Genomic DNA, 57,671 nt, shown 5'->3' with positions numbered 1-57,671 from the left:
CCTCGCCGGTGATCTGCCGCAGCGGCCTGACGTCCACCCCGGGGTCGGTCATGTCGCACAGGAAGTACGTCAGGCCCTGGTGCTTGGGGACGTCGGGGTTGGTGCGCGCGACGAGGATGGCCCACCGGGCGATCTGGGCCATGGAGGTCCACACCTTCTGGCCGTTGACCACCCAGCCGTCGCCGTCGCGTACGGCGCGGGTGGCGATGGCGGCCAGGTCGGAGCCGGCGCCGGGCTCGCTGAAGAGCTGGCACCAGATCTCCTCGCCCGTCCACAGCGGCCTGAAGAAGCGGTCCTTCTGTTCGTCCGTGCCGAAGGCGAGGATCGTCGGCGCGGCCATGCCGAGCCCGATCTCGTTCAGGTACGCCTGGTTGTCCGGCCCGCCGGCCTCGGCGAACAGCCGGTCGGCCTCGGCCTGCAGTGCCAGGGGAAGCCCGAGGCCGCCGTGTTCCACGGGGAAGTGGACCCAGGCGAGACCCGCGTCGTAGCGGGCGCGCAGGAACTCCAGGGGGTCCGAGGCGGCCGGGTCGTGGTCCGAGAGGAAGGCGGCCACCCGGTGCCGCAGGTCCTCGATCTCTGTCGTCATCGACCCTCCTCGGCCGGAACAAGTACGGATACCGTCTCGACGACGCACGCGGGCTTCGCGCCGCCCTCGCACTCGACCGTCACCCGGTCGACCAGCTCGTAGCCGGCCCTCACGGGCTTGATCGACACCAGCTCGACCCCGGCCCGCAGCCGGGAGCCGACCGGCACCGGTGCGGGGAAACGCAGCCGGTTCGCGCCGTAGTTGACGCCGGCGCTGATGCCCTGGACGTCGTAGACCTCGGCGACCAGCATCGGGACCAGCGACAGTGTCAGATAGCCGTGGGCGATGGTCGTCCCGAACGGTCCCGCGGCGGCCTTCACGGAGTCGACGTGGATCCACTGGTGGTCGCCGGTGGCGTCGGCGAACCGGTCGATCCGGTCCTGGGTGACGGTGTGCCAGGCCGACCACCCCACATGGCTGCCGACCGCCCGCTCGATGTCCTCGATGCCGTGGAAGATCCTCATGACTGCGGACCTCCCGCGACGTAGAGGACCTGCCCCGAGACGAACCCCGCTCCGGGGCTGACCAGGAAGGAGACGGCGTGCGCGATGTCCTCGGGGCGGCCGGTGCGGCCGACGGGGGTCTCCGCGACGACCGACGCCTTGAACTCCTCGAAGGACAGCCCGATCCGCTCGGCGGTCGCCGCGGTCATGTCGGTCTCGATGAAGCCGGGCGCGACCGCGTTGGCCGTGACGCCGAACTTGCCGAGTTCCAGCGCCAGGGTCTTGGTGAATCCCTGGAGACCGGCCTTGGCTGCGGAGTAGTTCGCCTGGCCCCTGCTGCCCAGTGCCCCGGTGCTGGAGAGGTTGACGATCCGGCCCCACCGGGCGTCGACCATGAACCGCTGCACCGCCCGGGTCAGCAGGAACGACCCGCGAAGGTGCACGCCCATGACGGCGTCCCAGTCGTCGACGGTCATCCTGAACAGCAGGTTGTCGCGGATGATGCCGGCGTTGTTGACCAGCACGGTGGGCTCGCCGAGTTCGGCGGCGACGCGCTCGACCGCGGACTCCACGGCGTTCTCGTCGCCGACGTCCGCGGCGACGGCGAGGGCGCGTCCGCCCGCCTTCTCGATCTCTCGGACGACTGTCTCGCAGGCCTCGGCGGAGAGGTCCACGACGGCGACCGCGAACCCGTCGTCGGCGAGCCGCTTCGCCACGGCGGCACCGATGCCCCGGGCGGCGCCGGTGACGACGGCGGTGCGTGAGGGGGTCACGAGGCATGCTCCTTGTGCTTTGGTGTCCGGCCCGTGGACCGGGCGACGGTCAGGTGTGCTCCGATGACTCTCACGACAGCCGCTCCAGCACCATGGCCATGCCCTGGCCGCCTCCGACGCACATGGTCTCCAGGCCGAACTGCTTGTCCCGGGACCGCAGCGTGTTGATCAGGGTGTTGGTGATGCGGGCGCCCGTCATGCCGAAGGGGTGCCCGACCGCGATCGCCCCGCCGTTGACGTTGAGCCTGTCCTCGTCCACGCCGAGTTCACGGGCGGAGGGAATCACCTGGGCCGCGAACGCCTCGTTGATCTCCACGAGGTCGATGTCGTCGATCGTCAGGCCGGCGCGCGCGAGCGCCTGGCGCGAGGCGTCGACCGGTCCGAGGCCCATGATCTCCGGCGACAGCCCGGTGACACCGGTGCTGACGATCCGGGCGAGCGGAGTGATGCCCAGCTCGCGCGCCCTGGTGTCGGACATGACGACCAGCGCGGCGGCGCCGTCGTTGAGGGGACAGCAGTTGCCCGCGGTCACCGTGCCGTCCGGACGGAAGACGGGCTGCAGGGCGGACACGGACTCGACGCTCACGCCCCGCCGGGGACTGTCGTCCTGACTGACCACCGTGCCGTCGGGGAGGGTCACCGGGGTGATGTCCCGGGCCCAGAAACCGGACTCGACGGCGGCTTCGGCGCGGTTCTGGCTGCGGACGGCGAACGCGTCCTGCTCGGCGCGGGTGACGCCCGTCAGCTGCGCGACGTTCTCGGCGGTCAGCCCCATGGACACGTACAGGTCGGGCAGCTGCCCCTCCACGCGGGGGTCGGTCCACTTCTGCCCTCCGGTCGCCGCCTTCTGGCTGCGGGCCAGCGCGTCGGCGAAGGCCGGGTTGTAGACGTCCTCCGGGTCCGCCGCGCCCCTGAAGTACCGGCTGACGGTCTCCGCCCCGGCGGAGATGAAGACGTCACCCTCGCCCGACCGTATGGCGTGCAGGGCCATCCGCGTGGTCTGCAGACTCGACGAACAGAACCGGTTGACCGTGGCGCCGGGCACCTTGTCGAGGCCGGCGAGCACCGCGACCGCCCTGGCCAGGTTGTGCCCCGACTCCCCGGCGGGGGAGGCGCAGCCCAGCAGGAGGTCGTCGACCGTGTTCGGGTCGAGCTGCGGAACCTGCGACAGCGCGGCCTGGACCATCTGGACGGCGAGGTCGTCCGGCCGTGCCTCGCGCAGCGAGCCCTTGTAGGCGCGGCCGATGGGCGAGCGGGCGGAGGCGACGATCACGGCTTCAGGCATCGGAGGGCTCCTCGTTCGACGTGGCCGCGGCGGCGCCCGGCTGCGGTTCACCGGAGCCGAGGGTCAGCCAGATCGTCTTGGTCTCGGTGTACTGCTCCAGTGCTTCGACCCCGCCGTCCTGGCCGCCGAAGCCCGACATCTTGAGCCCGCCGAAGGGGGTGGTGAGGTCGCCCTCGCTGTAGCCGTTGATCGCGATCACCCCGGCGCGCACGGCGCGGGAGACCCGTATGGCACGGTCGATGTCGTGGGTGAAGAGCGTGGCGAGCAGTCCGTACTCCGTGTCGTTCGCCAGGGCGATCGCCTCGTCGTCGGTGCGGAAGGTGGTGATGCCGACGACGGGGCCGAAGACCTCCTCGCGCCAGAAGCGGGTACCGGGCCGGACGTTGTCGAGGATCGTGGGCTCGACGAACCATCCGCCGCTCTCCTCGAAGAGCCGCTTGCCGCCGTGGACGACCGTGGCGCCGTCGGCCACCGCGTCCTCGATGTGGCCCAGGATGCGGTGGAGGGCCGCCTCCTCGATGATCGCGCCGATGGCGGTCGACTGGTCCCTCGGGTCACCGACCTGCCATTCCGCGGCGACCGCGGCGAGCGTCGCCACGAGCTCGTCGTGGAGGGACTCGTGCACGAGGATGCGTGAGCCGCAGGTGCAGTTCTGTCCGGCGTTCCAGAAGCCCGCGACGGCGAGCTGTTCGGCGACGGCCGCGAGGTCCCGGCCCGCGTCGCCGAGCACGATCTGGGGGCTCTTGCCCCCGCACTCCAGGACGATCTTCTTCATGTTGCTCTCGGACGCGTAGCGCAGGAACGCCTGCCCGACCGGAGTGGAGCCCGTGAAGGTGATGGCGTCGACGTCGGGGTGCAGGCCCAGCGCGCGGCCGGCCACCTCTCCCCGGCCCGGCACCACGTTGATGACGCCGTCGGGGATGCCCGCCTCGGCGGCGAGCCGGGCGAAGTAGAGCGTGCTGAGCGGCGCCTGCTCCGGGGGCTTGATGACCACGGAGTTGCCGGCCGCGAGGGCGGGACCGACCTTCTGGCCGACGAGGGCGATGGGGAAGTTCCAGGGCAGTACGGCGCCGACGACGCCGACGGGCTGCTTCACCACGAGGGCGAGGCTCTCGGCGCCCGTGGGAGCCACCTTGCCGAACACCTTGTCGATCATCTCCGCGTAGTAGCGGATGACCTCGACGACGTGTGGTACGTCCGACTCCGCGCCGTCGACGACCGGCTTGCCCGCGTCGATCGACTCGATGTCCACGAGGTCCTGGGCGTGGGACTCGATCAGGTCCGCGAACCTGAGCATCGCCGACTTGCGCTCCGCCGGCGACAGCCGGGACCACCTGCCGTCCTCGAAGGCCGCGCGGGCACTGGCGACCGCGGCGTCGACGTCGACCTCGCCACAGTCGGCCACCTCCGCGATCAGCTCACCCGTCGCGGGGTTGTACGACGGGAGGCTCGCCCCCGAGGCGGCGTCGACGAACCTGCCGCCGATGAACGCCTGTCGCGGCGCGGTCTTCACCAGATCGAGTGCATCCATTGCTAGATCCTTCGCAGAGAGCGACATGAGCGACATCCGGGATAAGGATTATCGTATGTCGATTGTCGACAATGAGCAATAGGCGTGAGGGGCCCAGGACACGGCACATTGACACCCCCGGTCGGGGCTCAGTCCGCCTCGTGGGCCCCTGACGTACCCACGCGGTCGGTCGCCGAGATGTCCCCCCAGTAGTCGGCCAGGGTGAAGCCGCTGGGGAACGGGTCGGACGGGTCGACCCCGATCTGCTTGACGGCGGTGATCCAGGCCTGCCCGCCGACGCGCGGGACGACCGCCGGGTAGTCCCCCACCGTCGCGGTGTCCTCGATGTTCGCGGTGAACGTCGTGCCCAGGATCGACTCGTGCACGAACGGCTGCCCCACCGCGATCTCCCCCCGCGCGTGCATCAGCGCCAGCCGCGCCGACGTACCCGTGCCGCACGGACACCTGTCGATCCCGCCGGGCGAGACCACGACGACGTTGCGCGAGGTGAGCACCCCGTCGACCGTGCGCAACGGCCCGGCGAACTCGGTCTGCGTGATGCCGTTGAAGCGCGGTTCGAGCGGGTGCACGGCCTGGAGCTGCTCATGGGCGGCGGTCTTGATGCGCTGGCCCGCGCTCACCAGGTCGCCCGCCTCGTCCTCGCCGAGACCGAATCCCAGGGCCTGCGCGTCCACGATCGCGTACGTCATACCGCCCCACGCGACATCCACCGCCACCGTCCCCAGCCCCTCCACCTCCACCGGCGCCCGGTGGTGATACACGAACGCCGGCTGGTTCACGAACGACACCTTCGTGACCTTCCCGTCCCGGCACTCGCACCGCAGCCGGATCAACCCCGCCGGAGCCTCCAACGTCAACTCCGTCACCGGCTCCGACATCGGCACCATCCCCGTCTCCAGCAACACCGTCGCCACACACATCGTGTTGCTCCCCGACATCGCCACATACTCGGTGGGCAGGCCGATGATGTAGCCGAACGCGGCCTCCGGGTGACTGGCCGGGACGACGAAGTTGACGGGACCGCCCGCACCACGCGGTTCGAACACGATGATCTTCCGCAGATGGTCGAGGTGCTCCTGGAAGTAGAGCATCTTGTCGCGGACGCTCTCGCCGGGTACGGCGGGCAGTCCGCCGACCACGACATCGCCGCGCATCCCCTCGTTGTGCGCGCTCACCAGGTGGAGCATCCGGTTCAGCTGCATCGGGAGTTCCTTTCGAGGCCGGTACCGGTCATCACTGGTTGCCGATGAGGCTGAGCGAGTCGACGTCGTCGAAGGGGCTGTCGTTGAGGGTGAAACCGGTGGGGAACGGGTCCGTGGGGTCCACGACCATCTGCTGGAGGGAGGTGATCCAGGCCTGTCCGCCGACGCGCGGGACGACCGCCGGGTAGTCCCCCACCGTCGCGGTGTCCTCGATGTTCGCGGTGAACGTCGTGCCCAGGATCGACTCGTGCACGAACGGCTGCCCCACCGCGATCTCCCCCCGCGCGTGCATCAGCGCCAGCCGCGCCGACGTACCCGTGCCGCACGGGCTGCGGTCGATGAAGCCGGGCGAGATCACGACGACGTTGCGCGAGGTCAGCACCCCGTCGACCGTGCGCAGCGGCCCGGCGAACTCGGTCTGCGTGATACCGGCGTAACGGGGTTCCAGGGGGTGCACACAGGCGAGCTGCTCGGCCGCCGCCGCCTTGACGCGCTGCCCGGTGGTGACCAGGTCGACCGCCTCGTCCTCCGTCAGCCGGAAGCCCAGGGCCTGCGCGTCCACGATCGCGTACGTCATCCCGCCCCACGCGACATCCACCGCCACCGTCCCCAGCCCCTCCACCTCCACCGGCGCCCGGTGGTGATACACGAACGCCGGCTGGTTCACGAACGACACCTTCGTGACCTTCCCGTCCCGGCACTCGCACCGCAGCCGGATCAACCCCGCCGGAGCCTCCAACGTCAACTCCGTCACCGGCTCCGACATCGGCACCATCCCCGTCTCCAGCAACACCGTCGCCACACACATCGTGTTGCTCCCCGACATCGCCACATACTCGATGGACTCCGCGATGATGTAGCCGAACGCGGCCTCCGGGTGCGTGGCGGGGACGACGAAGTTGACGCCGCTCACCGCCCCACGGGGTTCGGTCATCACGATGCGGCGCAGATGGTCCAGATTCCTCTGGAAGTAGATCGACTTCTCCATGACGGTGTCGCCCGGTACCGGGGGCAGACCGCCGGTCACGACGTCCCCGCCCATGCCCGCGGCGTGGGAGCCCACCACGTTCAGCAACTGGTTCCAGCGCATTCGATCACTCCTCCGGTCGACCGGGACAGGGCCTGCGGCTGTGGCTGACGGGGGCGGACCCGTGGGGCCGGGACGGCCGCTCCCGGGCGGTCATGTCAGCTGTCCTTCGAGAGACGGACGGGCCGGCGACAGCGCCGCGGCGTCGAGTCCGGCGGCGGACAGCTCCGGCGGAAGGCCGCCCTCGCCGAAGAGGGCGGCGCCGCAACGCGCCAGCGCGGGGGCGATCTGGATGCCGTACCCGCCCTGGCCCGCGAACCAGAAGAAGCCCTCGCACTCCGGATCGAACCCGACGACGGGGGCACGGTCCGCCACGAACGACCGCAGCCCGGCCCACTGGGAGCGGACGCTGCGGGCCTTCAGCACGGTGGCCTCGTTGAGGGCGTCCAGCGCACGCGCGATCTCCAGCTCGTCCGGCCGTACGTCGGCGGGCACGTGCGGAACCTCTTCCACCGGCGAGCACAGGAACTGCTCGCCCTCCGGTTTGAAGTAGAAGGCCGAGTCGAAGTCGGCCGTGAGCGGGAGCCCGGCCGGAACGACCCCTTCGGGCGCCCGAACCGTGAAGATGCTCCGGCGCAGGGGGCGCAGGCCCACCGGCCGCGCGCCGAAGACACCCGCCACCTCGTCCGCCCAGGCGCCCGCCGCGTCGACCACGACAGGGGCCTCGAACTCCGCGCCGCCCCGCACCGTCACCCGCCAGACGCCGTGCTCTCGCACCGCCCGTACGACACCGGACGAGGTGTGGACGACACCACCCCTGCGCCGCAGCCCGCGCAGGTAGCCCTGGTGGACGGCGTGGACGTCGATCTCCATGGCCCCCGGCTCGTACATGGCGAGTTCGGTGTGCCCCGGCGCGAGAAGCGGGTTCTGCCTCACCGCGCCGGGGCCGTCGAGGAGGACCGCGTCGGGGACGTGCTCCAGGACCTCCGCGTGGTACTCCCTCAGCTCGTCCCCCCGGCCCGCCGCGGCGACGGTCAGCATCGGCAGCGGGGAGAGCGGAGGTGACGCGAACGTGTCGGGAGGGTCCAGCAGGACCGGCTTGGCGGCCCGGGTGAGGGCACGGATGACCCCGGAGCCGAGACTCTCCACGAAGACCGCCGCCGACCGGCCGGTGGTGTGGTAGGCGAGGGTGGACTCCATCTCCAGGAGGCCCACCGACCTCGTCTCCGCGATCTCGCAGCCGAGCGAGACGCCGGCCACTCCCCCGCCGATCACCAGAACGTCAAACCTGTGTCGGTCCATGCGTCAGCCTCTGTCCGTCACGGTCGAGGACCGGTCCGCGCCCGAGGCGCTCGCCGCCCCGGCCGGGGAGACCGGGCCGGCGCCGTCCAGAGCCGCCAGCCGCTCGGCGAGTTCGTCGCGGTAACGCTCCACCGTGCCCAGTTTCACGTGCTCATAGCCCCGCACGAGGTCCGGAAGGGCCGCGATCTCGGCGACGGCGGCGAGGTTCCCCGGTGTCAGCCGGGTGAGCAGACCCTCGATGAGTTCACGGTACTCGGCGACGAGCCGCCGCTCCGTGCGGCGGACCTTCCCGTAACCGAAGACGTCCAGCGGGGTGCCCCTGAGCCCGCGCAGGGCGTAGAGCAACCGGAAGACAGGGCGGAACCACGGGCCCAGGCTGATCTTCTTCTTCCAGCCCAGCGCGCGGAGCACCGGCGGATGGAGGCGGAAACGGTACGCGACCCCCGGCCCGAACTCCTCCTCCAGCTCCGCGAGGAACTCCGGCCGGACGCTGAGCCGCGCGACCTCGTACTCGTCCTTGTACGCCATGAGCTTGAAGAGATGGCGCGCGACCGCCTCGGCCAGGACGGTCGACCCCTGGACCACGCCGTCCTCCGCCGCGCGGACCCGGCCGACCAGGTCGGTGTAGGGCCGGGCGTACGCGGCGTTCTGGTAGGCCGTCAGCTCGGCGGCGCGGTGCTCGACGAGGCCGTCGATCCCGGCGGCAGGATCGACGGCGGCCTCCGCGCCGTCGCCCGCCGACGGGCTGAGGGCGGCCTCGTAGGCGCGCGGATCGGCGATCAGCTGGCGGCCCCTGCGGAACGCCTGCGTGTTGGCGTCCACCGCGACGCCGTTGAGCGCGATCGCCGCCTCGATGTCGTCCGCCGGCAGGGGCAGGGCGCCGAGCTGGTAGGCGACCCCGACCAGGAAGACGTTGGCGTACTGGTCGTCGCCGAACAGGGCCAGCGTCGCCCCGCGGGCGTCGACGAACCGGCCGGCGTCGGACCGCACCCGCTCACGGATGCGGTCCACGGTGTCCGTCTGACCGGGAAAGCGCACCGCGGTGTCGGAGACCATGGCGCCCGTGGGGACCTCCGCCGTGGAGACGACCGCCACGGTCCGCTCCGGGGACGCGGTCACGAGGTGCTCCTGCGACGACGCGACGAGCACGTCACAGCCCAGGTACAGGTCGCACTCGCCGTCGCCGACCTTGGAGGCCAGCTCCTGAGCCGTACGGGTCACCTTGATGTCCGAGACGACCGCGCCGCCCTTCTGCGACATCCCGGTCTGGTCGAGCGCGCGCACCCACAGTCCGGAGCGCGCGGCGGCGCTCGCCACGATCTGGGCCATGGTCACCACGCCGGTGCCGCCGATGCCGGTGACGCGGACGCTGAACCGGTCGGGGTCCACCACGAACCGGGGCCGCGCGAGTGCGGCGTCGTCGATCGCGGGGGCGACCCTGCGCCGCTTGCGGCCCTTGCCCGGGGTGACCGTGACGAACGACGGGCAGTCGCCGTCGAGGCACGAGAAGTCCTTGTTGCAGGAGGGCTGGTGGATCTGGGTCTTGCGCCCGAACTCGGTCTCCACCGGCTGGACCGAAAGACAGTTCGACTTCACGCCGCAGTCGCCACAGCCCTCGCAGACACGCTTGTTGATGAACGCGCGGTAGGCCGGGTCGGGGGCCTTCCCCCGCTTGCGCTTGCGCCGCAGTTCCGCGGCGCACTCCTGGTCGTGGATGAGGACGGTGACACCCGGGGTCGCGGCGAGTTCCTCCTGGACCGTGACCAGATCGTCGCGGTGCCGCAGGTCCACTCCCCTCGGCAGCGCCCCTCTGCGGTACGCCTTCGGGTCGTCCGTCGTCACGACGACGCGACGCACCCCTTCGGCCAGCAGTTCCCGCGCCACCTGGGCGACGCTCATGCCGCCGACCGCCGCCTGCCCGCCCGTCATCGCGACGGCCGAGTTGTACAGGAGCTTGTAGGTGATGTTGATCCGGGCGGCGACGGCGGCGCGGATCGCCAGGCTCCCCGAGTGATGGAACGTGCCGTCGCCCAGGTTCTGGAACAGGTGCCCGGTGGTCACGAACGGGGAGATGCCGATCCAGTTGGTGCCCTCGCCGCCCATCTGGGTGAGGCCGAGCACCTCGCCCGTGTGCTCCGACGGGAGCAGTCCCACCATCGCGTGGCAGCCGATCCCCCCTCCGACGAGGGACCCGTCCGGAACCACGGTCGACCTGTTGTGGGGGCATCCGGAGCAGAAATAGGGGGTGCGGGTGATCAGCGGCAGCGACCTGCGCGCGGAGGGCGCGGGACCGGGGTCCTTCGGCCGTGCCTCGGGAACCACTCCCCTGGCCCGCAGCCGGCGCCTCAGGCCACGCGCGATGAGGTCGGCCCCGAGGTCGGCGTCCGCCCGGAAGAGTTCGGCCCCGTCGGTGTCCTGCTTGCCCACGACGGCCGGGGCGTCCGGGCGGCCGTAGAGCAGACCCTTGATCCCGGCCTCGACGAAACCTCGCTTCTCCTCGACGACGACGATCTCCTCCAGCCCTTCGGCGAAGGCCGTCATGATCTCGTCGTCCAGCGGCCAGACCATCCCCAGGCGCAGGATGCGAATCCCCTTGGCCTCGGCCTCGCCGTGAGTGAGGCCGAGCGAGTCCAGGGCCTGGCGCAGGTCGAGGTAGGTGCTCCCCGCGGCGACGATGCCCACCCGCGCGTCGGGAGCGTCGTAGATCCTGTTGAGTCCGTTGGCACGGGCGTAGCGCCGGGCCAGTTCGAGACGGTCGCCGGTCATGCTCCGCTCGTGGGCCGCCAGCGTCGGCGGTCCGAGGTTCGCGTCGGGCCGGTGCACGTAGGGCCGGCCACCGAAGGTGTTGTCGGGCAGGACGACGTCGAGGCGGTCGGGATCCACGACGGCCGAGGCGGAGCCGTCGGCCACGTTGGTCGCGATCTTCAGGCCGACCCACAGGCCGGTGAAGCGCGACAACTCGATGGCGTGGATACCGAGGTCCAGGACGTCCTGTGGATCCACCGGGACGAGGACGGGGATCCCGAGTTCCGCTATCGCCGATTCAGACGCGCTGGGCACGGTCGAGGACTTCGCGATCACGTCGTCGCCGACGATGGCGACGGCGCCGCCCCGCGGGCTCGTCCCGGAGATGTTGTTGTGCCGCAGCGCGTCCGCCGCGCGGTCCAGGCCCGGCGCCTTGCCGTACCAGTAGCCCGCCACGCCGTCGACCGTGCGCGTGGGCATGGTGCTCGCGATCTGGCTGCCCTGCACCGCGGTGGCGGCGAGTTCCTCGTTGACTCCCGGCTGGAAGACGATGCCGAGTTCGTCGAGGGTGCTCTTCCAGCGCATCAGTTCCAGGTCGTACCCGGCGAGCGGGGAGCCTTCGTAACCGGAGATGAACGCGGCGGTCCGGCGTCCCAGCCGCGCGTCCCTCCGGCGCTGGTCCATCGGCACACGGACCAGCGCCTGAAGGCCCGACAGGTAGATCTGCCCCTGTGCCTTCTCGTACTTCTCGTCGAGGCTTCGCAGGACGGTGGTGTCGGTCACAGTTAGCACCCGCTCAATGGGCTCGGTTACTCGATGATGGGAAGGGCGCCCGCTCAGGCAGCGGCGACGCGCTTCAGTGCGGCGTCCAGGGCTTCGCGGGCCTCGGCCGGGATCGGCGAGACGGGCAGGCGCGGATCGCCGGCGGAGCGGCCGATCAGGTCGAGCCCCGCCTTGACGCCGGCGACGTAGGGCACCTCGGTCAGGAAGCGCAGCACCGGGTAGACCACGTCCCACACCTGGCGGGCACGGTCGATGTCGCCCGCCTGGACGGCGTTCCAGATCGCGACCAGCTCGGGCGCGACCACGTTGGCGGCTCCGTTGATCGCGCCGGCTCCGCCGGCCACCAGGGAGACGAGGTAGAACGTGTCGAGCCCCACGAACGTCTTCACGACGTCCCCGTACTCCTGGATCAGGATCCCCGCCTGGTGCATGTCCAGGCTGGTGTCCTTGATGTACTTGATCTGCTCGACCTCGCGCGCCAGCTGCCCGATCAGCTCGGGGTCGATGTTGACACCGGTCGCGATGGGGATGTTGTAGATCATCGAGGGGACCGACAGCGCGCCGGCCACCGAGCGGTGGTAGTTCATCGCGTCGTCCGGGGTCAGCGGCTCGTAGAAGGGGGCGACCGTCAGCACCGCGTCCGCGCCCTTCTGCTCCGCGTGCTTGCCCAGGGCTATCGCCTCGCCGGCGGTCAGGGCGCCGATGTGGGGAACGACGGGTACCCGCCCGGCGGTCTGATCGATGACGATCTCCGTCACGAGCCGGCGCTCGTCGTTGGTCAGCGTGGTGAACTCGCCGGTCGACCCGCACGGGATCACACCGTGCACACCCTCGTCGATCTGCCGGTCGACGAGCGCCCGCAGGCCCTGCTCGTCGATCTCGGCCCCGTCGGCGGTGAACGGGGTCACCAGCGCGGACAACAAGCCTTGAAGGTCCATGTTCTCTCCTCGTCTATTGTCAACAATCTACCATCGAGGGATGTTGTTGACAATCACTTTTTTCGGGAGGGTCAGCCGACGACGACGTCGGCCTCGATACGCGCGTCCATCGGCAGTGCCGCGACGGCGATGGCGGTGCGTGCGGGGTACGGAGCCGCGAAGTACTCGGCGTACACGCCGTTGACCGCGTCGAAGTCGCCCATGTCGGCGAGGTAGAGGGTGACGCGCAGCACGTCTCCGTGGTCCTTGCCCGCCTCGGCGAGGATGTCGTCGAGGTTGGCGAAGATTTGTGTGAGCTGGTCGGTGGCTGTCGGGCCCGCCAGTTCGGCGGTTCCCGGGACGAGTCCCAGCTGTCCGCTGAGCCACATCTCGGCACTGCCGAGGACGGCGGTGGAGTACGGGGCGAGCGGGGCGGGCAGACGGTCGGAGACAAGGGGGCGGCGTGGCATCGGGTTCTGCCTTTCAGTGGTCGGGGTCGAGAGGGGCTCCCGGGGCCGCGGGCCGGCTCATCCATGCCTCGGCGGTACCGCCCGAGGTGACATGTGCCAGCAGCGCCGGGTCGAAATTGCCACCCGTGGCGACGGCGACCTCGAGCCCGCCGTTCCACCGGGTGGACATGAGTGCCGCGAGCGAGGCCGCGGCGGACGGCTCGACGGCCACCCGCAGCGCTGTCCAGGCGAGTTCCATCGCCCGGCAGATGGCCTCGTCGTCGACGACCACGACGTCGTCGACGTAGTCGCCGATCAGCGAGCAGGTGAGGTCGCCGGCCTGTTCGAGGACCAGGCCGTCGGCTATGGAGTGCGCGGGGCGGTCGAGGGCGACGGGTGTACCGGCGGCGAACGACCGCCGCACCGCGTCGCTGCCGACGGGCTGGACGCCGATGACCCGGACCTTCGGGGCGAGCGACTTCATCACCAGGCCCACCGAGGCGAGCAGGCCGCCGCCGCCTGCGGGAACGACGACCGTCCCCACCTCGGGGCAGTCCTCCAGCACCTCCAACGACAGAGACCCGTGGCCTGCGATCACCTCCGGATGGTCGAAGGGATGAAGCAGCGTCCAGCCGTGTTCGGCGACCAGTTCGTCACAGGTACGGAAGACGTCCTCCGTCGTCGTTCCGGCGGAGACGACCGTGGCGCCGAGCGACCGCACCGCCCGCACCTTGGTGGGAACGGCGTCGTCGCCCATGACGACCGTGCACCGCACTCCTCTGAGCGCCGCCGAGAGCGCTGCGGCCTGCCCGGCGTTCCCGGAGCTGACGATCACCACGCCGCGGGCCGCCGCTGCCGGATCGAGGCACTCGACGGCGTTGTCGATCCCCCGGAACTTGAAGGAGCCGGCGCGCTGGAGGAACTCCGCCTTGACCGCCACCCGGCGCCCCAGAGCGGTGTCCAGACGCGGATCGGTGAGCACGGGAGTCCTGCGGGCCCGGCCTTCCTGACGTCTGCGGGAGCGCAGCACGTCCTGGAGATCGGGGGCGCGTGATGCCGTCGGGTCGTTCACGGGCTGTCCTCTGTGCTTTCGCGGGAGGGGAGGATGCGCCCGCTGGGCCTGCGGCGAACATCTCCGGGCACGGTCCGCGCCCGGAAGGGGGACCTCACGAGGGGCTGCAGTGCCGGTCGCGGCTCTGGCTCGGGGTGGGCCGGAAGACGGGGCCCCGTGCCAGGACGGGGTCCAGGATGCCGTCGGAGACCTCGTCCGCGCCCCTGTCCACGGGAGCCGGCGCGGCACGCTGCCCCGGGTAGCCGATCCTCTCGCGCGTGGCCGGACCGATCAGCCACGCGCCCGCCACCACGGTGGACAGCGCCTGGAACGCCTCGGGCTCCGACTCCGACAGTCGTCGCAGCGCGTGGTGCACGTCGGGGGCGGCACGGCCGGAGAGTGCCGCGAGCATCCGGGTGATGGACTCGAAGGCGTCCACCCTGGCGTCCAGCGCCCGGCTCAGATGCGCCGCGAAGTCCGGGTCGTCGGTCGCCGCCGGACGGGAGCCCGTACCGGGAACCAGTACGTCCGCCACCGTCCGCACGGTACGCGTCTCGTCGTCGGTCAGCGGCCTGGGAGCCTTTGGTCTGCGCGGAGTCGACAGCCGCTCCACGCTCCCCTTCTGTCCTGTCATGACGACACCTGCCCGTCCTCGGCGTACTCGGCGATGCCCTGCGCGACACGCAGGGCGAGAGCGTGGATGGTGCCGGTCGGGTTGACCGAGCCACTGGTGACGAAGATGCTTCCGTCGGCGATGAACAGGTTGTCGACGTCATGCGCCTGGCCGAAGGAGTTCACCACCGAGGTGCGCGGGTCGGCTCCCATCCGGGCGGTGCCGAGAAGGTGTCCGGGCTGGTCGGGGATGAGCCCGAAGGAGAGCATCTCGACCGCGCCGGACGCCTCGTGCAGTTCCCGCATCCTCGCGAGACTGAAGTCGAGCAGTCTCTGGCTGTTGTCGCTGATGCGGTAGGTCACCTTCGGTGCGGGCAGTCCGTCACCGTCGACCAGGTCGGGCGAGAGGGTCACCCGGTTGTGCTCCTCGGGCAGGTCCTCGGTGTTGGCCGCCCACGCGAAGGTACGCGAGTGGGTCTCGGCGACCTCGTGGACGGCCGGGCCCCAGAGCTCGTCGAAGGGGCGCTCGCGGCGCATCTCGATCGCGCTGAGCGGCCCCGGCACGGGCACGGCGTGGAACTTGGCGCCCCGTACGAAGTCGTGCTCGGGCCGTGTGTCGTAGAACTCCAGCGAGTGCACGGCCTGGCCCGACGGCCCGAGATGGCTCTCCAGATCGTCGGCGTACGTTCCGATGACCGCGCAGTTGGGGTGCAGTTGGAGGTTCCGGCCCACCAGACCGGAGGAGTTGGCCAGGCCGTCCGGGTGGGTGGACGAGGCGGACATGAGCAGCAGGCGGGGTGTGCCGATGCCGTTGCCGCACAGGACGACCGTCTTCGCGGCCTGGAAGTGCTCCCGTCCGGCGCGGTCGATCCAGGTGACGCCCGTGGCGCGCCCGTCGCGCCCCGACTCGACCCGGCGGGCGCGCGCGCCGGTGATGAGAGTGGCCCCGGAACGCAACGCGTGGGGCCACCACGCCACATCGGCCGATCCCTTCGCGCTCTGCGGACAGCCCCACTCGCACACGCCCCAGCGCGCGCACTGGCTGAGCAGCCTGAACTTGTTGCTCGGGATGGCGTTCGAGCCCGGCCACCAGTGCCAGCCGAGTTTGTTGGCCCCCTCCGCGGCCCGTCTGCCGACCTTCCCCAGGGGGAGAGGCGGAAGCGGGTAGTCGTCATGGTCGGGGTAGGCGGGGTCACCGGGGACACCGGACACCCCGACCAGGGCGTCGACCCGCGCGTAGTACGGCGCCAGGTCCTCATAGGTGATCGGCCAGTCGTCGGCCACGCCGTCCAGGGTGCGGACCCGGAAGTCGCAGGGGAGCAGCCTGTGCCAGTGGGCGCCGTAGTAGATCGACGAGCCGCCCACCGCGTTGAACATCACCGGCGCCAGGTCCGACTCGGACACGTCGACCGGATAGTCGGAGGCCAGGGAGCGCTCGTTCGGGTCGTGCGACCACTGGGCCTGGATCAGCAGCTCCCACTCGGGGAAGTTGCCGGGATAGTCCGTGGGGTTCATCCAGTCGCCCTGCTCCAGGCACACCACACGATGTCCCTGTGCGGAGAGGGTCGTACTCACCACGGCACCCGACGGGCCGGCACCCACGACCACCACGTCGGCTGGTTCTGCGTCGACTCCGGGGATCACCGCTCACACTCCGTTGCATGGTACGGACCTGGGCCTTCGGCTCAGGTCAGGCTGATGGTGACCTGCTTGGTCCTCGCGTACTCGTCGAGGCCCGCGAGTCCGCCCTCCTTGCCGTAGCCGGAGCCGTGGAAGCCGCCGATCGGCAGTTCGACACCGGACGCCATATGGGCGTTGACCCAGACATTGCCGACCTCGAGGGAGTTGACGACGCGCAGCGCCCTGCCGACGTCCCGGGTCCACACCGAGCCGGCCAGTCCCTGTTCCACGTCGTTGGCGAGGGCGATCGCCTGCGCCTCGTCCGTGAAGGACTGCACCGTCGCCACGGGCCCGAAGATCTCGGACTGGACGATCTCGTCCGTCTGCTCGACCCCCGTGATCAGCGTGGGAGGGTAGAAGTAACCGTCGCGCTCCACGGGCGAACCGCCCGTCACCACCTCGGCGCGTGCCGGCACCCCGTCGACCAGACGCCGCACACGGTCACGCTGGACCTGCGAGATGAGGGGGCCGAGGGTGGTCGAGGGATCCATCGGATCGCCGATGACCGTCTCGCTCACCATCTTGCCGGCGACCGCTTCGACCAGCTTGTCGTGCACGCTCTCGTGGACGATCAGACGGGTCGCCGCCATGCATTCCTGGCCCGCGTTGTAGAGCGCGGTCGCCGCGAGCCATTCCGCCGTCACCTCGATGTCGGTGTCCTCGAACACGACCACCGGGGCGTTCCCGCCCAGTTCGAGGACGAGGCGCTTGGTACCCGCCCCGGCGGCCTCGGCGATCTGCCGTCCGGCCCGGGTCGATCCGGTGAACGACACCAGCTTCACATCGGGGTGCGCCACCAGCGCCCGGCCGGTGGTGCCACCCGTACCGTTGACGAGGTTCAGCACGCCCGGCGGCAGGATGCCGGCCGCCATCCGGACGAAGGCCAGCGTCGACAGGGGGGTGTTCTCGGCGGGCTTGACCACGATCGTGTTGCCCACCGCCAGCGCGGGCCCGATCTTCCAGATCGCCTGCCACAGCGGGAAGTTCCAGGGCGTGATCGCGGCGACTACCCCGACGGGCTCCCGGCGCAGGAACGCGGTGTTCCCGGCAACGTAGTCACCGGCCGGCTGGCTGACGGCCACCCGGGCCAGGGAGCCGAAGTGCCGCAGCGCGTCGACCATCCCGGGGACCTCGTGCCCCCGGCTCTCCGACCAGGGTTTGCCCGCGTCGAGCACTTCGAGGCGGGCGAACTCGTCGAGCCGCTCCTCCATCGCGTCGGCGACGGCCCGCAGCAGCGCCGAGCGCTCGCCGGGGGTCTTCGCCGCCCACTCCGGCAGCGCGGCCCTGGCGTCCCGCACGGCGAGGTCGACGTCCTGGGCCGCCGAATCGCGGAAGCGCCCCAGTTCCGACCCGTCCGCCGGGTTGCGCACCACAACGACGTCGGTGCCGGTCGCCTCGACGGCTTCCCCGTGCACGAAGTTGGTGATCTCGCCGATCGCTGTCACGTTTCCCATTCACCCTCTCCTTGTCAGTTCCGGAGTTCGCGTACGAACGCGGTGATCTCGGCCGCGACGGCCCGGTGGTTCGAGTCGTTGAGGATGTCGTGGTAGCCGCCGGGGAAGACGACCAGTCGGCCGTTCGGCAGGGTCGACGTCCACTGGGCCGCCCTCTTCATGTCCGTGAGGACGTCATGCTCGCCGTAGATCACGAGAGTGGCCGGATCGATCGCGGCCGTCGTCGCTTCGAGCCCGGGGAGGAAGGCGCTGACCGCCCGCCAGAGAGCGGCCTCGCCCTCCTCGCTGTCCACGGCGAGCGGATCGTGCGTGACGTTGTCGACGTAGCTCTCGTCGTCGGACCAGACCGCGTCGTCGTCGACGTGGTCGGGCGGGCCGGCGACGGGCGCGCCGGAGACGACGAGGCCGCGCAGCACGCCCGGATTCCGGGCCGCGAGTCCGAGCGCGGTAAGCCCGCCCAGCGAGTGCCCGACCACGATGACCGGCAGGCGCGGCTGTTCCGCAGTGATGCGTCCGAGCAGTGCCTCGGCGTTGTCCACGAGCTGGTCGACGGAGTCGAACACACCGTCGTGCCGACCGGACAGCCCGTGTCCGACGTGGTCGGGCGCCCAGACGTCCGAACCGTCCCGGGTCAGCTCCGCGGCGAAGCGGTGGAAGTAGCCGGACTGCTCACCCCAGCCGTGCAGGAGGAGCACGGCGGAGCTGGGCTCGGCAGCAGCCCAGCGCCGGTAGAAGAAGGAGCTCGAAGGCTCACCGAAATAGGGCACGGTCGGTCCTCTCTCGATCTTGCCGCCCGCGCGGTGAGGGCTCTGCCCTCGCCGAAGGCGGATCCGCTGCACCGGGGAGCGGCTTCACGCGCCGGGTGCCCGGTCCGGGCCGGCCGCGTGGCGGTCCGGGCCCGGCGGACCGGCCACCAGGATGACGTTGGCGGCCACCGAGTGGTCCCCGGTCTGGATGTGTGCACGCGCCCGGTCGCGCAGCTTGTACCACTCGGGAAAGTGCTGCACCTCGGTCACGCGGGCCTCGCCGAAGTGGTCGACGAGGAAGGCGTGCATCGGCTGGTTGTACTCGACGGTGAAGTTGCCGACGACGGCGGCCCGGAAGTCGCCGGCCCGCACGAGCGCGTCGACGACGTCCGTGACGAGGGGGACGCCGGTCGCGATCCCCAGGTCGATGCGGCGTACGCCCGGATCCAGCGGGATCAGCGTCTTGCTGTGCGTCCCGGCACCGGCGTCACCGACGCAGACCGTGTCTCCGTGACGGAGGTCGGCCACGAGCGCGGCGAGTTCCGCGTGGAGGAGCCGCCCCTTGGGGGGTCCGCCCGTGCCGGGCTCATGCGGCACGGCCTGACGGCCCGTCGGCGAGTTCACGGACGACATGACGGGTTCAGCCGTCCGTGTCGGCGTCGTCGACCCGGTGCCAGGTTTCGCCGTCGCTCACGAATTTGCCGCCTTCGTCGAGGAGCCGCTCGTACCACTCGTTCGACTTCAGCCACTCCAGGGGAATGTTCGGGCTCGGGTAACCCGCCACGAGGATCGTGCTCGCCGCCAGACCGTAGTCACCGGTCTGGATGAACACCTTGACCCGGTTGCGCAGCTCGTACCACGTCGGCAGGTAGTCGACGACGTGCACACAGTCGTCGCCGAATGTCTTCACCAGGTACGACATGAGGGGTTCGTTCGCCTCGGGGGTCACGTCGGCCACGATCGCGGCTTCGAAGTCCCCTGCCGCGTGCAGCGCGCCCACCACCTCCCGACAGGTGGGGATGTCCGTCGCGATTCCCAGATCGATGCGTTCCACGTCGGGGGCGAGCGGGACGAGCGACTTCTCACTGGAGCCGCTTCCGGCGTCGCTCACACAGACCATCTCGCCGTGCCGCAGTCCCGCGAGCACGGCCGCGAGTCGCGGGTGGAGGAGTCGGGCCTTCGGCTGCTCCTGGGGGGATTCAGTCATGCTCTGGCTCACTTTCACGTGATCACGTCATGAGGACCGTTCCGCGCCGGTCAGGGACCTGGTCGCAGACACTGGCGAGCTTCCTTCATCTCTTGTGGCGAGGTGAAGGGCATCCGACAGAATGAGCCTGTCGATTGTCAACAAACTTCACACTAGGCCGAGGGGACGCAGCAGGCAAGAGGGAGCGTGAGGGGGAAATGTCATTAACTCCGCCAACCTCGGAGTGATACATTGTCGACAGTCGACAGCTGAGAGGTGATGATATGCGGGTCGTCGAACTTGCCTGTTTCGAGGTCAGGTCGAGAGTCTTCAGCGACGACAGTTACGTGATGTCCGGCGGCCGCGTGGTCGACCAGCTGATCAGCACCGTCGTGCGGGCGCGAGCGGACGACGGCACCGTGGGGTTCGGCGAGACCTGCACGCTCGGCGGCAACTACCTCGACGGGTTTCCCGGAAGCGTCAAGGCCTCCGTCGCGGAACTCGCGCCTGCCGTCCTCGCCTGCGACGCCTTCGAACCGGGCGTCCTGGTCTCGGCCATGGACCGGGAGCTGCGCGGACATCTCGCGGGCAAGTCGGCCATCGACATCGCTCTGTGGGATCTGCGGGGCAAGCTCCTGCAACAGCCTGTGGCCCGTCTCCTCGGTGGCGTCAAGCAGTCGACTTTCGGCACCTTCACGGCGATCGGCATGGGCGCTCCGGCCGAGATGGCCGCGAAGGTGCGCGACAACGCCGATGTCGGCTTCCGGCAGTGGCAGCTCAAGCTCGGGGACGATCCGCTGGAGGACGCGGCACGGGTCCACGCGACGCTGGCCGCGCTGCCCGACGACTCCACCTTCCTCACCAGCGACGCGAACCGCGGCTGGTCCGTCGCTCAGGCCCTGCGGTTCCTGTCGGCCGTCCAGGGCGTCGACACCTATCTCGAGCAGCCCTGCGAAACGCTCGCCGAACTCGCACTCGTCCGCGCCCGCACGGCCCTGCCCATGATCGTCGACGAGAGCGTCAGAGACACCTCCGATCTGGTGGCCGCCATCGGGCTGGGGTGCGCGCAGGGCCTCAATCTCAAGCCGAGCCGTGTCGGCGGCCTGACCAAGGCCGCGCGCCTGCGCGATCTGGCCGAGGCCTCGGGGGTGATGCTCCTGGTGGACGAGCCCATGGGAGGAGACCTCGCCACGGCCGCGCTGGCGCAGCTCTCCGCCACCATCGACCCGGACCGTTTCCTGTCCACGTCGTACTTCAGCCACGAGGGGATGCCGTTGTCGTACGGAGCCTCGGACAGTGTGCTGCCGGGGATGGCGTTCGAGGACGGTGCGATCACGTGGAAGGACGTACCGGGACTCGGCGTCGAGATCGACGAGTCCCTTCTCGGCGACCCGATCGCCGTCTTCACCCGTTGACCGTCCGGGCCGCGGCCCGGACGGACGACGCCCTGCCCACAGCCCCTGAAAGGAAGTCGGCGCGTATGTCCGCCACGTTGGGTCTTCTGGTCGCGGCGATTCTCGTCGAGGTCGCCGCCACCACCAACCTCGCCCGTACGGACGGGTTCCGTGATCCGCTGTGGAGCGTGGCGGTCCTCTCCGGCTACGCCGTGTCTCTGTGGATGCTCTCCGTCGTGGTGCGGAGCATGCCGGTCTCGGTCGCGTACGCGCTCTGGTCCGGCCTCGGTACCGCCGCCGTCGCCCTGGTGGGTGTCACGGTGCTGGGAGAAAGCTGGGACCTGGTCAAGACGGGCGCACTGCTGCTGATCGTCGTCGGCGTGGTCGTCCTGAACCTCCACGGGACGCACTGACGCATGCTCCGGCCCTTCGCACTGGGCCGTCGTCGGCGACGGCGACGGCCCAGGTTCGAGGAAGGTCTGGGGTGGCCCAGGTTCCGGCACGCCCGTGCCGGACATTGCGGCGCCCGGCACCACCCGTCCGCCGCCGTCATCGGCACCGCGCGGCGACGCCCCTTGCCTTCTCCGGCCCGGCCGGTTCGGCCGCTGCCGCGCTGACGCGACGTGGGGTGCCGGTTTCCACACCACCAGAGACCTCCTGGAGCCCGCGGAACCCGGACGCGCCGAGGTGGGCGACGGCGGAGACCTGCCTCCGCCGTCGCCCACCGCTCCCGCCCCGACTCATCCACGCCGGTCCGGGTCCCGGATCTCCCGTCCCGTCAGCCGCTCCGGACCCGCGGTTTCCATCCCGGGCGCGGCACGGCGTCGATGAGCTGCTGCGTGTACGGGTCCGTCGGCGAGTCGAGGACCTCCTCCGTCGCGCCCTGTTCGACCACGACACCGTGCCGCATCACGATGCATGTGTCGCTGATCTGACGCACCACCCCGAGGTCGTGCGAGATGAAGAGGTACGTCAGCCCCTCCGCCTCACGAAGGTCCGCCAGCAGATTGATGACCTGCGCCTGAACCGAGACGTCGAGCGCGGAGACCGCTTCGTCGAGTATGAGCAGGCGCGGCTGAACGGCCAGGGCCTTCATGATCGCGACGCGCTGACGCTGGCCGCCCGAGAGCCGGCGCGGTTTCGAGGAGCCGACCCGCTCGGGCAGGCCCACCTTGTCCAGGAGGTCGTTGACACGCCGGGCACGCTCGGCCTTGCTCGCGACGCCGTGCACCTTGAGGATCTCGGCCACCGCCTCGGTGACCGTCTGGCGGGGGTCCAGGGACGCGTAGGGGTCCTGGAAGACCATCTGGACCTCCCGCGCCCTGCGCAGCCGCGGTGACAGCTCGCGTTCGCCGGCCGCCGACGGCGGCTCGGCGAAGAGCACCGATCCCGAGGTCGGCTGCTCCAGTCGGCAGATGAGCCGCGCACAGGTCGTCTTGCCCGAACCCGACTCCCCGACGACGGCCAGGGAGCCGCCGGAAGGGACGGTGAACGACACGCTCTCGACGGCCACGATCGGCTCGCCTCCCCGTACGGGGTACTCCTTGCGGAGGTCTCGTACCTCCAGCTGCGGCTGCATCACGCCCGCCCCCCTACGACGGGAGCCCGATCGGCGACGATCTCGTCGGCCCGATGACAGGCGACCCTGTGTGTCGCCACCTCGCGCAGGGATGGCCGGTCCGTCCGGCACACGTCCTCCACCAGGTCGCAGCGGTCCGCGAAGACGCAGCCGGAGGGAGCCTCGAAAGCCGCGACGGGGCGGCCGGGTATGACCTTGAGACGCTCCTTGCACGACGTGGAGGGCCGGGAGGCGAGCAGCCCGCGCGCATAGGGATGGATGCCGTCCTCGTGCATCGTGGCGGACGCGCCCAGTTCGACCACCCGGCCCGCGTACACCACTGCCAGCCGGTCCGTCACGGCTGCCGCCAGGTCGAGGTCATGGGTGACCATGAGCAGGGAGACCCCCTCGGCACGGCGCATCTCGTCGAGGATCACCATGACCGCCTCCTGGATGGTCACGTCGAGCGCGGTGGTCGGCTCGTCCGCGATCACCAGCTTGGGCTTCATCAGCAGCACCGACGCGATCATGACGCGTTGCAGCAGGCCGCCGGAGAGCTGGTGCGGGAACTGCCGGATGCGCACGTCGGCGTTGCCGACCCCCACCCGCTTCAGCAGGGCCTCCGCCTGCTCGTAGGCGTCGGAGGTGCTCACTCCGCTCTGGCGCAGGCCCTCGGTGAGGAAGTCGCCGATCGTACGCAGGGGATTGATGTGTGCCCGGGGATCCTGGTAGATCATGCCGACCTCCCGGGCGTGCCAGGCACGCAGCCGGGACTTCGACATGCCGTAGACGTCCTCGCCTTCGAAGCGCACCGATCCGCTGACCTTGGCGTCCCGCTGGAGCAGCCGCAGAATCGCCCGGGCCGTCATCGACTTCCCCGACCCGGACTCGCCGACCAGTCCCAGCGATCCGCCGACGGGCAGACCGAACGACACGTCGGTGACCAGGGGCCTCTGCTCCCGTCCCACCGGAACGGACACGGCGAGATCTCGGACGTCGAGCAGCAGTTCTTCCCCTGCCGCCGGCTTCTCTGTCATCGTGCACCTTCCTCGCGCTTGGCGAGCCGATCAGCCAGCAAATTGAACGCGACCACCGTCACCACGATCAGAAGCCCGGGGAAAAGCGCTTCCTCCGGGTGTCCGTCCAGCAACGACGTGCGGCCCGACGAGACCATCGCGCCCCACTCCGGGCTCGGCGCCTGCACACCGAGGCCGATGAAGGAGATCGCCGCGAAGTCGGTCAGGGCACCGCCGAAGGTGATCGCGGCCTGGGTCCGCATGACCGGCCAGAGCGAGGGCAGCATGTGCCGCAGGGCGACCCGCGTCCCGGACATGCCCAACAGGGAGCAGGCCGCGATGTACGGAGCGTTGCGTTCCCTGCGTGCCTCCACGCGGGCCAGTCGGGCCAGATAGGGAACATAGGCCAGGGCCAGCGCGAGGATCGGAGCCATGGCCCCGGTCCCGAAGACGGCCACGGCGATGAGAGCGAACAGCAGACTCGGGAATGCGAACAGAATGTCGAGAACCCTGGTGATCGACGTGTCCACCCAACCGCCGAACCATGACGACACCAGGGCCAGGAAGACCGCGGCCAGCGACGACAGCGCCACGATCACGGTCGGTGCGAGCAGGCTCAGGCGCGCGCCCGCCGCCGTCCGCGCGAAGATGTCCCGGCCCAGCTGATCCGTACCGAACCAGTGTGCCGCCGAGGGGCCCTGGTTCCCGCTGAGTATGTCCGTCTCCTCCGGTGAATGGCTCACCATGAGCGGACCGACGACCGCGAACGCCACGATGAGGAGACAGAGGGCGAGGGAGATCACGAAAAGGGGGTCGAAATCCCGTGTACGGAGTTTCGATCCGGTGCGCCGCCCGGCGAGGGAGAAGGTGAGTGTCATCGGCTTGCTCCCGAGTCGCGCAGGCGCGGATCAAGGACTGTGTGCAGCAGGTCCAGCACGGTGGTCAGCACGACGACCAGGAGCACCAGGAAGAGACTGATCGCCTCGACGGACGCGTAGTCCTTCGTCTGCACACTGCGTACGAAGAACGATCCGATCCCGTCGATACCGAACGCGACCTCGACCACCACCGACCCGACGATCAGGCTGGCGACCACGAGCGCCGAAACGGTGACGATAGGCACCGCGGCGTTGCGCACGACATGCCGCCGGAACACCGTCAGGTAGGGGATACCGCGCGCGACACCGGTCTCGACGTGTTCACGACCCGCCTGTTCCCGGAGAGCGGCGCGCGCCACCTGGCTGAGGTAGGCACCCCAGCCGATGGCCAGGGCCACGGCCGGCAGGGTGAGATGCCACAGCCGGTCCGTGAAACCCTCGCCCGCGCCGAGCGTCGGGAACCAGCCCAGGCCTGTCGCGAAGACGATCGACAGCACCGAGGCGGCGACATAGGCGGGGATGGACACGCAGATTCCACTCACCACGGTGAGCAGGGAGGAGAGCGGACGCCAGATGGTGCCGGCCACCGCCGCCGCCAGTCCGAACCCGATGACGAGCAGACCGGCGTACGCCACCAGGAACAACGAGGTGCCGAGTCGGGGGGCCAGCAGGCTCCACACCGGCGCGCGATAGGCGATGGAGTGGCCGAAGTCGCCCTGCGCCACGCCGCCGATCCAGTGCAGGTACTGCATGATCAACGGACGGTCGAGCCCGTACTGGCGCTCCAGCAGGGCCCGGGTCTCCGGTGTGGGATGCGAGCCGGTCACCGTCGCCAGAGGGTCACCCGGCGCCACCGACAGGGCCATGAAGATCACGAACGAGGAGATGACGACGGTCACCGCCGGCAGCCCCACCCAGCGCCACAGAGGGCCGAGCCAGCGCCTGGCCGTCCGGCCCCGCCGCGGGCTCTCCCTCCGTCCTGGGCGGTCGGCGGCCAGGGGATTCTTGGAGCGTGAATCGAGCGCGTTCAACTTTTCTCCCCGTTCCTGCGTCGCCATCTGACCATTCGGCGCGAGAGATTTTCCATGACCAGCCGACCGATTCACCCCGGTCCTACTTGGTTCCGATCAGAGCGAGTGACGGCAGATTGAGATAGGCGCCCGAGGTCACCACACCCCCGATGCCATTCTTGACGTAGGTGAGTTCCTTCGGCATGAGGAAGCTGGCGAACGGCGCCGCCGCCTCCCACTTCTCCTGGAGCCGCACAAGGATTTCTGCCCGCTTCTCGGCATCGAAGGTGGCGCGCGCCTCGGTCAGACCCGCCGTCACCTCCGGGTCGGAGAAGTCGGTCCAGTTGTAGGTCTCGTCGGGGCCGAGGAAGAACGTGATGAACTCCAGGGGGTCCTTCGCGTAGCCGTAGTTCCCCATCATCATCAGGTCGAGCGAACGCCGTTGGCTCGGCGTGTACGTGGCGGTGAGGAAGGCAAGGGGCTCCATCGAGATGATCTTCACCTTGACACCGATGCCCGCGAGTTGCTCCTGAATTATCTGGGAGAGAAGGCTTTGCGTGGCGTCACCGGACGGATATGCGAGCTTTAGAGTCTGCCCCTTGTAGCCGCTGGATTCAACCAGCTTCTTCGCTTGCTCGACCGTAAGCTTATTGGATTTCTCGTAGGGTCCGTAGGCCTTCTCGTACACGGCCGTGGCGCCCTCGTCCCAGTAATTGGGGGCCACCACGGTATAGGACGGGTCAGCCGTGCCCTTGAACACCTTCTCGCCGATGGCCTCGCGATCGATCGAACCCAGGATCGCCCGCCGCAGATCGGGGTTGCCCGTCACGCCTCCGGCGTTCGCGAAGCTGACCATCGTCTGCGCGAGTGAGTCACCCACGACCAGGGATCCCTTGTCGCCCCCCTTGAGGGCGTCGACCTGGGACGGGCGGACGTTCCAGGCGCCGTCGAACTCGCCCGCCAGGAGCCCCTGGGTGAGCGCCGCGGTGTCCGTGACGAAGCTCAGCTCGACCTGCTTGGCATGCGCGCGATAGGTCGGGTTCCAGTAGGCGTCGTTCCGGGTCAGGGTCATCGAGCGGCCCTGGTTCCACTTGCCCAGCTCGAACGGGCCGGAACACATGAGTCCGCCACCGGCGGTACCGTAGGCCGCGCCCTTGGCCTCGGCGTAGTCCTTCTGCCAGACCATGCCGATCGGAGAGGCCAGTTCCTTCACGAACAGCTCGTCCGGCTTCTTGAACTTGACGGTCACCTGCCGGGCGCCGGTCTCAGAGATGGACGAAACGCTCTTGAACGCGAAGCCGAACTGCGCGTCCGGCCGCATCTGCTGCTTCAGGCTGAAGACCACGTCCTCCGCAGTCACCGGCTTGCCGTCCCAGAACTTCGCCTTCTCGACCACGTCCAGCGTGACGGTGGTGTCGTTCACCTGCGTCGCCTTCGCCAGATGAGGACTGATCTTGTAGTCGGCGTCCTGGACGAGCAGTTGGTCGCAGAGATTCGCGAGAATCGCCTGCCCCGAGAAGTTCGCAGCGAAAATGGGGCTCAGCGACGTCGGCTCGCCATCGGGCACGTCCCACTTCAGCGTGTCGAGATCGCCTGCCGCTTTGCCGAACACATTGGTCGTCGTCAGACCGTCGGGAGAGCCGGACCCACCACCCCCCGAAGCCTTCCCGTTCGACTCCGAACACCCGACCAGCGAGGCCGCGGCAACAATGACGGCACACGCCCCCTGATACATTCTTCTGATCGTCAACGTGATCTCCTGACAGATGTCGTTGCGAAACTGTGCTCGAATATCACCGACCAGTCCAGGGGCTTTGACCAAAGAAGACCATGTAGGCTTCAGTCGCCCGTCTCCCCGCCGCGATCGGTAAGCGGATGATCTCATTGCGGGGCTTCGTACAACGCCTCCGCTTGAACGTACAGAGATGGCAAACGACACCCGTCGCGCCGTGCTCTCAAAACCATTTCAAACGCCTGAGGGAGCCGATCCCGCACGTCACATCTCCACGGTGACGATCGACCCACGCGATCTTCCGCCCTTTCCCCGAAGGTTCCGTCAGCATCCTGCCTGCAACGCCGACTGTCAACAATCCACAGGAATTTTTTGATACCGACGCGCCCACTGAACGGGTCCGCCACCGAGACCCGTCCAGCCCGCCGCAGTCCTCGTCGACCTCGCATCACCGGCGGTGGGTACACGACTCGGCGTACTACGCACTCCGCCGCACGTTCATGGCCGGGCAGGCATGGGGCTCGGGCGATGGCGTCGGTGTCGGGCAGGAGATGTGGGCCGTGCGCTCACCCTCCCCCGGGCACCGCGGACCCTGATGCCGGAGGCGGCCGAGAGTCCCGGGCGGGCACCGGTCCGGACCGGTGCGGCTTCGCCACGGCCACGCAGACGGTTATCGATCTCTTCGTCCAGGCCGGTCGAGATCACCAAGCCCGCCAACGGGCACTGGCGTGAGTGCGTCGCCGGGTACGGTCACCTGGGCACCCGCGGCTCGAACCGCGCACGGACCCCGTGCGAGGTGCGGCCGGGCACGCACCGCCGCCCTCGGCATGGACCCGTAAGCCACCCCGGCCCACTTCGCCGACCACGTCGGTCCCGCCCGAACGCCAAGGGTCGGCCGAGGTCGGAGAATCCACCGACCAGCACTATCGCGGCCTTGTCCTCGACGAATGAAAGAGTGGCAGGGTCCTTGACCTTGCGCGGGTGGCGTTCGGACCGGAGTCGGGCGACCGGGCCACGTTGCCGTGAGCCGGCCCTCTCAGCACCGGGGCACGCGGGACGAAGGTTGTTCCGCTCGCCCGCGTTCACTTGTACGCGGACACGTCCGGCCGAACAATCATCACCCGACCAGGGAAAGCGGTCAGGGCGGGCCCCTAGGGCCTGTCTGGAGTTTGGATCAGGAGTTCGGTAGATCGCCTGCGCGCGAGGGCTCGGTCTTGATAGGCCATCAGTCATGGCGCGAGGCGATCTCACCGATGAGCAGTGGGCCCTGATCGAGCCGCATCTCCCGATTGCCGCGGTTGGTCCCATCCCTGACCTGCGGAAACACTTCAACGCGGTGATGTGGCGGTTCCGGACGGGTAGCCCCTGGCGTGACCTGCCGACCGAGTTCGGGCCCTGGCAGAGCACGTACGACCGCTTTCGGATCTGGGCGAGGCGGGGCGTTTTCCAGGACCTGATGCAAACAGTGATCGCTGAGGCCGCCGCCCGCGGCCAGGCCGACTTGGGCCTGGTCAGCGTGGACTCTGCGACCGCCCGGGCCCATCATCACGCCGCCGGGATGGCCCTGGACCCCGAGCAGTTGGCGGCCTTGGAAATGGCCGTCGAGGCCGAAAAGGGGGCGAGGGCAAGGCACAAAGAACGCAGGACGGACAGGCTGAGGATGAGGCGCGCGTCGAGCGGCGACGGGTCCGCCGACGACACCGGGCCCGGTTGAAAGCCGCCGAGCTGGGGCGTTCCCGGGGCGGACTGACGAGCAAGATTCATGTGGCGGCTGACCGACGCTGTCGCCCGCTTGCGTTCGTCCTCACGCCCGGGCAGGCCGGTGACAGTCCGCAGTTCGCCCCGGTCCTGGAACGGGTGAAGGTGCGCGGCCCGATCGGGCGCCCGCGGACCCGGCCGGATGCGGTGGCCGCGGACAAGGCGTATTCGTCCCGACGCAACCGCCGCTACCTGCGACGACGCGGGATCCGAGCCGTGATCCCGGAGAAGGTCGACCAGGCCGCGAACCGCAAGAAGCGTGGCAGCGCCGGCGGCCGGCCAGTCTCATATGACGCGACGCTCTACAAAGAGCGCAACACCGTGGAACGGTGCATCAACCGGCTGCGGAACTGGCGCGGTATCGCTACCCGGTACGACAAGAACCCGGAGAGTTACGAGGCCGGACTGCACCTGTGTGGTGCGATGCTCTGGCTCCGTAGCATCGCACCACACTTGTGATCCGAACTCCAGACAGGACCTAGGGGCCCGCCCTGACCATACGGGGCAGAGGGGGAGTGACCGATACGGTCACCGCCCCGCGTTCTTGGTGCGCGCAGCGGCTACCCGGTGATCTTCTGCTTGAGCGTCGCCACGCCACTCTTGACCTTCTGCTCGGCCTCGGCACGCTTGCGGTTGCGCTTCTCCTTCGCCTCATCCTTCCGGATCCGCTCGGCGGCCTCCTCCATGGCCTTCAACTCGGTGCGCACGCTGTCGACCGGGCGGCGCTGCAAGGTGGCGTCGTAGCGCATGGCCAGCAGGTCCAGCACCTCAGGGTCGGCCTCCCTCACTTCGGCCAGGATCGCCGTGCCGTTGGGCGGAATGTGCGGAGTGAAGGCACCGACCGTGCCCGTGGCCTCGGCGACCCGCTTGTAGTCGTAGCCTCCGCCGATCACCGCGCCTATGCCCCAGCCCATCAGCACCCCCAGGGGGCCGCCGATGATGCCGACCAGCGAGCCGACCAGTCCGCCGACCGCCGTGTTGCGGCCGGCCTCGGTCTCCAGGCCCTCTGGAACACGGACCGTGCCGTCCTCCAGGCGCTCGATCAGGACCGCACCTCGGACTTCGGCGGCAGGAGAGGCGATGCGCTTCAGCTCGCTGAGCGCCTGGTAGGCGATGGCACGGTCGGCGAAGCGCAGGGCGATGGCGTTGTCGTGCGTGGTCACGGACATGGAGGACCTCCTCGGGGAAGGGGATGCTGCCCCTCTTCATCTGTGAGACAGTATGTATCGAAAATCCATTGTGAGTCAAGCTGTCTCACAAATGGGTTCGCCAAGCGAAGGAGGTTCCCCCATGCCCCGGGCCAACAACGACCCCCGCGCCCTACGCAGCCGCGCAGCCGCGCTGACCGCCGCCACCGAACTCCTCACCGAGGGAGGTCCGGAACGTGTCACCCACGCCGCCGTGGCCGAACGGGCCGGCATGGGCCGCGCCACCGTCTACCGACACTGGCCCGACGTCCCGTCGCTGCTCCTCGACACCCTGGCCATCGGCGCCCACCCTGTGCTCACCCTCGACGACGGCCCACTCCACGACCAACTGGTCACCCAGATGCAGCAACAGGCCGACTGGCTCAACCAACCGGTCTCCGCCTCCGTCATCGCCACTGTCATCGAACGAGCCGAACGCGACGACGACATACGAGGAATCCGCGAAGAGATGTTCGGTCGCGCCGACGAGCGCTTCACCGACGCGCTCACCGCCGCCGTCGCACGCGGTGAGCTACGCCCCGGCACGGAGAAACACGCCCGCGAACTCATCTCGCACATCCTCGGCCCGCTGCTGTTCCAACGGTTCATGCTCGGCGCTCACCTTGGCAGGGACACAGTGGCCGACACGGTCGACGCCGCACTTGCCCCCTGGCAACCCGGCACCTGACAGAAAACGTCGGTGTGCCGCGTCTCGAAGGCTCCGAGTGCCCAACTTGACGCACAGGCGCAGAACTTGGGTTCGGTAGGTCGAGACGGTGACCGAGAGCGGCGCCGGGCAGCTCTCAGGTCAGGCCGTCAGTGCCCCGGGCACTCCGTCTGCCGGGGCAGCGCGCCCGTGGCCAGGTAGTCCATGGTCGCGTTCCAGGCGCACTCACTGCCCGTGCCTGTGTGGCCCTCGCCCCGCACGGTGAGCAGGTGCGCGTTGTCGAGGGTCCGGGAGAGTGTCACGGCGTCCTGGTACGGGGTGTCGGGGTCGCCGGTGTTGCCGACGACAAGGATCGGCGCCGAGCCTTTCGCGTCGAAGGGCCCGCTGTAGCGGGACAACCGCTTCGCCGGCCACTGGGTGCAGGCGGTGGCGTGGCCCTGGTCGTAGTTCGGCGGTCCGTAGGCGAGGGCCGGGCCGTTCAGCGGCGCCTCGGCCGTCTCACTCCGCAGCCGGTCGTGGAGCAGGTCCAGGCTGCGCGGAAATGCCCGGTCCGCGCATTCGATGGCGGCGTTCTCGGTCTGGAACTGGGCCTCGCCCTCCATGCCGGACAGAAGGTCCCCGGTCCGGTGCTGCGCATCGACCAGTTGCTGGGCCAGGGTCGGCCAGTAGTCGTCGCCGCTTCCGAGGGCGTAGGTCACCATCATGGTCAACCAGGCACCGTTGGCGACCAGTCGGCCGTCCGCGTCCCTGATCGGTTCGGCGTCGAGCGCGGCTTGCAGGTCCAGGTAGGCCTGTCGTGGGTCGCCGTCGCCGAACGAGCAGTCATCCGGAGTGCGCTCGCACCAGTCGAGGAAGCGCCCGAGCGCGGCGTCGACGGCCAGGTACTGCCCGCGGTCGTACCGGTAGGGATCGTTGGCGTAGGCATTCGGGTCGTAGGCGCCGTCCAGCGCCATCACGCCCACTTTCTCGGGGAAGAGGCTGGCGTACACGGTGCCGAGGTAGGTGCCGTAGGAGAGGCCGTACCAGTTGAACTTCTTCTCGCCGAGTGCGGCCCGGACCACGTCCAAGTCCCGCGCCGAGTACTCCGTCCCGATGTACGGCAGCAGGTCGCCGGAATGACGTTGGCACGCGTCGTTGAACTGCCGCCCCAGAGATACGGCACGGTCGAAGCCGCCCTGCGTGGGGCGTGCGGTCGCCGTCTCCCAGGAGTCCATCCACTCCCTCGTGGACTCGCACCGCACCGGCGCGCTCCGGCCGCCCCCGCGGGGGTCGACGATGACGAGGTCGTACCGGCTGCGGATCTCCGCAGGACCATCGGTGCCCATGTAATAGAGGAGACCACCGGAAGAGCCACCGGGTCCGCCCTGGTTGAGGAAGAGTGTCCCGATCTTGTGAGCCGGGTCGGCAGCGGACTTACGGCTGAGCCCGAGGGAGATCGTGACACCGTCCGGGTGCCGGTAGTCGAGCGGCACCTCGGCCGTCGCACAGTCGAAGCCTCCGCCGCAGTCGGTCCACTTCAGCTCCGGCAGCCGCACCCCGGGCACCCCACCCGGCGGGGCCGGCTCCGTGGCCGCGACCGCCGGTGCCACGCCGGTGCCCCAGAGAATCAGCGCGCCCGCCACCGTGGCGGCTGTCGCTCTCCACCCGGCGACCATACGGCCAGGAAGGTCTTTCACTTCATCGATTCCTGTCTCAAACAAGCACGGAACGCCCCATGAGCCGTCACCTCACACGCCGAAAGAGCGGGCGAGATGGCGTCTTCCCCATGATGGCGTTCCGTGCTTGGCGAATATTTGACGGATGTCGAGGAACGGCCAGGGATGATTCGGCTTGCCGACCGCCTGACCTCTACGGCCTCACTTGCCCGAATACGACACGGAAGACCGAATCCCTGTGACGGCGACGGACATCAGTAGTAGTAGTTGCACGTCCTCGCCGACCCGTCCGCCAGGCTGGATGCGAGTGAGCACGATTCCGACGTGGTGCTCGTGTACCCCTTCCAGGACAGTTCGAACTTCAACGTCTGGCCGGTCCGCCACCTCGCCGAAGGCAACGTGCAGTTGTTGGAAGAGGCCCCGATCCAACTGGAAGTGCTGCTTCCGTCCGCGCGCACGCCGGTGACCTTGACCGCCTCCAGCGTGCGACCGCCGTTGTTGCAGATCGCCACTGTCACACTTGAGGTTGCGGCCTGAGCCTGTACCGGCAGAATCAGACCGCCCAGGGCGATCCCCGCCAGTGCCCCCAGGGTTACCGTCTTCCTTCGGGTAATAGCCATGCTGCTGACGCTCCTTCATGCAGGAATGAGAAAATCCGTCATCCGCTCCATGCCAGAGCAAATGACCTGGATCAGATTCTCGCGGGTGTGATCAAGGAACGCATAGGGGCAGATGTCCCCTTTGGCCGGCACGCGCTCATGGCACGGGAAGAACGTCATACCAGGTGACCGCGACCTGCCGCTTGGCGCGAGGAGAGTCTTTCCAGGCGGCATTGAGGGCCTCTGGGTTACCGGTCGCGGATCTCCCGATCCATTCCCGATCCCCAGGGGCCCTCACGCCGTTCAACCTGGCTCAGAAGGTGGCTCAGGTGGTGTCGCCCGCCACCGACGTGCCGGACACCACCGCTTGGTTCGTGACCTTCTCGATGTTCACGGTGCCCTTGCCCACGGTCGTCCCGCGGTCGTTGACCAGGCGCACCTCACCGAACAGGCGGCGGCCCTCCGGTGCGGTGGTCGCGGCGGTGACCTGTGCGGACACGGTCGTGGAGTCGCCCGTCCCGAGCGCTACCGGCCCCGGGTCGTCCGACGTGATCGTGCCGAGCGTGGTGGAGAAGAAGACGTCGCGGTAGTCGTAGGCGGTCGAGCCGGACGGGACGTCGTAGCCGTACACCTCGATCGTGTATGTGCCGGCGGCCGGGTCGGTGACGGAGACGGACTCCTCGGAGTCGCCGTCCGCCGACCGGCCGACCAGGTCGCCGTTCGCGTCGTAGACCATCAGGTCCAGGTCGGCGGAGGAGTCGGCGGGGCTGCCGATGGCGGCGTCCAGGGACGTGGCGCCCTTGGGCACCTCGACCGTGGTGGTCTGCGTGGCCCCGGTGGCGATGGCCGGCCGCGCGGTCCTCGCGGAGCCGAGCGCTCCGCCCTCGATGGTGCCGTGCACGGGTGCGTAGCCGTTGGCCGCCTTCCAGGAGACGGCGGCCGGGGTGCCCACCACGGCCGCCGGTACGGTCGCGGGGTCCGGGTCGAAGGAGGCGCCGTAGACGGTGACGTCGAGGTCGTAGGGATTGTCCAGCGGCTGGGTGGCGTAGTACGACTGGACCACGATCTCCCAGACACCGGGCCGCGGGTCCGGGTACGTGGTCACGCCCGACGCCCCGGAGTCGTCGCCCTTGGCGAGGACACCGTACGGCTGGAGCGCGCCGGTCTCCGTCCAGCTGCCGTCCGCCAGGCCGCCGAGCCTGACCTCCAGCGTCCTGGCGCCCTCGGGGACGGTCACGAAGTAGCTGTTCGCGCTGTTGCGCTGCACCGAGCCGGAGACGGAGTAGGCGTAGTGGGCCGGGGTGGAGACCACGACGGTCGCCAGGATCTGCCGGTCGACGCCCGCGGTGGCCGGGTCGTCGACCTCCAGGCGGGCGCTCTTGATGCCCGCGGCCGTGGGCGCGGCCTGGACCTTGACGGTGACCGGCTGGTCCAGCGGCAGCTCGACGGTCTGCGAGCCGACGATCGAGAAGGTGTCGGCCTTGTTGTTCTTCAGCCGCAGCTCGTGCACGACCGGCGTGTCGGGGCCGGAGGTGCGGGTGAGCGTGACGTCGTACGTCTTCTTCTGGCCGGCCTTCAGTCCGCCCTCGCGGTCGTAGACGCCGGTGCCGAAGCCGGGGGTCTTCAGCTCCTGGTCCAGGGCGGTGTCGACCGGGGCCTTCACGGTGTAGTCGTGGGCGCTCGCGCCCGCCTCGATCTCCTTCCACGCGGCCGGAACGTCGACGAGGCCCGCGCCCTCCTCGTAGGCCTGGGCTCCCTTGATGTGGCGGGCGGTCGAGGTCAGTGCCGTGCGCAGTTTCTGCGGGGTGAGGTCGATGTGCCGGGCCTTGGCGGCGGACAGCAGCAGCGCGGACGCGCCGGCCGTCTGCGGGGAGGCCATCGAGGTGCCCTGGTACATGCCGTAGCCGGCGGGCAGGTCCCAGCCCGCGTAGTCCTTGTAGAACTGGTCGCCGGGCATCCAGGTCGGGATGGAGGAGACCGCCGAGCCGGGCGCGGTCAGCGTGGGCGTGAACCCGCCGTCCTCGCGCGGGCCGCGCGAGGAGTAGGCGGACATGCTGTAGTTCTTCTCCACGGCGGAGCCGTAGTTGGCGGCCCAGGTCTCCTTGGAGATGCCCGAGCCGGCCGAGATCACCTTGTCGGCGTAGCTCGGGTAGCCGATGGTGTTGGCGCCGGGTCCGCTGTTGCCGGCCGAGATCACGATCTGCACGCCGTAGGTGTCGATCAGGCGCGTGTACAGCTCGGAGGTGGCGTCGTTGCCGTCGTTGAGCGCGGTCAGACCGCCGATGGACATGTTGATGATGTCGACGCCCCGGTTGACGACGAGGTCGATCATGCCCTCGGACATGGCGATGTTGGTGCAGCTGCCGGGGCCGAAGGCGCAGGCGCGGGAGGAGACGATCCGCGCGCCGGGGGCGGCGCCGTCCATCTTCCCGCCGAACAGGCCGTTCGCGGCGGTGATGCCGGCGACGTGGGTGCCGTGCGAGCCGGAGACGACACCGATGTTGACGAAGTCGGCCTTCTTGCCGACATGGGGCCCGCCCAGCGGGTCCAGCGGGACGTCCTTGCGGATCTCCACGACGAACGGCTGGCGCTCGGCGATGGCGGTCCCGGGGTCGTCGGTGCCGAAGTACCCGACCTGGTAACCGTCCTTGTACGGCTTCATCGGGGTGTCGTCGGTGAAGTCGCCGTTGTCGTCGACATCGACGGTGACCGTGCCGGCCGCCGGGTCGTACAGCACGCCCCAGTCGTCGGTGGTGTCACCGTCACGGTTCACATCACCGTCGGCGTCGCCCTCGGCGACACTGCCGCCGTTGGTGACGGACTCACGGAAGAGGCTGACGCGGTACGAGCCCGACGGTGCCTTCCAGCTCCGGCCCTCGTAGGTGAAGGACGGTCCGGACACCTCGCTCGTCATCGGCCGCCAGGTGCCGTCGCCGTCGACGACCGGGTCGGTGGCGGTCACCCAGTCGACGATCTTGCGCTCTCCCGTGGTGGTCTTCTGCAGGGCCGGGTGCGCGAGGTCGACGCCGGTGTCGAGGACACCGATGGTGACACCCCGGCCGTCCGCCTCCGGGTGCTTCTTCACGAAGTCGACGGCGCCCGTCTCGAAGACCGGGTTGTACGGGTTCGCGGCCGGGGTGTCCCTGCCGGGCGCCGGGTAGGTCTCCGACGTCGCCTTCGTCGCGGCATCCCGCACCTTGCGGGCGTCGGGCAGCGGATCCTCCAGCGCGATCCCGTGCCGCAGATCGATGGCGTGCACGGAGGGCAGCTTCGCGGCCGCCGTGATCGCCGCCTCGGCCCTGCCGGTCGGGACGGTGGCGCGGACATAGCCGAGCTTGTCGTAACTGCGGCCGACGGAACCGCCCTTGACCGCGTCCAGCTCCTTCGCCACCTGCTCGGTCCGGCCCGGCGCGGTGACGACCATCATCGTCACGTTCTTCTCACCCGAGGCCCGCGCCTCGGACAGCAACTCGGCATCCGCCGAACCGAGCTTGTCGTGTACGGACTTGGCGGAGCCGTCATCGGCCGGCACCGCGGCGGGCGAACCGTCGGCGGCGAAGGCCACGGGTATCGCGCCGGTTATGGAGAGCAGCACGGCGAGACCGGCTGCCACGGCGGTACGGGCGACGCGTCTCCCGCTCGGCGGCGGAACGGTGTGGGGGGTGGTGGGGGGCATGGAAGTCCTCTGGTACGACGGAGTGAACGAAGGGCACGACGGCAGGGGTCGGCAGGCCGAACTCGACAGATCGAATGCGGAATTGGCCTTGGGGACGCCAGAACGTCATTCAAGTGACGCCGGTCCAACGAGAGTTGCGGGCGCCTACCTGTAGATCATACGTACACCCACCACGCCCAACAGACACCTGTGTAAAGACTCCGCCATTTTCCGCATTCCTCGGGCCGGGACACCGGCAAGCCGCGTCCCGGTCGGCGACCGAGGACATTTGCCTCTATGCGCCCCGAGGCCACGGCTGGGAAGCTGCGGCCAAGGTCACCCCTCTCGTGGGACATCCGACGGATCCCTGAGGCGGGCTTCCCACTCCCACAGAAACGGATTCACATGCGCAGCAAGAGCACTCGCGGCTTGCGGGCCAAGCAGCTAGTCACCACCGCCGTGTTGTCAGGAGCTTTGGTGGCTCTGGCAGCGCTGCCGGCAGCGGCGGCGACAGTCCGGGGCGGCCCCGCCATCAGCCAGGGCTGGGCTTCACAACTCGCCGCGGACGCCTGCTACTCGCGGGGCGGAACCCCCGCGAACGACTATTGGTACTGGAAAGACGGGGACAACTGGTACGCCTATGTGACGTGCCAGGGCATTTAGTCACCGGGCCCACGCTTTCACCACGGCGAGGCCCTCCACCACTACGCGATCAGCGTGCCCGTACAGTCGCCGCAGAAAGCTGTCGCCCTGTCATGGGCGTTGGCGACTGCGGCGCTGTACGTCGACAATAACTCGCGCTGATATTCGCGGCCTTCATCGCGCCGGATGTACGCGGCTCGCGCTCCGACGGATCGAAGGGAGTTCTCCTGCGTCGGTCCGGGATGCCACTCAGCTCGTGAGGACATCCGCCTCTACGCACTCCACGGAGATGACATGCGCAGGACGAAATGGGCATCTGTGGCTTCAGCCGTCGCGGTGCTCACCATCGGAGGCTCCGCCCTGACGGGGCTCGCGTACACGATCTTCACAGTGCCGATCAACCTCTGCAGCGATGTCGACGGCACGCTGATCGTGCTGGACCGGTGCGGGCACGCCGGCGATCGCCGGCTCAAGGACGCGCGACTCGGACCAGGGGAGCAGGGGTGCGGCGAAACCGGGGGGAACGGTACGGGCCGGACAGTCACCGTCCTGGAGGTCGTGGTTCCCTGACCGGAACCGAACCGACCGCGGCCAGATCCGCCACTACGGGCGCAAGCCCGAACGTCCCCTCCCCTTCACCGCCACCCTCATGTGCCGCCCCGGACTCACCGGCTGACGTGGCCCCCGACCCGCCGTCCCGATTCCTGGTCCGGGGATGCCGATCAGGCCGTGGAGCCCACGCGCTCACCCGCTGCGCCCTCGGCGGTGACCGGATCGGGTGTCGGCCGTGAGGGCTTGTCAGCTCTCCGCTCCAACCGCGCCGCGAGGCGTGTGAGGGGGAAGCAGAGCAGGAAGAACACGGCGAGGACACCGGTGAAGATCGGTACCGCGTGGCCCTCGCCCGAGGAAAGCTGGTAGAACTCCACGGCCTGCCGCGATCGTTGCAGCACATCGATGACACCGATGAGCGAAGCCAGGGTGGTTGCCTGGATGAGGTCCACGACGAGGTTCACCAGAGGCGGCAGTGCGCGCCGGATCGCCTGTGGCAACACGACCCACCGCATCGCCGGGGCCCAGCCGAACCCCAGCGCGGAAGCCGCTTCGAACTGAGCGGTGGGGATCGATCGCACCGCGCCACGCACCACTTCCATCACATTGGCGCTCCCCCACAGGGAAAGGCCGAGCGCCGCCGCGGAAAAGGAGTCGAGCCGCAGTCCCAGCGAAGGTGAAACGAAGAACACGATGAACAGGGTCACCAGAACCGGCAGCCCTCGGAACAGCTGGAGATAGGCCGTCAATGCCCTGCGTGCCGGTGTGGTCCAGCGTCCTTCGGGAAGGCAGAGCAGCACTCCCAGGAAGGTGCCGGCCGCCACGGACAGCGTCACCGCCGTGGACGCGAGTGCGATGGTGCGCACAACGCCACCCGAGACGAGTTCAACGGTGGGGCCGATCCATTCGGTGTCCGCCATCAGACGCCTCCCTGGAGAGTGAAACGTCGGCTCGTCATGTGCATGAGCCAGGTGAGGAGCAGCACGAGGGCCAGGTAGATCACGCCGAGAACGACATACAGCTCCACCGTTCGGAACGTGTCGGCCGAGAGCTTCTGTGCGACGAAGGTCAGTTCCGCGAGGCCTATGCCCAGCATCAGTGCCGAGTTCTTCAACACGGAGATCAGGGTGTTGGTCAGGCCCGGAGCCGCCAGGCGTATCCCGATCGGCGCGGTCACGTGCAGGAAGGTCCGCCATTCGGAGAAGCCGAGAGCTCGCGCACCTTCGTGGTACCGGGGTCCTACCGAGGTGAGACCTGCCCGGAAGTTCTCCACGTTGTACGCGCCGCCCCAGGCGACGAGGCTGATACAGCCCACCTCGTAGGGGCTCAGCGTCAGCCCCATCGACGGGGCGGCGAAGAAGAGGAAGAACACCTGGACCAGTAGGGGGGTGTTGCGGATGACCTCCACATAGATCCGCACGGCGTGGCGGAGAACAGGCACCCGCAGGATGATCGCTGTCGCCCCGGCGAGCCCGACGGCAAGCGATCCGATCATTCCGATCGCGCTGATCTGCAGTGTCATCAGCAGCCCGGACCACAGGACGTCGGCGTACTTGACTGCGGCGAGGTCGCCGAACGCGGCCGGCGTCATCAGGAACACCGCGTGAGGGTGTCGGTGTCGGAGTAGGTGATGTTCTGGCCGGGGCGCGGCATGTTCTTGGCGAACGCCTCCACGGCCTCCTTGTTGCTGACGGTCTTCTTGAACAGGCCCCAGAGTTCGTCGTTCTTCTGGCGGCGACCATACGCACCCGCGGCAGGTCGGTGGCGGCTCCGCGAGCCTCGGCGATCACTCCGGCCATGTGTGCGGCCTCCCGCACCGGGACCACACCGCCGTCGGGATGCGGAGCGCAGGCGATGGTTCCGCCGAGGGTCACCACCGCGACAGTCGTGCCGGACACCGCCCTCACCCGATCTGCCGGGTGCCGAGGGCCTTGCTGATCGCCGTGCTGGCGGACAGCAGCAGCTTCGCCACGCCCTCGATACGGCCGATCATGCGAGGTGTCGGTCCGGAGACATTGATCACCGCGAGCAGATGTCCATGCGCGTTGCGGACGGGGACACCTACGGACGTCAGTCCCACCTCGATCTCCTCCGAGGCCACGGCGTAACCCCGTCGGCGCTCGGCCCGTAGACGGTCGAGCAACTCGTGGAGGTCTCGGGGTGCCTTCGGGCCCGAGCGCGGGGAAGGACAGAAGTCGTCGGCGGTGAGCGCCTCGACGAGTTCGTCGTCGGTGTCGAACATCAGGGCACGGCCGGAGGCCGTGTGGTGCATCGCCGAACGGCGGCCGACCCAGCCGCCGCCCTGCAACGTGTTCTGCGACTCCTCACGCATGACGGACAGCGAGCGATTGCCCTCCTGCACCGTCAGCAGGGCCACCTCCCCCGTACGGGCCACGAGCGCCTGGAGCATGGGGCGGGCCGCGCGTATCAGCACCTGGTCGCCTGCTCCCGCGGCCATCACTCGCACTCTCCAGCCCAGCCTGTAGCGGCGGGAGTCGGGGTCCTGATCGACGACGCCGGCCCGTTGCAGGGACTTGAGCATCCTGGAGACCTGGCTCCGTTCACGCCCTACGATGCGGGCCAGCTCACTGACCGATCTGTCAGCGTGGCCGCTCGCGTTCTGCGCGTCGAAGGCCAGCAGCAACTGGGCCACCCTCTCAGCGGTCGACATCGCCATCACCGAAGACCCCTTTCCCGTGTTGCCACGGAGACAACAGTCCCCGCGATGATGCTCGTCCCGGCCGCGTCGCAGAAGTCGGCGTGCTCAGACAGCAACAAACGTCGATCCGGTCGTCCCTCCGTACTTAGCGTGACCACAACCGCCACCCGCCCGGCAGAAGAATGGTGAACCGTGCAGTACACATCCAAGGAAGCCGAACCCGCGAACACGCATGGCACGCTCTACGGGACACAGACGCAGTTGTCGCTGCGGAACTTCGGGTCTCCCGGGCGTCGTATCGCGGACGTGCCGTCTCTGATTCGTATGTACGCGCTCATAAAGAGGGCAGCCGCCACGGCCAACCGCACCTTGGGGGTTCTGGACGACCGGCGAGCCGACGCGATCATCGCCGCGTGTGACGAGGTCGCCGCCGGCCTGCACACCGAGCAGTTCCCCACGGCGCTGGTACTCGGTGGCGGTGGCACGACGACGAACATGAACGTCAACGAGGTCATCGCCGCGCGAGCAGCACAGCTCGCGTCGATCACGGTGCACCCGAACGATCATGTCAACGCCTCGCAATCGACCAATGACTCCTTTCCCACGGCCATGGCTCTGACGATCATCGAGGTAGCCGAGGGGCCACTGGCGGCGCTGCGAGGGCTGTCCGAGACTCTAAAAGACAAAGCGGCTGAATACAATGAAACGCCCTATCTCGGCCGCACCTGCCTCCAGGACGCGGTGAGCGTCCAGGCCGGCCGGACACTGCGCGCCCAGGCCCGCGCCGTCGAGCGGGGCGCCGACGAACTGGAGGCCACGGTGCGCGAGCTGTCGGCCGTGCCGCTCGGTGCGACGGTTCTCGGCACCTCCATCGGCGCGCCGGAGGGATTCACCGACGCATGTGTCAGTGAACTCGCGAAGCTGGTCGACTTCGACGTGGTCGGTGCCCGGGATCTCTTTGACGCGCTGGCGCATCTCGACCCCTACGCCGCGGTCGCCGACGCAACGGCCCGAGCGGCCATCACCGTCGCGAAGATAGCGTCTGACCTGCGTCTTCGCTCGTCCGGTCCGCGTGGCGGACTGGCGGAGGTGACCATCCCGGCGCTGCAGGCCGGGTCGTCCATCATGCCGGCCAAGGTCAATCCGGTGGTGCCGGAGTACGCCATGCAGCTCAGCTACCGCATCCGCGGATCGGCCAACACCGTCAGCTGCGCCGTCGCCGCCGGTGAGCTTGAGCTCAACGTCATGGAACCGATCATCATCGACGCCTTGCTCACCATGTTCGAGGACCTCGAACGCGCCGCAGCGAGCATGGCGACGCTGTGCGTCGCGGGACTTGAGTGGGACGGCCCGCGCCGTGCCGAGAATCTCGGCCAGGCGCTGGACCGATGGGTCGAACTCGCCGGTCGCTCCGGCTACGAGGCGGCGTCCAGCAGCGCCAGGCAAGCATGGGGGCATGCCGACTGACAGCGGGGATCGGTCATGGCATGACCGGGAGATCCCTTGCCCCTCCCGGTGCACTCATATCCCGGTGGCATCGGCCTCGGAGGAACCCACATGCCCCAGCCAGTGGAGGATGGCCTGGTATCGGGACCGTACTCCGAGTTTTCCGTAGATACGGCTCAGATAGTTTCTGACCGTCTTCTCCGACAGGTACATCTCCTGTGCCACTTCCGGCAGCGAACGGCCGGCGGCGGTCAGTGTCATGATCCGCTGTTCCTGGGGCGACAGACGCTTCCTCACGGCGGCTGAGCAGGACGCGGTCGGCCAGTTCACATAGCCGGGAGAGTCCGGCGGGACGATCTCCAGTTTCTCGGCCATGGCCCGGGTGGCCGCTCTGGCCTGTTCGGTGGCGACCGCGAGGGAGATGAGCACCCGGCTGTTCTCGAACGTGCCGACGTCCAGCACGTTGTAGCCGAGGGCGCTCAGTAACCGGGACACCTCCGCCTTGGCGTCCGCGTCGTCGCCGGCGACGGGCAGGACGCTCCGGTCGAGGACACCCAGCCGGGGGCCGGGGCGCAGTCGACGGAAGTCGATGTCGCTGAACACCTTCACCACGGGGGACCCGACGAGGTGCCGCTGGACCAGACGGCTGGGCGTCAGCTCGCCCGATTCCAGTGCGGCGATGCGGCCGTGCCGGTCCGGGTGATAGTTCATGAGGTCGATGACGGTCCTGCCTGCCAACTCCCGGACGGGAAGCCGGTCATAGGCGTTCAGGGGGACGGCCACGGCGACCATGTCGCTCACCCGGGCGGCCTCGGGCGGCGTGGCCGCGCGCGTGCGCGGGCCGAGTTCGGCGACCAGGGCGGCGAGGGACTCGGGACCGCGCGAGTTGCTCAGTACGACGTTCAGGCCGGAGGCGACGGCGAGACGGGCCAGCGCGCCGCCGACCATTCCGCATCCGATGAGTCCGAGTGTGGGGGGCTGGATCACGGTGTGAGATCTCCAGTTCAGCGGATGGCCTGGATCTCAGGACATCGGTCAGAAGGGTCTGCGTCGACCTCCGCCGGCGAATCCGCGTGCTGCGCGCCCCGGCGGCGGTCTGAGGGCAGTGACAGACCGCCGGGACGGTGCGATCGCCGGGGTGGGACCGTGACGGTCAGTGGGTCCGGGCGGCCGTGGGGGTGCCATGGCCGGACTCCGGAAGGCCGACGTCGGAGGTGGTCGGCCCAGCCGAGGAGAGGTCCTTCCAGCGGACGGGGATCTCCGCGGCGGCCCTGCCGGTCACCCGCCGGTGGCGGGGTCGGCCGCGGCCGGGCAGCCGGGCCGGGTGATGTCCCCGATGCCCCCGGCGCGGGTCGGGCTGGTGACGTCCCGCGGCGGGCCGCACCGGTCGAGCCGGCCCACGTTCGTGCCCGGCTCGCGTCCGGCGCGATCGTCGTCGCCGTTCTCGTCCACGAGCCGGCCCTCGACGGCGCGGATGTGCGCCGCCCGGTCGGCGGCGGCGGAGTTGTGGACCGGTCCGGGGTCGGCCGCCGCGTTCGGGACCGCCCGCCCGGCTCCATGGTCGAGGGGCTTGGCGTCCACGCCGTAGGCCACGGACCGGCCGATCGCGGCGGCCGTGTCGGCCGTGTCGGCCGTGTCGGCCGTGTCGGCCGTGTCGGCCGTGGAACAGGCGTCGCTCCCCCATGTCTTGTGGGCGGCGATGCGGGCCGCGGGCGCCACCGCCGATGTCCGGCCGGACATGCCGCTGTCGGGGGCGACGGCGTCGACACCCTTGATCCCGGCGGCCGTCGGGGCGCGTGTGCCCTGGCGTTCCTTGGCGGTGGCCTCGGTGTCGGGCCCGGACAGGGCGCGCACGCGCACCGGCGGGTTGCCCGTAGCGATGCCGAGGCCGGCGACGCCGAGGATCATCCCCGCGCCCGCGCCTCGCCGCCTCCGGGGGAATCCGTCGGCGGCCCGTGCGGGCGGGATCACCTCGTCGCGGGTCAGTGAGACGGCCCCCGCCGTGCGGACCGGCCGGTTCGCCTGAGCGGTGGTCAGTTCGGCGGCGGAACCGTTCGGAAGAAGACGCACCGGTCTGCGGCTGTGGCCGTCGCCGGATTGGTCGTGGGACAAGTTTCTGCCCTCTCTGCGCAATGGTGTTCGTTTTCACCCCCGTCGTGATCAATATTGTGGGGATCTGTTGACGGTCGAGGAAGAGGCCGCCGACAGTTACTGACAAGTCCTCACGAGCTCTGCACAGTTGACAGGAAGACCGCGACCGCGGTCACCGCCCACGCGGCGCCGCGGTCACCAGGAGGACACGCCTCCACGGCCCGTCCCGGCTCAGTTCCCGGTCAGCGCGGCCTCCGGCTGACCTGGGGTCACATCGGGGCCGACGTCATCGTTGCCGTCGGCGAGCTTCTTCTCCGGGAGGAGGAAGGCGAGGACGAGGCCGACGACGAACACGGGGACCAGATAGCGGAACACCGGTGTCAGGGCGTGCTGGTACGAGAGGATCACCGCGTCCTGGACCTTGTCCGGGAGGGAGTGGACCAGGGCCGGGGTGAGGGAGCGGGTGTCACCGACCGCGTCGGCGGAGGCTCCGGTGAGACGGTCGCCCAGCTGGTCGGTGAGGCGGTGGGTGAACACCGCCCCGACACCCGCGGTGCCGAGGGTGGCGCCGATCTCGCGGAAGAAGTTGTTGGCGGAGGTCGCGGTGCCCACGGCGGACCCGGGGAAGTCGTTCTGCACGGCCAGGACCAGAGGCTGCATCGTCAGACCGAGCCCGGCACCGAGCACGAACACATAGACGCCGATCAGGACGAGCGAGGTCTCGGTGTCCAGCGTGGACATCAGCAGCGCGGCGACGCCCACGAGGACGGTGCCGACGATCGGGAAGATCTTGTACCGGCCCGTCCTGCTCATCAGCTGCCCGGAAGGGATGGCTGTGGCGACGATGCCGACCACCATGGGGATGAGCAACAGCCCGGACTCGGTGGCGCTGACGCCGTAGACCATCTGCAGATACGTCGGCAGGTAGCCGATGATCGCGAACATGCCGATACCGATGACGAGCAGGCCGATCAGGGTGGCGATGTTGAAGATCCGGCTGCGGAACAGCCACAGCGGGATGATCGGCTCCTTGGCGCGGCTCTGGGAGAGGAAGAAGAGGGCCCAGACCAGCAGGCCGCCTCCGGCCAGGCCGAGGATGAGCGGGTCGGACCAGGCATAGTCCGTGCCGCCCCAGTCGGCCACCAGCACGGTGCAGGTCACCGCCGTCGCCATGAGGGTGAAGCCGAGGTAGTCGAAGGCGACCGCGGCGGTCCTGCGGGGCAGGCGCAGGGCGAACGCGCCGACGGCGAGAGCCAGCACACCGATCGGCAGGTTGATCCAGAAGGCCCAGCGCCAGCCGATGCCGTCGGTGAACCAGCCGCCGAGCAGGGGGCCCGCGACGGAGGAGAGGCCGAACACGGCGCCGATCGGGGCCATGTACTTCGCGCGCTGCCGTGGCGGTACGAGGTCCGCGATGATCGCCTGCGAGGTGATCATCAGTCCACCGCCGCCCAGCCCTTGCACGGCACGGCCGATGATCAGCCAGGTCATGTCCTGCGCCGCGCCCGCGATCACGGAGCCGACGAGGAACACGCCGATTCCGCCGAGGAACAGGGCCTTGCGGCCGAGCAGATCACCGAGGCGGCCGTAGACGGGCATGGCGATGGTGGCCGCGAGGATGTACGCGGTGGTCACCCACGCCAGATGGTTCAGGCCGTGCAGCTCGCCGACGATGGTCGGCAGTGCGGTGCTGACGATCGTCTGGTCGAGAGAGGCGAGCAGCATCGCGGTCATGAGGGCGGCGAATATGAGGCCGAAGTGGCTCGGAGTTCCGGAGGAGGTTCCGTCCTCCGCCTCCGCGGCCGGCGTCGAGTCGCTCAAGGGGGCTCCTGGCATCGGTGAGTTGGGGAATGAGCACGTCACACACGGGGCGCCCGGAAGACCGGCCCGGCGGTCATGGGGTCAGCAGCGAGAGCAGGAGTTTCGCGGAGCGTTCGACGTGCGGGACCGGGGAGTCGTCCTCGTCGCTCGGGGACTCCTCGTTCGCCCAGCGCTCCAGGCCGTCGCGCATCACGGTCAGGGCGAGCGCGGCGATCAGGGTCGGCACCTCGCCCTCGGGTCGCGCCCCGAGCCGCCGCGCGACCAGCTCGGCGATCGAACGCCGGAAGCCGTCGAACCGGGCCAGCATCGTGGCCAGCAGGGCGGGATGGCTGCGCGTGAGCGCGAAGGCGGCGTGCGTCTCCTGGCGCAGCGGCGGGTTGTCGGTGAGATCGCGCACGAGCAGGCGAGTCAGGTCCGCGAGGACTTCCCGGGGATGCGCGTCACCGCGCGAGACGAACTCGGCGGTCAGCGCCTGCGGCAGTTCGGCCGGGGGCCCGGGCAGGACGGCCGCTTCCTTGTTCGGGAAGTAGTTGAAGAACGTACGCGGCGACACACCCGCCTCGGCGCTGATCAGGTCCACGGTGATCCCGTCGAACCCCTGTTCCTGAGCCAGCCGCAGCGCGACCGCATGGATCTCTCGCCGTGTCTGCTGCCGCCGACGCTCACGCAGACTCTCACCCGTGGAAGTCATGGAGCGGATTTTTGCACACTCTGCAAGGTATGCGTTGCGTGCATGAAGTGCGGATAGCGCACACCGTCGGACGGACAGGCCGCGACGTGATGGACAGCGCACAGGCCAGCCGCTATCGTCAGGCGCACAATATGAAACTGGCTTTTACTCAGTGAAAATGGGAGGCATCCATGGGATGGCTGGGTCTGGAGGGCGGGCGCGCTCTGGTGTTCGGAGCGGGCGGGCTCGGAGCGGCCTGCGCCCGAGGGCTGGCCGAAGCCGGAACGCGCCTCGTGGTGGTGGACGCGGACGAGAGCCGGCTCAAGGCCTTCCGGGAGGACCCCCGGATGGCGGAGGCGGACATCGAGACCGTGGTCGCCGACGTGACGTCCTCCGAGTCCTGTGACGAGGCGGTCGCCGCCGCCGCCCGTCTGCTCGGCGGGCTGGACGTACTGGTCCACGCGGTCGGGACGAACGACCGCCGGCCGGTGGTGGACATACCCGACGAAGTGTGGGACCGGATTCTCACCCTGAACCTGTCCAGCGCCTTCTGGATCGGCCGGGCGGCGGGTCGGGTCATGGGCGAGGCGGGAGGCGGCCGGATGGTGTTCTTCTCCTCGGTCTCCTCCAAGCTCGCGCACCGGCACCACGCCCCCTACGCCGCGACGAAGGGCGGACTCGACCAGCTGATCAAGGTCATGGCCCGGGAATGGGCCGCTGACGGCGTGACGGTCAACGCGGTCGCGCCGGGCTACACGGAGACCGAGCTGACACGCGCGTACCTCGACAAGCCCGGTATGCGCGACGAGATGACCGGCCTGGTACCGGCAGGACGCCTCGGCACCCCCGAGGACGTCGTCGGCGCGACACTGTTCCTGGCCTCACCGAGGGCGTCGTTCGTGACCGGACAGGTGCTGTACGTCGACGGCGGTCGCACGCTCGTCTGATCCACCGGAACGACATCGCACCGAGTGCAGCGTCCGTCGCGCGGACGGGATCAGCGGCCGCCGAGCAGCCGGGAAATCTCGCGGCAGGCGTCCTTGAGGGGCTGGCACATTTCACCGAGCAAGCGCTCCATGGGAAACTCGCGCGCCGGAACAGCGACATTGGCAGCCGCCACGACGGATCCGGTCGCGTCCGTGATCGGCGCGGCCACGGAGCGCAGGCCGTAGGCGAGTTCCTCGTCCTGTACGACATGGCCCTGTTCGCGAATCCCGCTCAGCGCGTCACGCAGCCCGTCGAGGGATCTGATGGCGTTCGGTCCCGTCGCCCCGGAGAAGGACTTCTCGGTCAGACGCCGCTCCAGCTCGGTGTCGTCGAGCCCGCTCAACAGCATCTTCCCGATCGAGGTGCCGACCGCCGGGAGCCGTGACCCCACCTGGATGTTCGCGGTGACCAGGTCGTTGTTGCGCAGCCGGATCAGATAGAGGACGTAGTCGTCGGACAGCGTGCCCAGGTTCACCGTCTGGCTGGTCGCGTCGGCGAGACGACGCAGGGGACCTTCCGCGAGCTGGACCAGGTCAAGGCCGCGCAGTGCCGAGAAACCGAGCGTGAGCACCTGCGGGGCGGGGCGGTACGCGCCGTTGGGCAACTGCTCCAGGAACCCCTCGGTCACCAGCGTGGCCGCCAGCCGGAACGCCGTCGGGAGGGGTACGCCCGTCTCGGCAGCCATGTCGGAGAGCTTCATGGAAGGCCGCTGCTCGGAGAACAGGCCGAGCAGGCGGAGCCCCTTGGCCAGCGCCTCCACGTGATAGCTGCGCTTGGCGGGTGCATCCCCGGCAGAGGCGTCGGGCACCTCTACGGGCTGGGACTGGCGCGGCGGCAAGGTCGGCTCGCTTTCTTGTCGGGACGACTGACAGGGACTCTCTCATTTTCACTCTACGGAAGCCAGTGTCACAGTGACTTTTGTCAAGCGAAATGGACTTTCACTGAACGAAGAGAAAGATTAGGCTGTGGTTCTCTCGACGAGCCGGCCGAAGGAGCACTGATGACAGTTCGACTGGCTGGGCTTTTGCCCGGGGAACTCGACGAACAGCAGGCGGAGGTCTACCGGGCCATCACCGGGGGACGGCGCTCGGCCGGGCCGCAGTCGTTCGCCCTGGCCGACGAGGACGGCCGCCTGCGCGGTCCGTTCAACGCGATGCTGCTCAGCCCGCCGGTCGGCCTTGCCGTACAGGCGGTCGGAAGCGCGGTGCGCTACGACAGCGCCCTCACCGACCGTGTGCGTGAGATGGCCATCCTCGCCGTCGCCGCACACTGGGGCAGCGCCTTCGAACGGGAAGCCCATGAGGCCGTGGGCCGCGGCTGCGGACTGAGCGAGCGGGACATGGCCGCACTGCGCGCCGGCTCCGTCCCCGAGTCGGCGGACCCGGCGGAGCGGACCGCCCTGCGGATCACTCACGCACTCCTTCGCGCCGGGGAACTGACCGGCGAGGAGTACGACGAGGCGGTGCTCGCGGTAGGGGCGCGCGGCGTGTTCGAGCTCACCACACTGGTCGGGTACTACGGCATGCTCGCCCTCCAGCTGCGTGTCTTCGCAGGTGAGAAGCCGGCGGCCGGTCAGGCGACTGCCCTGCCGCAGCCACAGACCCCCTCATAGAAGCGTTATCGACAACAGACCTCAGAAGTCCCAGACGTACAGATAGGCGGAACACATGAAGCTGGTCACCTTTGACGACGGGCGCGTCGGCAGGCTGGAGTTGGAGGAGCGAGTCGTCCTCGCCCTGGAGGTCGGCTCGACCCGTGAGTACTTCGAGCGCGACGGCCGGGTGACGGAGACCGGAGAGCGCCTGTCCTTGGACGACGTACGGCTGCGCGCGCCGATCGTGCCGAAGAAGTTCTTCCACACCTCCGGCAACTTCCGCGAGCACGAGGACGAGTCGAAGAACGTCGACTGGTCGCACCCCATGCACAAGGGCATCGTCTTCTTCCAGAACGTCGACGCGATCGTCGGCCCCGACGAGCCCGTGATCTACCCCGAGCACCTGACCAGCGAGCTGGACTACGAGCTGGAGATCGCCGTCGTCATCGGCAAGCCCGGCAAGTTCTTCGGTGTGGACGACGCTCCCGACCACATCGCCGGATACGTCGTCTTCAACGACATCACCGCACGCGACATCCAGCGCCGCGAGATGGAGTCCGGTGTCTTCTCCTTCTGCAAGGCCATCGACACCTTCTGCCCGGTCGGCCCCTACATCGTCACCGCCGACGAGATCCCCGACCCGCAGAACCTCGACATGGAACTGCGGGTGAACGGCAAGGTCCGGCAGAAGTCCAACACCAGCCGCATGTCGGTCTCCATCCCCCACCTGGTCGCCTACCACTCCCCGCAGGGTTACAGCGCCGGCGACCTGATCACCACCGGCACCGTCCAGGGTGTCGCCGGCTTCAGCGGCGACCCGGACATGTACCTCAAGCCCGGTGACATCATCGAGGCCGAGGTCGAGCGCCTGGGCGTCCTGCGCTCGCCGATCGTCAGCTGGGAGCAGGGTCACGGCACCCCCGTACCGCAGAAGGTGGACTGGTGAGACTCGCTGTCACCGGCGGACGCGCCGTCCTCGTCGAGGGGGACCGGGCGGCCGACATCGCGTCGGCGTCCGGGAACCGGTTCTCCTCCGACCCCATGGCACTGCTCGACAACTGGCAGGAGCTGCGGCACTGGGCCGCTTCCGGCCTGCCCGCTGACGCCTTCGGCATCCCCGTCGAGCCGGACGCGCTCGGCGCCCCGGTGCCGCGCCCGCGCCAGGTGTTCGCGGTGGCGCTCAACTACCCGCCGCACGCGGCCGAGGCGGGCTACACACCACCGGACGAACCTCTGGTCTTCACCAAGTTCCCGACCTGTGTCACCGGCCCTCGCACCACCGTCGAACTCCCGCCCGGCAAGGTCGACTGGGAGGTCGAACTCGTCGCGGTGGTCGGCCGGCACACACACCGTGTGTCCGAGGACCGCGCCTGGGAGAGCGTCGCCGGGCTCACCGTCGGCCAGGACCTCTCCGAGCGGGTCGTCCAACTGGCCGGGAAGCCGCCGCAGTTCAGCCTGGGCAAGTCCTTCCCCGGCTTCGGCCCGACCGGCCCGGTCCTCGTCACACCCGACGAGTTCGCCGACCCCGACGACCTGGAGATCACCGGGCTCCTCAACGGCGACGTCGTCCAGCACGACCGTACGAAGTCCATGATCTTCCCGGTCCCCGAGCTGATCGCGCGTCTCTCGGCCATCGTGCCCTTGCTTCCCGGCGACCTCGTCTTCACGGGCACACCCGCCGGGGTCGGCAATCGCATGAATCCGCCCCGCTATCTGACCGAGGGCGACGAACTGGTCAGCCGTGTCTCCGGCATCGGCGAGATCCGGCAGCTGTTCTCGGCACCGGTTCTCTGACCCGGGTCGGGCAGGTCGCGGAGAGAGGGTCGGCCTTCTCTCCGCCGCCGGCCTCGGGCCTCATCGCTGCACGGTGGTGTCGCAGGGACGAGGAGGCCAGGGCGCGTCTGCCAGGGGCTGAGCGCACTCGTAGGTCCGGCGACGGTCGCGTAGTGCGGTGTGGTTCCGTCGGACGCATGGGTGTCGTGGAAGACGGCACCGTTGTCGGCACTGAAGGGGAAGGTCTTGCCCGCGTAGGTCAGGTCGCTCATCGTGCTTGCCTCACCCTCGGAACAGGCCGTTGGAGTGCGGCAGTTCGGCCGGCACGGGGACGATGACGCCCCATGCTCGACGATGCGGCCGTCGGCCACGCGGAACATGTCCCAGTTGGCGACCGGCGCCCCGAAACTCGCCCTCGGTTGGCCGCGGCGGCGCCGAAACCGTCCAGGCCGGCGGCCTGCAAGCGGGCCACCGAGGTCACCCGCACCGCCTGGACGAGAGCGGGCGGGCCCTCGTGGGCCCGCCCGCTCTCGTCGAGATCCGTCGCCTACCGGCAGGCGAAGTACATCGTGTACACCACGGTGCCGTCGCTGCGCTGCTGCGCGAGGCTCTGGTTCTGGTCGAGCACCGTACGGCTGCCGCACCGGGATTTCGCCTTGTTGATGGCATCGTTCTGTGCCGCCTGCAGTGACTTCCCGGTACCGGTGACCGAGTAACACGGCGTGTCGGCGCACACCGCGGCCTGGGCGGCACCCGCGGTCCCCACCAGGGCTCCCAGCGAGAGACCACCCGCGACCAGCACCGAGGCGACCCTCTTCTTCACCGACGTCGAAGCACGCATATGTCCTCATCTCAAGTTCCTGACGGTATGTGCCCACTGTCCCAGCCCCGACCTCCTCGGGAGTAGGGACGAATGTCCTCTCTCGACAGACCGAGCGGGACGCCGTCGGGAGTCCGGCGGAACCGAGTCGGTCGAGCCGAAGGACCGTCCGGGCACCCTTCGGCGAGGCAGCTCACGTCACCGGCGGCCAGTGGTGACATCCACCTCTACGCACCCCTCCCGGCGATCGCGGGACTTCGGCTTTCCCGGCCTCGGGCTCGCGGGCTCCGCCACGGTGGATCGGTGCGTGAACGCGGACAGCCGGCCGAAGGACTCGCCAAGTCGTGGCGGCCGGGCCACCAGCAGATACGGCGGCCCCAGTCGGTGGCCGCGCGTCAGCCCACGGGCGGTGCGTCCGTCACCTCCGCCCCGGCAAGGGCACGGTCCACGGCAGGACGCCGGTCCCGGCGCCCTTGACGCGCCCTGCCCTTGACGCGCCCTGCCCTTGACGCGCCCTGCGCTCGGAGTGATCTCCGAGGTGCCGCGCGACGACATCGGCGATCGACCCCCGCAAGGCACGACTCACCCACGAGCAGGCAGAACCAGGCGGAAGGTGCATCCGCGGCCGACCCGCGTGTCGAGTTCGATCCGGCCTCCCTGGCCTTGGGCGATCGCCATGGCGATGGCGAGACCGAGGCCGCTGCCGCCCTGGTCACGGGAGCGGGACGGGTCGACACGGTAGAAGCGTTCGAAGACCCGCTCGGCCTCCTCCGGTGGCAGACCCGGTCCCTGATCGGCGACTTCGATCACGCAGATCGGCGTGCCCTCGGCCAGCGGAGGCGAGCCGCTGGTGCGTCCCGGGCGGTCGGTGCCACCCGTGGCCGCCCCCGCCGACGCGGTGCCCACGCGGACATCGACCGGGGTGCTCAAGGGTGTGTGGACGAGCGCGTTGGACAGGAGGTTGCTGACCACTTGGAGCAGTCGGTCGGGATCCCCCATCGCTTCCACGACCTCGAACTCCGGGTGTGGGACCGTCCGGTCGAGCGGGTTGAGCGACACCCTGTGCGCGCCCCCCTCGCGCACGGCGGCGGCGCTCACCGCGTCGGCCGCGAGGGACAGCAGGTCGACGGGGACCACCCGGTTCTCGGGCTCCAGGTCGAGCTTGGCGAGCAGAAGCAGGTCGTTGACGAGCAGATTCATACGCTCGGCGTTTCTCGCGACCTGCTCGTCGGCCTCCCGGCGCTCGGCGGCGGGGCGGTCGGGATGACGCAGGGCGAGTTCGGCGAAGCCCTGGACGGAGGTGAGCGGCGTACGCAGCTCGTGCCCGGCGTCAGCGACGAAGCGGCGCAGCCGGGCTTCCGAGAACTCCCTTTGCCGCAAGGCTTGTTGGAGGCGGTCGAGCATGCTGTTGAGTACGGTGCCCAGTCGGCCGGTCTCGGTGTGCGGATCGGTGTCGGACAACCGTGTGCCGAGGTCCCCCGCGGTGATGTCCTGAGCCGTGTGCTCCATCCGGGTCAGGGGAAGGAGACCGAGGCGGACCACCCACCGGCCGACGGCGATCAGCCCGACCACGGCCACGGCGAGGACGGCCGCGTTGAGAGCCAGCAGCTTCGACATGGCGCCCTCCACCGTGTCGAGGGGCAGGGCGACCACGAACGTGGTGCCCTCGGACTTTCCGTCCTTCCACAGCACGCGCCAGCGGCCGTCGCCGGCCTCGGCCGGGACCGAGACGGGACGGCCCTTGGCCCAGTGAGGGTCGTCGATGGACCGGGGAAGCTCGGGCCCCGGCTTCTCCCCGCCCCCGATGGTTCCCTGCTCTGCGCGCGAGGAGTCGTAGAGGGTGACCCGGAAGTCCGAGGGCAGCGTCATGTCGTCCGGGCGGGGTCCGGTGGGTGGCAGACCCGCGCCTTCCGCGAAGGCGCGATCCGGGAGCATGAACTCCGTCAGCTGCTGGTCCACCCGGTTCAGCAGCCAGGAGTGCAGAACCAGAACCCCGATGGTCTGCGCGGTGAGAACCGCGGCGGTGGCCAGCAGGGTGGTCCCCCACACCAGTCGGCCACGCAGCGACCGGGGACGGCGGCGGATCACCGGTCCGTCCCCTGCCGGGGCAGGCGCAGGCAGTAGCCCACGCCACGGACGGTGTGCAGCAGGGGCGGGTCGATGCGGTCGATCTTGCGTCGCAGGTATTTGACGTACGTCTCCACGATGCGGCCGTCACCCGCGAAGTCGTAGCCCCACACGTGGTTGAGGATCTTGGCCTTGCTCAGCACCCGGCCCGCGTTCTCCATCAGATAGGTGAGCAGGTTGAACTCGGTCGGGGACAGCGGAATGTACTCGCCCGCCCGGTGCACTTCATGGGCGTTCTCGTCCAGCTCCAGGTCGGCGAAGCGCAGGATCCCGCTGTCGGCGCCCTCGGCCTCGGCGAGGTGGTCAAGGTCGGTACGGCGCAGGATGGCGCGAATGCGCAGCAGCACCTCCTCGATGCTGAACGGCTTGGTCACGTAGTCGTCGCCGCCCGCGGTCAGGCCCGCGATGCGGTCGACGACCGCATCGCGGGCCGTGAGGAACAGCACCGGTGTCCGCACTCCCGCCGCCCGCAGACTCCGGGTGACCGCCAGTCCGTCGAGGTCGGGCAGCATGACGTCCAGCAGGACGAGGTCGGGGCGGAAGCCCTCCACGTCCCGCAGGGCGTCCAGTCCGGTGGCCGCGCCGGCGACCTCGTATCCGGACAGCCGCAGCGCCGACTCCAGCAACAGGCGGATTCCGGGGTCGTCCTCCACCACGAGGAGGCGGTGCCGGGCCGGGACAGCGGGCGGTTCGGGCATGGTGCGGTGTCGTCCGTTCTGCCGCTTCCGCTACTTGGCCGAGCTGTCGGCGGCGCAGTCGTACAAGGTGGTACCGGTACGACCCATCATGCCGCCCGCGGCCGAGCCGTCGCCTGAGCCACTGCTGCTACTGCCGCCGTACGCCTTGGGGGACACCTTGGCGCAGTGGTCCTTGATCCACGTCGACCGCTGGGAGGCCGCGCCGTTCTCTCCGCCCAGCATGGCGGCCATGCCGCCCGAGGAGTCGGAACCGAGGATGTAGCGCAGTTCGCCGCTCGTGGTCCACTTCCGCAGCTGAGCGACCGAGGGCGCGTCGTCCGAGCCCGCGAAGCCGCCCATGCCGATGACCGTCTCGTCGCTGTTGAGGATGAACCCGGCCGCGCCCTGGGATCCGCCCTCGACCGCGAGGGTGATGCGGGCGTCGCCGGAGTGCTCGGTCACGTAGGTGAGGATCTTGCGCTGGTCGGAGCTGAGCTCGGTGTCGTCGCCCGGACCGCCGAAGCCGCCGCGCGCTCCTCCTGAGCCGCTGCCGCCGCCGAAGCCGGGGAACGAGGGAAGCGATCCGCTGGAGCCCGAGCCCGAGCCCGATCCGTTGCCACCGCCAGAGCCCGATCCGTTGCCACCACCCGCGCCGGGGAACCCGGGCATTCCGGAAGGCATCCCGGAAGGCATCTCCGAGGGCATCCCCTGGGGCAGCTCGTCCGAGGATCCGCCGGGCGCGCCCGAGCCTCCGGTGCCGAATCCCCGCGGAAGGTCGAAGGTGCCACCACCGGCGCCGGGCAGGCTCCCCGCCGCGAAGGGCATCGTCGCCGGGCCGGCTGTCGGGTTGCTGCCGCCCATCGCCGAGCCCGAGCCGCCCGGCACGCTCACCGCCCACGCGGCCGGCGCGAACAGGGCCGCCAGCAGCGCGCCGCCCAGCGCGACCGGAGCCAGCCGCACCGTCCGCGACGCGGCGACCAGCAGTCCGACGGCGACCAGACCCACCACCAGCACGACCCAGGCCAGCCACCCGTGCCAGGACGGCACCCGGCGGATCACCACGGCCGCCCAGACCACGGTGACCAGCACGGTCCCGGCACCGAGGGGCAGCGCCCAGCGCGCCCCGGCCCGGTGCGCGCGGACCAGTGCCGTCACGAGACCGGCGGTCAACGCGGCTACGGCGGGGGCGAGTTGGGTCGTGTAGTACGGGTGGAAGATCCCCTCCTGGGTGGAGAACACCAACCCGCACACCACCAGCCAGGTCCCCCACAGCACCCACCCGGAGCCCGCCAGGGCCTCCCCCGCCGAGCCGCTCCCCCGCCGGCGCAGAACCGCCCCGGCGACCGCGAGGGCCAGTGCCACGGCACTCGCCGGCAGCAGCCAGCTGATCTGCCCGCCCACCTGGTCGTTGAAGAGCCGCAGCAGTCCGGCCTCGCCGCCGAATCCACCGCCGAGGGCGCCCAGGCCGCCGCCGCCAGGGCCCGCGCTCTCGCCGAAGATCCGGCCGAATCCGTTGTAGCCGGTCACCAGGTCCCAGGCACCGCCGTCGGTGCTGCCACCGATGTACGGACGCTCCCCGGGCCACCAGGCGACCACCGCCACCCACCACAGTGACGAGACGGCGCACACCGCTCCGGCGATCAGGAGCCGTCCCCCGCGCACCAGCCAGGTGCCGCTCGCACCGACCAGCCAGGCCGCGGCAAGGGCGGGAAGCACCATCCAGGCCGCCATCATCTTCGTGAGGAATCCGCAGCCGATCAGGAATCCGCTGGCGCACAGCCACCACGTGGCGTGCCGATCCGAGCCGGCTTGCAGGGCCCGGGTCAGCGCGTAGGCGGCGGCGACCAGGAACAGCACCAGCAGCGTGTCGGGGTTGTTGTCCCGGTTGATCGCCACGGTGATCGGGGTCAGCGTCATCACCAGGGCCGCGAGCAGCGCCGCGCCCTCGCCCGCCCAGCGGCGGACCGTGCGGTGCAGCACGAGGACGGCGGCGACGCCCTCCACCACCTGCGGCAGGATCAGCGCCCACCCGTGCATGCCGAAGATCTTGCTGCTGACGACCTGCGGCCACAGCGCGGCCGGCGGTTTGTCGACCGTGACGACTCCGGCCGGGTCGAAGGAACCGAAGAGGAAGTTCGTCCAGTTCCGGCCCATCGACTTCACGGCGGCCGAGTAGTAGGAGTTGCCCCAGCCGAGCGAGCCGAGGGCCCAGCCGTACAGCAGGGCGGAGAGGAGAAGGATCGCTCCCAGGGCGGCCGGGGCCGCCCAGCTGGGCAGGGCGCGCCGTGTTCCGGGCAGAAGCGTGACCGTACTGGGTGGCGCCTCGGCGGTGTGCGTCATGATGGATTCGCTCTCAGGGGAGTCGTGAGGGGATCAGGGCGTACGGCGGCGGAAGACGGCCAGCCGCAGCACCAGGAAGCGGATGCCGGTCACCAGGACCGAGGAGGCGGCGAGGACGAGGGCCTCGGCCGCGGCCGAGGCGTCCGGTACCGCGTGGCGGAAGAGCAGCACCGCGCCCGAGGTGACCAGGTAGCCGACGACGAACAGCGCTCCGGCGCCCGCGTGCGCCCGCCCGGCACCGATGCCGTCCGCGGAGTGGCGGAAGGTGAGCCTTCGATTGGCCTCGGTGTTGAGGAGGGTGAGCACGAGCAGGGAGACGAAGTTGGCCACGGCAGGCTGCCACCAGCCGCGCAGCAGCCAGTACAGGAGGGCCTGTCCGACCGTCGACGCGATGCCGATGGCAACGAAGCAGCCGACCTGCCAGGCGAGTTGGGAGCGGGCCGCGTCCGAGGCGAGGACCGCGTCGGGATGTTCGGCAGCGGGTTGCGGGCGGCGCGGAAGCGGGACTCGCGCGGCGCCTGACGCCTTGAGGCGCGCCATGCGCCACAGACCCTTGAGATCGTCGGTGGCGGTGCCGACGACGTGAACCCGGGT

General features: G+C 69.5%; 51 protein-coding genes (2 of these 51 cut by a window edge). 12 read left to right on the top strand and 39 right to left on the bottom strand.

The genetic code is table 11. The features are described from left to right. The 18 genes from F9278_RS41840 to F9278_RS41760 form a co-directional block, all read right to left on the bottom strand. Positions 1-586: the 5' portion of an acyl-CoA dehydrogenase family protein gene (locus F9278_RS41840; RefSeq protein WP_152172976.1), read on the bottom strand. 578 nt of this gene lie to the left of the window's left edge; 586 of the gene's 1,164 nt are visible here — the first part of the coding sequence; the start codon lies at positions 584-586; its stop codon lies off the left edge, out of view. After that, positions 583-1,050, bottom strand: coding sequence for a MaoC family dehydratase (locus F9278_RS41835; protein WP_152172975.1), 468 nt, complete (start codon positions 1,048-1,050; stop codon positions 583-585). The genes F9278_RS41840 and F9278_RS41835 overlap by 4 nt, the downstream gene beginning before the upstream one ends. Further along, entirely contained in the window at positions 1,047-1,802 is a 756-nt protein-coding gene (fabG, locus tag F9278_RS41830) for a 3-oxoacyl-ACP reductase FabG (protein ID WP_152172974.1), read from the bottom strand. Before fabG ends, F9278_RS41835 begins: the two co-directional genes overlap by 4 nt. 70 nt (positions 1,803-1,872) lie before the next feature. Further along, complete coding sequence (locus tag F9278_RS41825) at positions 1,873-3,087, bottom strand: acetyl-CoA C-acetyltransferase (protein ID WP_152172973.1); 1,215 nt, start codon at positions 3,085-3,087, stop codon at positions 1,873-1,875. Next, the gene (locus F9278_RS41820) at positions 3,080-4,618 is read right to left on the bottom strand and encodes an aldehyde dehydrogenase family protein (RefSeq protein ID WP_226967166.1); all 1,539 of its coding nucleotides are present in this window, start codon (positions 4,616-4,618) and stop codon (positions 3,080-3,082) included. Before F9278_RS41820 ends, F9278_RS41825 begins: the two co-directional genes overlap by 8 nt. Positions 4,619-4,746: 128 nt before the next feature. Continuing rightward, positions 4,747-5,820, bottom strand: coding sequence for a proline racemase family protein (locus tag F9278_RS41815; RefSeq protein ID WP_152172971.1), 1,074 nt, complete (start codon positions 5,818-5,820; stop codon positions 4,747-4,749). Positions 5,821-5,851: 31 nt separating this feature from the next. After that, on the bottom strand, positions 5,852-6,910 hold the full coding sequence (locus tag F9278_RS41810) for a proline racemase family protein (RefSeq protein ID WP_152172970.1): 1,059 nt from the start codon (positions 6,908-6,910) through the stop codon (positions 5,852-5,854). 90 nt (positions 6,911-7,000) lie between these two features. Continuing rightward, positions 7,001-8,149: an NAD(P)/FAD-dependent oxidoreductase gene (locus F9278_RS41805; protein WP_152172969.1), complete on the bottom strand. Its 1,149-nt coding sequence runs from the start codon at positions 8,147-8,149 to the stop codon at positions 7,001-7,003. 3 nt (positions 8,150-8,152) lie between these two features. After that, complete coding sequence (locus F9278_RS41800; protein WP_226967165.1) at positions 8,153-11,677, bottom strand: indolepyruvate ferredoxin oxidoreductase family protein; 3,525 nt, start codon at positions 11,675-11,677, stop codon at positions 8,153-8,155. A 53-nt stretch (positions 11,678-11,730) separates the two neighbouring features. Then, a complete protein-coding gene (locus tag F9278_RS41795) occupies positions 11,731-12,615 on the bottom strand; it encodes a dihydrodipicolinate synthase family protein (RefSeq protein WP_152172968.1) in 885 nt (294 codons plus the stop codon). A gap of 71 nt (positions 12,616-12,686) precedes the next feature. Beyond that, on the bottom strand, positions 12,687-13,064 hold the full coding sequence (locus F9278_RS41790; RefSeq protein ID WP_152172967.1) for a Rid family detoxifying hydrolase: 378 nt from the start codon (positions 13,062-13,064) through the stop codon (positions 12,687-12,689). Positions 13,065-13,077: 13 nt separating this feature from the next. Beyond that, positions 13,078-14,115 (bottom strand): pyridoxal-phosphate dependent enzyme, encoded by a 1,038-nt coding sequence (locus tag F9278_RS41785; protein ID WP_193241875.1) that lies wholly within the window; start codon positions 14,113-14,115, stop codon positions 13,078-13,080. A 94-nt stretch (positions 14,116-14,209) separates the two neighbouring features. Next, the gene (locus F9278_RS46575; RefSeq protein WP_193241874.1) at positions 14,210-14,728 is read right to left on the bottom strand and encodes a hypothetical protein; all 519 of its coding nucleotides are present in this window, start codon (positions 14,726-14,728) and stop codon (positions 14,210-14,212) included. Continuing rightward, positions 14,725-16,350 carry a GMC family oxidoreductase gene (locus tag F9278_RS41780; RefSeq protein WP_152172965.1) on the bottom strand — a complete coding sequence of 542 codons (1,626 nt, stop codon included), beginning with the start codon at positions 16,348-16,350 and terminating at the stop codon, positions 14,725-14,727. Before F9278_RS41780 ends, F9278_RS46575 begins: the two co-directional genes overlap by 4 nt. Positions 16,351-16,391: 41 nt before the next feature. Next, positions 16,392-17,840, bottom strand: a complete 1,449-nt coding sequence (locus tag F9278_RS41775; RefSeq protein ID WP_152172964.1) for an aldehyde dehydrogenase family protein — start codon at positions 17,838-17,840, stop codon at positions 16,392-16,394. A gap of 14 nt (positions 17,841-17,854) precedes the next feature. Continuing rightward, the gene (locus F9278_RS41770; RefSeq protein ID WP_193241873.1) at positions 17,855-18,607 is read right to left on the bottom strand and encodes an alpha/beta hydrolase; all 753 of its coding nucleotides are present in this window, start codon (positions 18,605-18,607) and stop codon (positions 17,855-17,857) included. An 84-nt stretch (positions 18,608-18,691) separates the two neighbouring features. After that, positions 18,692-19,210, bottom strand: coding sequence for an RbsD/FucU domain-containing protein (locus tag F9278_RS41765; RefSeq protein WP_193241872.1), 519 nt, complete (start codon positions 19,208-19,210; stop codon positions 18,692-18,694). A gap of 16 nt (positions 19,211-19,226) precedes the next feature. Beyond that, entirely contained in the window at positions 19,227-19,793 is a 567-nt protein-coding gene (locus F9278_RS41760; protein WP_152172961.1) for an RbsD/FucU domain-containing protein, read from the bottom strand. A gap of 263 nt (positions 19,794-20,056) precedes the next feature. On the opposite strand from F9278_RS41760, the gene F9278_RS41755 reads away from it, so the two are divergent. After that, positions 20,057-21,187, top strand: coding sequence for a mandelate racemase/muconate lactonizing enzyme family protein (locus F9278_RS41755; protein ID WP_152172960.1), 1,131 nt, complete (start codon positions 20,057-20,059; stop codon positions 21,185-21,187). A gap of 65 nt (positions 21,188-21,252) precedes the next feature. Further along, entirely contained in the window at positions 21,253-21,579 is a 327-nt protein-coding gene (locus F9278_RS41750) for a DMT family transporter (protein ID WP_152172959.1), read from the top strand. Positions 21,580-21,944: 365 nt separating this feature from the next. Here F9278_RS41750 and F9278_RS41745 read toward each other — a convergent pair whose 3' ends face one another. From F9278_RS41745 to F9278_RS41725, 5 genes are all read right to left on the bottom strand, one after another. Beyond that, positions 21,945-22,745 carry an ATP-binding cassette domain-containing protein gene (locus F9278_RS41745; RefSeq protein ID WP_152174439.1) on the bottom strand — a complete coding sequence of 267 codons (801 nt, stop codon included), beginning with the start codon at positions 22,743-22,745 and terminating at the stop codon, positions 21,945-21,947. Then, entirely contained in the window at positions 22,745-23,761 is a 1,017-nt protein-coding gene (locus F9278_RS41740; RefSeq protein WP_152172958.1) for an ABC transporter ATP-binding protein, read from the bottom strand. Before F9278_RS41740 ends, F9278_RS41745 begins: the two co-directional genes overlap by 1 nt. Further along, the gene (locus F9278_RS41735; RefSeq protein WP_226967164.1) at positions 23,758-24,618 is read right to left on the bottom strand and encodes an ABC transporter permease; all 861 of its coding nucleotides are present in this window, start codon (positions 24,616-24,618) and stop codon (positions 23,758-23,760) included. The genes F9278_RS41740 and F9278_RS41735 overlap by 4 nt, the downstream gene beginning before the upstream one ends. Continuing rightward, positions 24,615-25,649 (bottom strand): ABC transporter permease, encoded by a 1,035-nt coding sequence (locus F9278_RS41730; RefSeq protein ID WP_193241871.1) that lies wholly within the window; start codon positions 25,647-25,649, stop codon positions 24,615-24,617. The genes F9278_RS41735 and F9278_RS41730 overlap by 4 nt, the downstream gene beginning before the upstream one ends. Positions 25,650-25,731: 82 nt before the next feature. Then, on the bottom strand, positions 25,732-27,378 hold the full coding sequence (locus F9278_RS41725) for an ABC transporter substrate-binding protein (protein WP_193241870.1): 1,647 nt from the start codon (positions 27,376-27,378) through the stop codon (positions 25,732-25,734). A 1,213-nt stretch (positions 27,379-28,591) separates the two neighbouring features. Between F9278_RS41725 and F9278_RS41720 the strand changes: the two genes are divergently transcribed. Further along, positions 28,592-29,577, top strand: a protein-coding gene (locus F9278_RS41720) for an IS5 family transposase (protein ID WP_404818858.1) whose coding sequence is annotated in 2 segments (ribosomal slippage) — positions 28,592-28,999 and positions 29,002-29,577 — 984 coding nt in all. Because the reading frame shifts where the segments join, the coding sequence is not laid out codon by codon here. Positions 29,578-29,678: 101 nt separating this feature from the next. Here F9278_RS41720 and F9278_RS41715 read toward each other — a convergent pair. Further along, positions 29,679-30,287, bottom strand: coding sequence for a DUF1269 domain-containing protein (locus tag F9278_RS41715; RefSeq protein WP_152172955.1), 609 nt, complete (start codon positions 30,285-30,287; stop codon positions 29,679-29,681). A 121-nt stretch (positions 30,288-30,408) separates the two neighbouring features. Here F9278_RS41715 and F9278_RS41710 point away from each other — a divergent pair, with 121 nt between their 5' ends. Continuing rightward, on the top strand, positions 30,409-30,993 hold the full coding sequence (locus F9278_RS41710; protein WP_193241869.1) for a TetR/AcrR family transcriptional regulator: 585 nt from the start codon (positions 30,409-30,411) through the stop codon (positions 30,991-30,993). Positions 30,994-31,121: 128 nt separating this feature from the next. On the opposite strand, the gene F9278_RS41705 is transcribed toward F9278_RS41710, so the two are convergent. Then, positions 31,122-32,648, bottom strand: a complete 1,527-nt coding sequence (locus F9278_RS41705; RefSeq protein WP_152172953.1) for an alpha/beta hydrolase — start codon at positions 32,646-32,648, stop codon at positions 31,122-31,124. Between the two features lie 303 nt (positions 32,649-32,951). On the opposite strand from F9278_RS41705, the gene F9278_RS41700 reads away from it, so the two are divergent. After that, on the top strand, positions 32,952-33,164 hold the full coding sequence (locus F9278_RS41700; protein WP_152172952.1) for a hypothetical protein: 213 nt from the start codon (positions 32,952-32,954) through the stop codon (positions 33,162-33,164). Between the two features lie 387 nt (positions 33,165-33,551). Here F9278_RS41700 and F9278_RS41695 read toward each other — a convergent pair whose 3' ends face one another. After that, on the bottom strand, positions 33,552-36,902 hold the full coding sequence (locus tag F9278_RS41695) for a S8 family serine peptidase (protein WP_152172951.1): 3,351 nt from the start codon (positions 36,900-36,902) through the stop codon (positions 33,552-33,554). 456 nt (positions 36,903-37,358) lie between these two features. Here F9278_RS41695 and F9278_RS41690 point away from each other — a divergent pair, with 456 nt between their 5' ends. Both F9278_RS41690 and F9278_RS41685 read left to right on the top strand, forming a co-directional pair. Then, positions 37,359-37,544: a hypothetical protein gene (locus F9278_RS41690; RefSeq protein ID WP_152172950.1), complete on the top strand. Its 186-nt coding sequence runs from the start codon at positions 37,359-37,361 to the stop codon at positions 37,542-37,544. A 297-nt stretch (positions 37,545-37,841) separates the two neighbouring features. Next, positions 37,842-38,093: a hypothetical protein gene (locus F9278_RS41685; protein ID WP_152172949.1), complete on the top strand. Its 252-nt coding sequence runs from the start codon at positions 37,842-37,844 to the stop codon at positions 38,091-38,093. A gap of 152 nt (positions 38,094-38,245) precedes the next feature. Here F9278_RS41685 and F9278_RS41680 read toward each other — a convergent pair whose 3' ends face one another. The 3 genes from F9278_RS41680 to F9278_RS41670 form a co-directional block, all read right to left on the bottom strand. Continuing rightward, positions 38,246-38,992 (bottom strand): amino acid ABC transporter permease, encoded by a 747-nt coding sequence (locus tag F9278_RS41680; protein ID WP_152172948.1) that lies wholly within the window; start codon positions 38,990-38,992, stop codon positions 38,246-38,248. Then, positions 38,992-39,663 carry an amino acid ABC transporter permease gene (locus F9278_RS41675; RefSeq protein ID WP_226967381.1) on the bottom strand — a complete coding sequence of 224 codons (672 nt, stop codon included), beginning with the start codon at positions 39,661-39,663 and terminating at the stop codon, positions 38,992-38,994. The genes F9278_RS41680 and F9278_RS41675 overlap by 1 nt, the downstream gene beginning before the upstream one ends. Before the next feature lie 312 nt (positions 39,664-39,975). Continuing rightward, the gene (locus F9278_RS41670) at positions 39,976-40,743 is read right to left on the bottom strand and encodes an IclR family transcriptional regulator (protein ID WP_152172946.1); all 768 of its coding nucleotides are present in this window, start codon (positions 40,741-40,743) and stop codon (positions 39,976-39,978) included. A gap of 180 nt (positions 40,744-40,923) precedes the next feature. Between F9278_RS41670 and F9278_RS41665 the strand changes: the two genes are divergently transcribed. Continuing rightward, positions 40,924-42,198 (top strand): lyase family protein, encoded by a 1,275-nt coding sequence (locus tag F9278_RS41665; RefSeq protein WP_152172945.1) that lies wholly within the window; start codon positions 40,924-40,926, stop codon positions 42,196-42,198. Between the two features lie 54 nt (positions 42,199-42,252). On the opposite strand, the gene F9278_RS41660 is transcribed toward F9278_RS41665, so the two are convergent. The 4 genes from F9278_RS41660 to F9278_RS41645 form a co-directional block, all read right to left on the bottom strand. Next, positions 42,253-43,164 carry an NAD(P)-binding domain-containing protein gene (locus F9278_RS41660; RefSeq protein WP_152172944.1) on the bottom strand — a complete coding sequence of 304 codons (912 nt, stop codon included), beginning with the start codon at positions 43,162-43,164 and terminating at the stop codon, positions 42,253-42,255. Positions 43,165-43,455: 291 nt separating this feature from the next. Beyond that, positions 43,456-44,289 carry a hypothetical protein gene (locus F9278_RS41655; protein ID WP_152172943.1) on the bottom strand — a complete coding sequence of 278 codons (834 nt, stop codon included), beginning with the start codon at positions 44,287-44,289 and terminating at the stop codon, positions 43,456-43,458. A 210-nt stretch (positions 44,290-44,499) separates the two neighbouring features. Beyond that, the gene (locus tag F9278_RS41650; RefSeq protein ID WP_226967163.1) at positions 44,500-46,089 is read right to left on the bottom strand and encodes an MDR family MFS transporter; all 1,590 of its coding nucleotides are present in this window, start codon (positions 46,087-46,089) and stop codon (positions 44,500-44,502) included. A 73-nt stretch (positions 46,090-46,162) separates the two neighbouring features. Beyond that, complete coding sequence (locus tag F9278_RS41645) at positions 46,163-46,780, bottom strand: TetR family transcriptional regulator (RefSeq protein ID WP_152172941.1); 618 nt, start codon at positions 46,778-46,780, stop codon at positions 46,163-46,165. Positions 46,781-46,950: 170 nt separating this feature from the next. Here F9278_RS41645 and F9278_RS41640 point away from each other — a divergent pair, with 170 nt between their 5' ends. Then, positions 46,951-47,706 (top strand): SDR family NAD(P)-dependent oxidoreductase, encoded by a 756-nt coding sequence (locus tag F9278_RS41640; RefSeq protein ID WP_193241868.1) that lies wholly within the window; start codon positions 46,951-46,953, stop codon positions 47,704-47,706. A 50-nt stretch (positions 47,707-47,756) separates the two neighbouring features. Here F9278_RS41640 and F9278_RS41635 read toward each other — a convergent pair whose 3' ends face one another. After that, positions 47,757-48,554 carry an IclR family transcriptional regulator gene (locus tag F9278_RS41635; RefSeq protein WP_226967162.1) on the bottom strand — a complete coding sequence of 266 codons (798 nt, stop codon included), beginning with the start codon at positions 48,552-48,554 and terminating at the stop codon, positions 47,757-47,759. 192 nt (positions 48,555-48,746) lie between these two features. On the opposite strand from F9278_RS41635, the gene F9278_RS41630 reads away from it, so the two are divergent. Genes F9278_RS41630 through F9278_RS41620 form a run of 3 tightly spaced genes read left to right on the top strand, consistent with a single transcriptional unit; the run spans position 48,747 to position 51,134 of the window. Then, positions 48,747-49,358 carry a carboxymuconolactone decarboxylase family protein gene (locus F9278_RS41630; RefSeq protein WP_152172939.1) on the top strand — a complete coding sequence of 204 codons (612 nt, stop codon included), beginning with the start codon at positions 48,747-48,749 and terminating at the stop codon, positions 49,356-49,358. Between the two features lie 55 nt (positions 49,359-49,413). Then, positions 49,414-50,286: a fumarylacetoacetate hydrolase family protein gene (locus F9278_RS41625; protein WP_152172938.1), complete on the top strand. Its 873-nt coding sequence runs from the start codon at positions 49,414-49,416 to the stop codon at positions 50,284-50,286. After that, positions 50,283-51,134, top strand: a complete 852-nt coding sequence (locus F9278_RS41620; RefSeq protein ID WP_152172937.1) for a fumarylacetoacetate hydrolase family protein — start codon at positions 50,283-50,285, stop codon at positions 51,132-51,134. Before F9278_RS41625 ends, F9278_RS41620 begins: the two co-directional genes overlap by 4 nt. 526 nt (positions 51,135-51,660) lie before the next feature. On the opposite strand, the gene F9278_RS41615 is transcribed toward F9278_RS41620, so the two are convergent. The 5 genes from F9278_RS41615 to F9278_RS41595 form a co-directional block, all read right to left on the bottom strand. Continuing rightward, on the bottom strand, positions 51,661-51,954 hold the full coding sequence (locus tag F9278_RS41615) for a hypothetical protein (RefSeq protein ID WP_152172936.1): 294 nt from the start codon (positions 51,952-51,954) through the stop codon (positions 51,661-51,663). A 561-nt stretch (positions 51,955-52,515) separates the two neighbouring features. Beyond that, positions 52,516-54,021, bottom strand: coding sequence for a sensor histidine kinase (locus F9278_RS41610; protein WP_152172935.1), 1,506 nt, complete (start codon positions 54,019-54,021; stop codon positions 52,516-52,518). After that, the gene (locus F9278_RS41605) at positions 54,018-54,758 is read right to left on the bottom strand and encodes a response regulator transcription factor (protein WP_152172934.1); all 741 of its coding nucleotides are present in this window, start codon (positions 54,756-54,758) and stop codon (positions 54,018-54,020) included. The genes F9278_RS41610 and F9278_RS41605 overlap by 4 nt, the downstream gene beginning before the upstream one ends. Positions 54,759-54,788: 30 nt before the next feature. Beyond that, the gene (locus tag F9278_RS41600) at positions 54,789-57,077 is read right to left on the bottom strand and encodes an ArnT family glycosyltransferase (RefSeq protein ID WP_152172933.1); all 2,289 of its coding nucleotides are present in this window, start codon (positions 57,075-57,077) and stop codon (positions 54,789-54,791) included. Between the two features lie 33 nt (positions 57,078-57,110). Beyond that, a protein-coding gene (locus F9278_RS41595; RefSeq protein WP_152172932.1) for a bifunctional glycosyltransferase family 2/GtrA family protein crosses the window boundary here: on the bottom strand, positions 57,111-57,671 show its final stretch. It continues 717 nt past the right edge of the window; the window shows 561 of its 1,278 coding nt (coding positions 718-1,278); its start codon lies off the right edge, out of view; the stop codon is at positions 57,111-57,113.

The sequence above is a fragment of the Streptomyces phaeolivaceus genome, from assembly GCF_009184865.1.
Classification (GTDB): domain Bacteria; phylum Actinomycetota; class Actinomycetes; order Streptomycetales; family Streptomycetaceae; genus Streptomyces; species Streptomyces phaeolivaceus.
Note: the sequence above shows the minus strand (reverse complement) of the source record. Positions and strands in the feature narration are given on the sequence as shown.

What these genes read in the sequence shown, in the direction of transcription:
- F9278_RS41815 (WP_152172971.1), bottom strand. Translation starts at nt 5,820, where the DNA reads ATGCAGCTGAACCGGATGCTCCACCTGGTGAGCGCGCACAACGAGGGG.
- F9278_RS41645 (WP_152172941.1), bottom strand. Translation starts at nt 46,780, where the DNA reads ATGACTTCCACGGGTGAGAGTCTGCGTGAGCGTCGGCGGCAGCAGACA.
- F9278_RS41820 (WP_226967166.1), bottom strand. Translation starts at nt 4,618, where the DNA reads ATGGATGCACTCGATCTGGTGAAGACCGCGCCGCGACAGGCGTTCATC.
- F9278_RS41600 (WP_152172933.1), bottom strand. Translation starts at nt 57,077, where the DNA reads ATGACGCACACCGCCGAGGCGCCACCCAGTACGGTCACGCTTCTGCCC.
- F9278_RS41715 (WP_152172955.1), bottom strand. Translation starts at nt 30,287, where the DNA reads ATGTCCGTGACCACGCACGACAACGCCATCGCCCTGCGCTTCGCCGAC.
- F9278_RS41735 (WP_226967164.1), bottom strand. Translation starts at nt 24,618, where the DNA reads ATGACACTCACCTTCTCCCTCGCCGGGCGGCGCACCGGATCGAAACTC.
- F9278_RS41835 (WP_152172975.1), bottom strand. Translation starts at nt 1,050, where the DNA reads ATGAGGATCTTCCACGGCATCGAGGACATCGAGCGGGCGGTCGGCAGC.
- F9278_RS41605 (WP_152172934.1), bottom strand. Translation starts at nt 54,758, where the DNA reads ATGCCCGAACCGCCCGCTGTCCCGGCCCGGCACCGCCTCCTCGTGGTG.
- F9278_RS41640 (WP_193241868.1), top strand. Translation starts at nt 46,951, where the DNA reads ATGGGATGGCTGGGTCTGGAGGGCGGGCGCGCTCTGGTGTTCGGAGCG.
- F9278_RS41695 (WP_152172951.1), bottom strand. Translation starts at nt 36,902, where the DNA reads ATGCCCCCCACCACCCCCCACACCGTTCCGCCGCCGAGCGGGAGACGC.
- F9278_RS41740 (WP_152172958.1), bottom strand. Translation starts at nt 23,761, where the DNA reads ATGACAGAGAAGCCGGCGGCAGGGGAAGAACTGCTGCTCGACGTCCGA.
- F9278_RS41675 (WP_226967381.1), bottom strand. Translation starts at nt 39,663, where the DNA reads ATGACGCCGGCCGCGTTCGGCGACCTCGCCGCAGTCAAGTACGCCGAC.
- F9278_RS41670 (WP_152172946.1), bottom strand. Translation starts at nt 40,743, where the DNA reads ATGTCGACCGCTGAGAGGGTGGCCCAGTTGCTGCTGGCCTTCGACGCG.
- F9278_RS41790 (WP_152172967.1), bottom strand. Translation starts at nt 13,064, where the DNA reads ATGCCACGCCGCCCCCTTGTCTCCGACCGTCTGCCCGCCCCGCTCGCC.
- F9278_RS41615 (WP_152172936.1), bottom strand. Translation starts at nt 51,954, where the DNA reads ATGCGTGCTTCGACGTCGGTGAAGAAGAGGGTCGCCTCGGTGCTGGTC.
- F9278_RS46575 (WP_193241874.1), bottom strand. Translation starts at nt 14,728, where the DNA reads ATGACAGGACAGAAGGGGAGCGTGGAGCGGCTGTCGACTCCGCGCAGA.
- F9278_RS41630 (WP_152172939.1), top strand. Translation starts at nt 48,747, where the DNA reads ATGACAGTTCGACTGGCTGGGCTTTTGCCCGGGGAACTCGACGAACAG.
- F9278_RS41750 (WP_152172959.1), top strand. Translation starts at nt 21,253, where the DNA reads ATGTCCGCCACGTTGGGTCTTCTGGTCGCGGCGATTCTCGTCGAGGTC.
- F9278_RS41680 (WP_152172948.1), bottom strand. Translation starts at nt 38,992, where the DNA reads ATGGCGGACACCGAATGGATCGGCCCCACCGTTGAACTCGTCTCGGGT.
- F9278_RS41805 (WP_152172969.1), bottom strand. Translation starts at nt 8,149, where the DNA reads ATGGACCGACACAGGTTTGACGTTCTGGTGATCGGCGGGGGAGTGGCC.
- F9278_RS41810 (WP_152172970.1), bottom strand. Translation starts at nt 6,910, where the DNA reads ATGCGCTGGAACCAGTTGCTGAACGTGGTGGGCTCCCACGCCGCGGGC.
- F9278_RS41775 (WP_152172964.1), bottom strand. Translation starts at nt 17,840, where the DNA reads ATGGGAAACGTGACAGCGATCGGCGAGATCACCAACTTCGTGCACGGG.
- F9278_RS41745 (WP_152174439.1), bottom strand. Translation starts at nt 22,745, where the DNA reads ATGCAGCCGCAGCTGGAGGTACGAGACCTCCGCAAGGAGTACCCCGTA.
- F9278_RS41825 (WP_152172973.1), bottom strand. Translation starts at nt 3,087, where the DNA reads ATGCCTGAAGCCGTGATCGTCGCCTCCGCCCGCTCGCCCATCGGCCGC.
- F9278_RS41795 (WP_152172968.1), bottom strand. Translation starts at nt 12,615, where the DNA reads ATGGACCTTCAAGGCTTGTTGTCCGCGCTGGTGACCCCGTTCACCGCC.
- F9278_RS41625 (WP_152172938.1), top strand. Translation starts at nt 49,414, where the DNA reads ATGAAGCTGGTCACCTTTGACGACGGGCGCGTCGGCAGGCTGGAGTTG.
- F9278_RS41760 (WP_152172961.1), bottom strand. Translation starts at nt 19,793, where the DNA reads ATGACTGAATCCCCCCAGGAGCAGCCGAAGGCCCGACTCCTCCACCCG.
- F9278_RS41755 (WP_152172960.1), top strand. Translation starts at nt 20,057, where the DNA reads ATGCGGGTCGTCGAACTTGCCTGTTTCGAGGTCAGGTCGAGAGTCTTC.
- F9278_RS41710 (WP_193241869.1), top strand. Translation starts at nt 30,409, where the DNA reads ATGCCCCGGGCCAACAACGACCCCCGCGCCCTACGCAGCCGCGCAGCC.